Source organism: Pseudomonas sp. UM16, assembly GCF_050312595.1.
Taxonomy (GTDB): domain Bacteria; phylum Pseudomonadota; class Gammaproteobacteria; order Pseudomonadales; family Pseudomonadaceae; genus Aquipseudomonas.
Genome location: NZ_JBNPJT010000009.1, coordinates 56799 through 114469 on the forward strand (window position 1 = coordinate 56799; position 57671 = coordinate 114469).

A 57671-nucleotide genomic window follows, 5' to 3' on the forward strand; every position below is an offset into this window, starting at 1 on the left:
GCTGATCGGCGAACAAGGCACTGAGCAGCGCCTCATTGAGGTTCTGCACACTGGTGAAATCGACCTTGTTCAGGCCGTTGCCAATGATCGCCAATCGACGTTTGCGCTGCATCTGCAACAAGCGTGGGAAAATGCTGACATCCCCTGCCCCAGTGACAAAGCGTGGGCGCAAGGCCAGAACCTCAAGACCGAATTCCTGAGCGCCAAAGACCTTTTGCTCAGCGAGGTACTTGGTTGCCCCGTAATGATCATAAAAGCGCCGCGGCACCTGATCTTCATGGATGCCCAGTTGCGAACGACCATTAAAGTAGATCGACGGTGACGACAAATGCACCAGGCGCCGCACATGCTCTTTTAGGCACGCCTCGACCACGTTTTCGGTGACCACCACGTTGCCCTGATAAAAATCCTGGTAGCGTCCCCAGTTGCCGACCGCGCCGGCGCAATGCACCACGCTATCGATGCCTTGGCACAGGCGGCGGGCCAATTCCGGGTCGCCCAGGTCGCCCGGGATAAACTGCGCCCCGCGCCGCACCAGGTGCTCGACGCCTTCGGCGCGGCGGCCGTTGACCCGAACCTCAAGACCTTGCTCAAGGGCAAAGCGCGCGAAGCGCCCGCCAATGAAGCCGCTTGCGCCGGTGACCAGAATTCGCATGTAGCACTCCGCCTAACCAATTTTCAGATGCTGCTGACGCTGCCAGACCTTACAAGGGCACCAGCCAGTGCCGGGAGGTCTGGCGCAGATGTTCAGTCAATTGCCCGAGCAGTTGTCCGCCATTACGCCAATGATGCCAGTACAAGGGCACATCGATGGGTTTATCCGGTGAAATTTCTACCAGAGCGCCGCTGGCCAGTTGTTCACGCACCTGCAACTCGGGCACCAGCCCCCAGCCCAGGCCGGCTTCGGTCATGCGCAAGAATCCCTCGGATGACGGGCACAGGTGATGCATGAAGCCATCGGCGATACCCAGCGAAGCCAGGTAACGATGCTGAAGAAAATCATCTGGCCCGAACACCAGCGCCGGGGTACGTGACAAGCGCTGGGCATCAAAGCCTTCGGTAAAATAGCGAGCCATGAAGGCTGGGCTGGCCAGGGCGCGGTAACGCATCGCCCCCAGCAGAATACTGCGCGCACCTGCCACTGGCCGTTCACTGCCACACAGGCAGGCAGCCACTTCTCCGGCGCGCATGCGCTTGAGGCCGACCTCCTGATCCTCAACTACCAGGTCGAGCAATACCTGTTGCTCCGCGCAGAAGGCGCCGACCGCCACGGCCCACCAAGTGGCCAGGCTATCGGCATTGAGGGCGATGCGCAGCCGTTCCGGCATGCCCTCCTCGTCCAGCGCCGGCACCTGGCTTTGCAGGTCACGCTCCAGCAGCCGCACCTGTTGCACATGGTTAAGCAAGCGCCGACCGACATCGGTCGGGCTGGGCGGCGTGGCGCGTATAAGCACCGGTTGCCCGACGCGCGCTTCGAGCAATTTAATGCGCTGGGAAATCGCCGACTGCGACAAGCCCAGCACCTGCGCTGCACGCTCGAAACCAGCCTGTTCAATGACCGCCGCCAGGGCCGAAAGCAATTTGTAATCGAACATTATTTTTCCTAATGCCGGATCAGCTTTATTTGTTTTTCTTATACATCTGCCCCCCCCAGAATGGCCAGCATCTTCTTTTGGTTTTATGCGCCAGCGTCCTGCTGGTGACTGTGGAGCATCCCCTATGTGGCAAAGCTACCTGAACGGCCTGCTGGTCGCCTTCGGCCTGATCATGGCGATCGGCACCCAAAATGCGTTCGTCCTGGCCCAGAGCCTGCGTCGTGAACATCATTTGCCGGTGGCCGCACTCTGTGTATTCTGCGATGCCCTTCTGGTCGCGGCCGGGGTGTTCGGCCTGGCGACAGTGCTGGCGCAGAATCCGACCTTGCTGGCGGTAGCGCGCTGGGGCGGCGCGGTGTTCCTGATCTGGTACGGCAGCAAAGCCTTGCTGCGGGCCTGCTCAAAGCAAAGTTTGCAGCAAACCGAGGGCCAGGGCCTGCGCTCGCGTCGAGCAGTGCTGCTCAGTGCCCTGGCAGTGACCCTGCTCAACCCCCATGTGTACCTGGACACCGTATTGTTGATTGGCTCCCTGGGTGCCCAACAAACCGTACCCGGGGCCTACGTGGCGGGCGCGGCGAGTGCCTCGTTGCTGTGGTTCTTCACCCTGGCTCTGGGCGCTGCCTGGCTGGCACCGTGGCTGGCACGTCCCGGTACCTGGCGCCTGCTCGACCTGATGGTGGCGGTGATGATGTTTGCCGTGGCGGCGCAATTGATCTTCACCTGAACGCCATTCGTCTGCTGCTAGCGAAGGCTCTGGGAACCTCTTTCCCGTACACTTGTTGCGTGGTTATGCACCGGGCCCGGTGCTATGATCCAGCCCTTGCGTCGCAAAGAGTACAAACTCCCCGACGCACACCGGCCGCCCGTGATCGGCCTTGCGCTCACCGCAACAGACCTGATTAGGAGAATCATCATGGCTTTTGAATTGCCGCCGCTGCCTTATGCACACGACGCCCTGCAGCCGCACATTTCCAAGGAAACCTTGGAGTTCCACCACGACAAGCACCACAACACCTATGTCGTGAACCTGAACAACCTGGTGCCAGGCACCGAGTTTGAAGGCAAAACCCTGGAAGAGATCGTCAAGTCCTCTTCGGGCGGTATCTTCAACAACGCCGCTCAGGTCTGGAACCACACCTTCTACTGGAACTGCCTGGCGCCAAACGCCGGCGGCCAACCTACCGGCGCGCTGGCTGAAGCCATCAATGCTGCGTTCGGTTCCTTCGACAAGTTCAAGGAAGAGTTCACCAAGACGTCGGTCGGCACCTTCGGTTCCGGCTGGGGCTGGCTGGTGAAAAAAGCTGACGGTTCCCTGGCCCTGGCCAGCACCATCGGCGCCGGCTGCCCGCTGACCAGCGGCGACACCCCGCTGCTGACCTGCGACGTCTGGGAGCACGCCTACTACATCGACTACCGCAACCTGCGTCCTAAGTACGTCGAGGCGTTCTGGAACCTGGTCAACTGGAAGTTCGTTGCCGAGCAGTTCGAAGGCAAGACCTTCACCGCTTAAGCAAACAGCTTGAGGAAAAACCCGGCGTGTCCGGGTTTTTTTTCGCCTGTCCGGCGCTGTCTGGCTCTTGCTCCAAGCTGATACCACGCTAACATCAAACCTTGGGACGTATGCTTGCACAATTAAAGTCGCAAGGCCGGGCAACCGATACAGTGACAGCAGCCGTTCCATCATCTCGGGGGTGGCGACTGTTGTGCCAACGGCCGATAGTGGATTGCCAGAAATGATGGCAAAATGATGCCATGCGCATGGATTAAGGAAACCCCATTGAAGCTGGAACTCAAGAACAGCTTATCGATCAAGTTGCTCAGGGTCGTACTGCTCTCGGCACTGGTGGTCGGTGTCGTTCTCAGTTGTGCGCAGATCGTCTTCGATGCCTACAAGACTCGTCAGGCAGTGGCCAGCGACGCCCAGCGAATCCTTGACATGTTCCGCGACCCTTCCACCCAGGCGGTGTACAGCCTGGACAAGGAAATGGGCATGCAGGTCATGGAGGGCTTGTTCCAAGACGAGTCGGTGCGCATGGCCTCTATTGGCCATCCCAACGAAACCATGCTCGCCGAAAAAAACCGCCCCTTGCAGGAGTCATCGACACGTTGGCTGACCGACCTGATCCTTGGGCAGGAACGGACCTTCACCACGCAACTGGTCGGCCGTGGCCCGTACAGTGAATATTATGGCGACCTGAGCATCACCCTCGACACCGCCTCCTATGGCGCCGATTTTTTAATCAATTCAGTAATCATCTTTATCTCCGGTGTACTGCGCGCCCTGGCCATGGGCCTGGTGCTGTACCTGGTCTATCACTGGATGCTGACCAAACCGCTGTCGAAAATCATTGAACATCTTACCCAGATCAATCCTGACCGCCCCAGCCAGCATCAGTTGCCGTTGATCAAGGGCCATGAACGCAATGAGCTGGGGTTGTGGGTCAACACCGCCAACCAGTTGCTGGCGTCGATCGAACGTAATACTCATTTGCGTCATGAGGCGGAAAACAGCCTGCTGCGCATGGCCCAGTACGACTTTCTGACCGGTCTGCCCAATCGTCAGCAACTGCAACAGCAACTGGACAAGATCCTGGTCGACGCCGGCCGCCTGCAACGCCGGGTGGCAGTGCTGTGTGTTGGCCTTGACGACTTCAAGGGGATCAACGAGCAGTTCAGCTACCAGGCCGGCGACCAACTGCTGCTGGCCCTGGCCGATCGCCTGCGCGCCCACAGTGGCCGACTCGGCGCCCTGGCACGCCTGGGTGGCGATCAGTTCGCCCTGGTTCAGGCTGATATCGAGCAGCCCTACGAAGCGGCGGAACTGGCCCAGAGCATTCTCGATGATCTGGAGGCACCCTTCGCCCTCGACCATCAGGAAATCCGCCTGCGCGCCACCATCGGCATCACCTTGTTCCCGGAAGACGGTGACAGCACCGAGAAGTTGCTGCAAAAAGCCGAACAGACCATGACCCTGGCCAAAACCCGCTCGCGCAACCGTTACCAGTTCTACATCGCCAGCGTCGACAGCGAGATGCGCCGTCGACGCGAGCTGGAAAAAGACCTGCGCGAAGCCCTGCCGCGCAATCAGTTGTACCTCGTCTACCAACCACAGATCAGCTACCGCGACCATCGCGTGGTCGGCGTCGAGGCGCTGCTGCGTTGGCAGCATCCGGAACTGGGCATGGTCCCACCGGACCAGTTCATTCCCCTGGCCGAACAGAACGGCAACATCATCACCATCGGTGAATGGGTGCTCGATCAGGCCTGTCGGCAACTGCGCGAATGGCACGACCAGGGTTTCAGCGAACTGCGCATGGCGGTCAATCTATCGACCGTACAACTGCACCACAATGAACTGCCGCGGGTGGTCAACAACCTCTTGCAGATCTACCGCCTGCCACCACGCAGCCTGGAGCTGGAAGTCACCGAAACCGGTCTGATGGAAGACATCAGCACCGCTGCCCAGCACCTCCTGAGCTTGCGCCGTTCCGGCGCGCTGATCGCCATTGACGACTTCGGTACGGGCTATTCCTCGCTCAGCTACCTGAAATCCTTGCCACTGGACAAGATCAAGATCGACAAGAGCTTCGTTCAGGACCTACTCGATGACGACGACGATGCCACCATCGTTCGCGCCATCATCCAACTGGGCAAGAGCCTGGGCATGCAGGTTATCGCCGAGGGCGTGGAAACCGCTGAACAAGAGGCCTACATCATTGCCCAGGGTTGCCATGAAGGTCAGGGCTACCACTACAGCAAACCGCTGCCGGCCCGTGAACTGACGGTGTTTCTCAAACAGGCACAGCGTAACCAGGTTTCAATTCTCTAGACCCTTACCAGCATTGAGCAAACGGGCAGAAGCACGCGTTTGAATATTTCCGTGACTGCCCCTTTACACAAAATGCAAATCTTTCGCATTATGTTGCAGCTTTTGCGTACCCCGGTACGCATGTCCAACCTCTCGACGCAGGAATTCGCCATGATTCGTATGCCTCTGGCCACCGCCAGTCTGTTGGCCATTGCCATCTCTCTCGCCGGTTGCGGTGACGACAAGGACAAGGCGGCCGCCCCGCAAGCCCAGGCCCCAGCCGCCAGCGCAACAGCACCGGCTGCAGCTGGCGCCGTCGACGAGGCCGCCGCCAAGGCCGTGGTCAAGCACTATGCCGACATGGTTCACGCCGTCTACAGCGACTCGCTGAGCACCGCCAAGACCCTGCAAACCGCGATCGACGCGTTCCTTGCCAAGCCTAACGATGAAACCCTCAAAGCCGCCAAGGCTGCCTGGGTCGCCTCACGTGTGCCTTACCTGCAGAGCGAAGTGTTCCGCTTCGGCAACACCATCGTTGACGATTGGGAAGGCCAAGTGAATGCCTGGCCACTTGACGAAGGCCTGATCGACTACGTCGATGCAAGCTATGAGCACGCATTGGGCAACCCTGGCGCATCGGCCAATATCATCGCCAACACCGAAATTCAGGTCGGCGAAGACAAAGTTGATGTCAAAGAGATCACCCCGGAAAAACTCGCCAGCCTGAACGAGCTGGGCGGTTCCGAAGCTAACGTTGCCACCGGCTACCACGCCATCGAATTCCTGCTCTGGGGCCAGGACCTCAACGGCACCGGCCCAGGTGCTGGCGCCCGCCCGGCCTCCGATTACCTGGAGGGCAAAGGCGCTACTGGCGGCCACAACGAGCGTCGTCGTACCTACCTCAAGGCCGTGACCCAACTGCTGGTCAAAGACCTGGAAGAGATGGTCGGTAACTGGGCGCCTAACGTCGCCACCAACTACCGCGCCACCCTGGAAGCAGAGCCTGTGACCGACGGCCTGCGCAAGATGCTGTTCGGCATGGGCAGCCTGTCGCTGGGCGAATTGGCGGGCGAGCGCATGAAGGTGTCCCTGGAAGCCAACTCCCCTGAAGACGAGCACGATTGCTTCAGCGACAACACCCACTACTCGCACTTCTACGACGCCAAAGGTATCCGCAACGTCTACCTGGGTGAGTACACCCGCCCAGACGGCACCAAGCTGACCGGCCCAAGCCTGTCGTCGCTGGTGGCCAAGATCGATCCGGCCACTGATGCCACCCTCAAGGCTGACCTTGAAGCCACCGAAGCGAAGATCCAGGTCATCGTCGACCACGCCAACAAGGGTGAGCACTACGATCAACTGATCGCTGCCGACAACACCGCCGGCAACCAGATCGTGCGTGACGCCATCGCCTCGCTGGTCAAGCAGACCGGTGCCATCGAGCAGGCTGCTGGCAAACTGGGCATCGCCAACCTCAATCCGGACACTGCCGATCACGAATTCTGATCAACTGTCCTGAGTGATAGAACGCCCGGTCTTGGTACCGGGCGTTTTGCTTTCTGGACTGGGAAAATCTGCCAGCTGCCCTCGCCATCGAAGGTCACCCATCCTCCGGTGCTATTCCAGGCACAGGCAGGAGGATCAATGCACCAGATACTGGATGTATGGGGTGAAGGCCGAATTGTCGATCATTCGACACGCCCACCGGTCATCACCGGCTTCATCGACACCTACAACATCAATAAAGTCGGCCAGCGGATTTCCAACGGGCCGCAAACGGGCCAGGTAATTCCCCACCTACTTTCCGTTACCGAATATGAAAATCCGCTATTCCCCGTGGATGACAGGTCTGTTGCCCATGTCACCTTGATGGGGGCACCGATTACTCCCGGCACGGCCAGAGAGATGTGCCGAGTGCTGGCGCTGCCCGGCACGATCTATCTCTACGACCCCAACGACTTCGATCGCCGGACGTTTGAAGCGGTGGCACAGGAGTTTGGGGTCCACCTGCTTGGGCGTTTCCATCCGTCGGAGCTGGAACCTCCGTTCAGCGAAATCTCGCTGCTGGCCGCTTACGTCTACGTCAGCACGCCCGCCCCTATCCCCAGACCGCAAACCCACTTCTGAGCAAACACTCAAGGAAGAACATCATGGCCAGTGTTACTTACATAAAATCCATCGCCAACAACACCCCCTATACCCTGACGCTGATCAATGGCGAAAATTCCAGCTACATGTTCGCCATTGGCGCTCAAAGTGCCTGGAACGGCTCAATGGCCATTCCCTGGATCGGAAGAAGCGAAGAGAACCACAAAGCGCTAAGGCTGATACTCGGGCCGCGCTCGGAAACCACCATTTGGATCTTCCAGGACTACTGGCAGCCACCCCACGAGAACGCCGTCAAATACATCGTCGCCCCGAGTATGGACTACGAGGGTGCAACCCAGGAACTCCCCGGCGCCAACCGTGGTGGCGGCAACAAAAACCTGATCATCAACCTGGTCAATCGAAATTTCGAGGTATCTATCGTCTGATACCGACATCGAATTCACGACGATTTCATCAAGCAAACGCTAATCCCTCTTATTCCAGGATCCTGAGCCTGCTAAGCTTGCACGCCGGTTTTTTGCTCAAGCTCAGGATCTTTGATGCTTTCCTTGCTGCTCCGTTTCAGCCCTTTGCTTCTGGCCGCTATTCTGGTCGCCTGTGACGACGCCCCGCGTTTCACCCAGGCTGAACCTGGCGAAGCCCTGGGCGGTGGCAAAACGACGGTGAGCAAACGTGACCAGAATGCCTACTCAATGCCTTCGGCCAACCTTGCACCGAGCCGACGCCTGGATTTCAGCGTCGGTAACAGTTTCTTTCGCAACCCGTGGGTGATCGCACCAGCGACGACCACCGCCCGTGATGGCCTGGGTCCGCTGTTCAATACCAACGCCTGCCAAAACTGCCACATCAAGGATGGTCGCGGTCATCCGCCCGGCCCTAGCGCCAGCAATGCGGTATCGATGTTGGTACGCCTATCGATCCCTGATCAGCCCCATTACGCCAAGGTCATTGAGCAACTGGGTATCGTTCCCGAACCGGTTTATGGCGGCCAACTGCAGGATATGGCGGTGCCCGGTGTAGCCCCTGAAGGCAAGGTGCGGGTCGACTACACCTCCGTACCGGTGAGATTCAAGGACGGTACCCAGGTCGAGCTGCGCCAGCCGACCCTGCACATCTCCCAGCTGGGCTATGGCCCGATGCATGCCGACACCCGCTTCTCGGCCCGGATTGCCCCCCCAATGATTGGCCTGGGCCTGCTTGAAGCCATCCCTGAGTCCGCGATTCTGGCCAATGCCGATGCCGAGGACCGCAATGGTGACGGGATTCGCGGCCGCACCAATCTTGTCTGGGATGATGCCCAAGGCAAGACAGTCATCGGACGTTTCGGCTGGAAGGCCGGCCAACCGAGCCTCAACCAGCAAAACGTACATGCGTTTTCCGGCGACATGGGTTTAACCACCAGCCTGCGACCGATGGATGACTGCACCACGGCACAAACCGACTGCCTGAAGGCGGCCAATGGCAACGGTGCCAATGGCGAGCAGGAGGTCAGCGACAATATCCTGCGTCTGGTGCTGTTCTACACCCGCAATCTGGCCGTGCCGATTCGCCAGGACGTCGACTCGCCTCAGGTACTGGCCGGCAAGAACCTGTTTCATCAGGCCGGCTGCCAAAGCTGCCACACGCCAAGCTTCACCACCGCGGCCGATGCCGCCGAGCCGGAGCTGGCCAACCAGATCATCCGCCCCTACAGTGACCTGCTGTTGCACGACATGGGCCCAGGCCTGGCCGACAACCGCACAGAATTTAACGCCAGTGGCCAGGATTGGCGCACGCCGCCCCTCTGGGGCATCGGCCTGACTCAGACCGTCAGTGGTCACACCCAGTTTCTACACGATGGCCGCGCCCGCGACCTGCTCGAAGCCGTGCTCTGGCACGGTGGCGAAGCCGAAGCGGCCAAGCAGCACGTCTTGACCTTCAATGCCGAGCAACGCACTGCGTTGCTGGCGTTCCTGAATTCACTTTAAGACAAAGGAGCCGGGCATGTTCCGTCCGAAATTGTTGTTCACCAGCCTCGCCGCCCTTGCCCTCGGCGCCTGCTCGCCGCAGGACCCGCAAGCGGTAACCTCTGCGGCTATCGCCAAGCAGGTGATCCTGCCGACCTACAGCCGCTGGGTCGAAGCCGACCGCCAGTTGGCCGTCAGTGCCCTGGCGTTCTGCGAAGGCAAGGCGGACCTGGCCACTGCCCGTGCCGACTTTCTCCATGCGCAAAAAGCCTGGGCGGAACTGCAGCCGCTGCTGATCGGCCCGCTGGCCGAGGGTAATCGTGCCTGGCAGGTACAGTTCTGGCCTGACAAGAAAAACCTGGTCGGCCGTCAAGTTGAGCAACTGGTCAACGGCGACAAGCCAATCGACGCGGCGACCTTGGGCAAATCCAGCGTCGTAGTACGTGGCCTGTCGGCCTACGAATACATTCTTTTCGACAGCAAACCAGATGCTGCCAATGCCGAACAGAAAGCCCGTTATTGTCCGCTGCTGGTCGCCATCGGCGAACACCAGAAGGCCTTGGCTGAGGAGATCCTCAAAGGCTGGAACAATACCGACGGCATGCTGGCGCAGATGACCAAGTTCCCCAATCAGCGCTATGCCGACTCCCACGAGGCTATCGCTGATCTGCTCCGGGCCCAGGTCACTGCCCTGGATACCCTGAAGAAAAAGCTCGGCGCACCGATGGGCCGCCAGAGCAAGGGTATCGCCCAACCGCTGCAGGCCGAAGCCTGGCGTAGCCATTCCTCGCTCAAAAGCCTGGAAGCGAGTCTGACTGCCGCCCAAACCGTTTGGGTAGGTGTTGATAATCAGGGCCTGCGCGGTCTGTTGGGCAAGGATCAGAAAGCCCTGGCTGACAAGATTGACGCAGCCTATGCCACCGCGCTGAAACTGCTGAGTGCCAATCAGAAGCCATTGGGCGAACTGCTTGACGACGAAGCTGGCCGCCAGCAACTCAATGCCATCTACGACAGCCTCAACGTCGTCCACCGCCTGCACGAAGGCGAGCTGGCCAAGGCGCTGGGCATTCAGCTGGGCTTCAATGCCAACGACGGTGACTGATCATGTTGCGACGCCAGGCTCTCAAACTCGGTAGTGTTCTGCTCAGCGCCCTGACCCTCGGCGGCTGGACCCTGTTTCGCGGCAAGAGCAGCGGCCCGCTGCTGCTTTCAGCGCGTGACGACGGTGATGGCAAGCACTATGCCGTCGGTTACCGCTTGGACGGCAGCCAGGTATTTGCCACCGAAGTAGCCCAGCGCTGTCATGACATCATCAATCATCCCGAACAGCCAATCGCCCTGTTCGTGGCCCGCCGTCCAGGCACCGAGAGCTACCTGATCGATCTGCGTGATGGTCGTCTGTTGCAGACCATCACTTCGCAACCGAACCGGCACTTCTATGGGCATGCGGTGATCCACAAGAGCGGTGAATGGCTGTATGCCACCGAGAACGACACCACCGACCCCGGTCGTGGTGTACTCGGTATCTACCACTTCGAGGGTGAGCGGCTGAGCCACAGCGGTGAAATTTCCACCCACGGTATTGGCCCGCATCAAGTGTCGTGGATGCCCGACGGTGAAACCCTGGTGGTAGCCAACGGTGGCATTCGCACCGAGGCTGAAAGCCGAGTGGAAATGAACCTCGACGCCATGCAGCCGAGCCTGGTGCTGATGCAGCGCGATGGCACGCTGCTGAGTAAAGAACAGCTACCGCAACAGATGAACAGCGTGCGCCACCTGGCGATCGCCAGCGACGGCACCATTGTCGCCGGTCAGCAGTTCATGGGGGCGGGCGACGAAACCGCTGAATTGCTGGCGATCAAACGTCCAGGGCAAGCCTTCCAGGCCTTCCCGGTGCCCGAGCAGCAGTTGCAGGCGATGGCCAACTACACCGCCAGTGTCGCCATTCACAGCGAATTGCGCCTGGTCGCCCTTACGGCGCCGCGGGCCAATCGTTTGTTCATCTGGGACCTGGATTCCGCGCAAGTGCGTCTGGATGCGCCGATGCCCGACTGCGCCGGTGTCGGGGCGGTGGCTGATGGCTTTGTCGTTACCTCAGGCCAGGGCCGTTGCCGACTCTACGATTGCCGCAAGGCTGAACTGATCGGTCAGCCTATGCAGCTGCCTTCTGGACTCTGGGATAACCATCTGCACCTGGCCTGAAAATAAGGAGCTTCACGAGGCGCAATCGCGAAAATAACCCAGGAACATCGCTTCCCGTCCCCGGTCAAACGAGTAATATTCGGCTACAGCGCACGTGGGCAGGATCGCCCGCAGTCGTGCCAAACGAACAATAAATCGTCTCCAAGGAACTGGACTATGCTGCGCCGCCGCATGCTCATCATGTTGGGTGTTGTGCTGTTGCTTGTGCTGATTCTGGGGGGCTACAAGGCGTTCTCCATTTATCAGCAGATCCAGACGTTCTCGGCTCCCAAGCCACCAATTAGTGTGGCTGCAGCCGAGTCGAGCAAGCGCGCATGGCAAAGCCGCCTGCCAGCGGTCGGCAGCCTCACCGCCCTGCAAGGGGTCGACCTGAGCCTGGAAGTCGCCGGCACGGTCAAGGCCGTGCAGTTCGAGTCCGGGCAGAAAGTCCTCAAAGGCCAACCTTTACTGCAACTCGACAGCGATGTCGAAACCGCCCTGCTCGGCACGGCTCAGGCTGACCTTGGCTTGGCCCAGGTGGATTTCAATCGCGGTAGCCAACTGGTTGGCAGCCAAGCGATCTCCCGCGGCGAATACGACCGCCTCAATGCCCAGTACAAACGCAGTAAGGCGGTGGTCGATCAGCTCAAAGCCTCGCTGGCGAAAAAAAGCATCAGTGCGCCGTTCAGCGGCACCATCGGCATTCGCCAGGTGGATGTCGGCGACTACCTGGCCAGTGGTACGGTAATCGCCACCTTGCAAGACCTGAGCAGCCTCTACGTCGACTTCTACATCGCTGAACAAGCAATCCCCAAGCTAAGCCTCGGCCAACAGGTGCTGGTCAGTGTCGCTGCCTATCCGCAGCAGACCTTTCCCGGCAGCATCAGCGCGATCAACCCCAAAGTCGAAGACAGCACGCGCAACATCCAGGTACGAGCCACCCTGGCCAACCCTGAGGGCAAGCTGTTGCCCGGTATGTTCAGCAGCCTGCAAGTGCTGCTGCCCGACCCACAGCCGCAGGTGGTGGTGCCAGAGAGCGCCGTGACCTACACCCTGTACGGCAACTCGGTGTACGTGGCGGTAGCAAAAAAGAACGACGACGGCCAGCCACAGAAAAACGCCGAGGGCCAGGCAGAGCTGATTGCCGAACGCCGCTTCGTCGAAACCGGCGAGCGTCGCGATGGCCTGGTCGTCATCAGCAAGGGGCTCGAAGCCGGCGAGCAGGTGGTCACCGCCGGCCAATTGAAGCTGACCCAAGGTGCGACGATCACCATCAGCCCCGACAAAACCCTGAAAGAGTCGCCCAACCACCAGTCGCGCGCTAACTGATCGAGGCATTCGTCATGGCTTTTACCGATCCGTTCATCCGCCGTCCGGTACTGGCCAGCGTGGTCAGTCTGTTGATCGTGCTGCTCGGCTTTCAGGCCTGGAGCAAGCTGCCAATTCGTCAGTACCCGCAGATGGAAAACGCCCTGATCACAGTCACCACCGCTTACCCCGGGGCCAACGCCGAAACTATCCAGGGCTACATCACCCAGCCCCTGCAGCAAAGCCTGGCCAGCGCCGAAGGCATCGACTACATGACGTCGGTGAGCCGGCAGAATTTTTCGGTGATTTCCATCTATGCGCGTATCGGCGCCGACAGTGACCGGCTGTTCACCGAACTGCTGGCCAAAGCCAACGAGGTCAAGAACAAGCTGCCCCAGGACGCCGAAGACCCGGTGTTGAGCAAGGAAGCCGCCGACGCCTCGGCACTGATGTACATCAGTTTCTACAGCAGTGAGTTGAGTAATCCGCAGATCACTGACTACTTGTCGCGGGTGATCCAGCCAAAGCTCGCCACCTTGCCCGGCATGGCCGAAGCGGAAATCCTCGGCAACCAGCTATTTGCCATGCGCCTTTGGATCGACCCGGTGAAGCTCGCTGGCTACGGCCTGAGCGCCAACGAAGTGACCGATGCGGTGCGTCGCTACAATTTCCTATCAGCGGCCGGCGAGGTCAAAGGCGAGTACATCGTCACCAGCATCAACGCCGCCACCGAGCTGAAAACCGCGGAGGCGTTTGCCAATATCCCGCTCAAGACCAGCGGCGACAGCCGGGTGTTGCTCGGTGATGTGGCGCGGGTTGAGATGGGCGCGGAAAACTACGACACGGTGAGCTCCTTTGCTGGTATCCCGTCGGTCTATATCGGCATCAAGGCCACCCCCGCCGCCAACCCGCTGGAGGTGATCAAGGAGGTGCGCAAACTGATGCCCGAGCTGGAAAGCCAGTTGCCGAGCAACCTCAAGGCGTCCATTGCCTACGACGCCACCTTGTTCATCCAGGCGTCTATCGACGAAGTGGTCAAAACCCTGGTCGAAGCGGTACTGATTGTCATCGTCGTGGTGTTCCTGTTCCTTGGCGCGTTGCGTTCGGTGCTGATCCCGGTGATCACCATTCCGCTTTCGATGATCGGCGTGCTGTTCTTCATGCAACTGATGGGTTACTCGCTGAACCTGTTGACCTTGCTGGCAATGGTGCTGGCCATTGGTTTGGTGGTGGACGATGCCATCGTCGTGGTGGAGAACATCCATCGCCACATCGAAGAAGGCAAGACGCCCTTTGAAGCCGCCCTTGAAGGCGCCAGGGAGATCGCCATGCCGGTGGTGTCGATGACCATCACCCTGGCAGCGGTGTATGCCCCTATCGGCTTTCTTGAAGGCCTGACCGGGGCTTTATTCAAAGAGTTTGCGCTGACCCTGGCCGGCGCGGTGGTCATTTCCGGGGTGGTCGCCCTGACCCTGTCACCGATGATGTGCGCCCTGCTATTGCGCCACGAGGAAAACCCCAGTGGCCTCGCGCACCGCCTGGATCGGGCCTTCGAGGCACTCAAGGTGCGCTACCAGAAACTTTTGCACGCTACCCTCAATACCCGCCCGGTAGTTTTGGTGTTCGCGGTGATTGTCCTGTGCCTGATCCCGATCTTTCTGATGTTCACCAAGAACGAACTGGCCCCGGATGAAGACCAGGGGATCATCTTCATGATGGCTACCGCGCCGCAGCCGACCAACCTTGATTACCTGAGCGCCTACACCGACGAGTTCATGTCCATCTTCAAAACGTTCCCCGAATACTATTCCTCATTCCAGATCAACGGTTTCAACGGTGTGCAGTCAGGTGTCGGGGGCTTTTTGCTCAAGCCATGGAACGAGCGCGAGCGCACCCAGATGGAACTGCTGCCACTGGTGCAAAGCAAGCTTGAGGGTATCGCCGGCCTGCAGATTTTCGGCTTCAACCTGCCCTCGTTGCCTGGCACCGGTGAAGGTCTGCCGTTCCAGTTCGTGATCAACACTGCCAACGACTACGAGTCATTGCTGGAGGTGGCCGACCGGGTCAAGCAACGCGCGCTGGACTCAGGCAAGTTCGCCTTCCTCGATATTGACCTGGCTTTTGATAAACCCGAAGTGGTGGTCGACATCGATCGAGCCAAGGCCGCCCAGATGGGCGTATCGATGGATGCCCTGGGCGGCACCCTGGCGACGCTGCTGGGTGAAGCAGAGATCAACCGCTTCACCATTGATGGTCGCAGCTACAAAGTAATCGCCCAGGTTGAACGACCGTACCGGGACAACCCCGACTGGTTGAGCAACTACTACGTCAAGAACCAGCAAGGACAGATGCTACCGCTGTCGACGCTGATCAGCCTTAGCGATCGCGCGCGACCACGCCAGCTCAACCAGTTCCAGCAATTGAACTCGGTGATCTTCCAGGGCTTCCCCACGGTCAGTATGGGCGAGGCCCTGGAGACAGTGCGCAACATTGCCAGCGAGGAAGCACCTGAGGGATATGCCTTCGACTATGCCGGGGCGGCGCGACAATTCGTTCAGGAAGGCAGTGCGTTGTGGGTAACCTTCGGTCTGGCGCTGGCGATTATCTTTCTGGTACTGGCGGCGCAATTCGAAAGTTTCCGCGACCCGCTGGTGATTCTGGTCACCGTCCCGCTGTCGATTTGCGGGGCACTGATCCCGTTGTTTCTCGGGATCTCCAGCATGAACATCTATACCCAGGTCGGCCTGGTAACGCTGATCGGCCTGATCAGCAAGCACGGCATCCTGGTGGTTGAATTCGCCAACCAGTTGCGCGTGCAGAAAGGCTTGAGCGCCCGTGAGGCGGTGGAAGAAGCCGCAGCGATCCGCTTGCGTCCGGTACTGATGACCACCGCAGCCATGGTCTTTGGCATGCTGCCGCTGATTCTGGCCGGCGGCGCAGGCGCAGTGAGCCGCTTTGACATCGGAACAGTGATTGCCACCGGCATGTCGGTAGGCACTCTATTCACCCTGTTCGTCCTGCCCTGCGTCTATACCCTGCTGGCCCGCGCGGACGTGGCACAGACACAGACGCAAACCGCCTGAACAGCAAAAGGCCTCGTCACTGACGAGGCCTGTTTGATACCCCTGACGCTCAGGCTGGCGAGCGCAGGCTCTGACTCATGCCAAACAGAAACAACAACAGGTCTGGATCAGGCTGAGCGCTGACCTCACTTTTCATTACCCGTGGTAGCGGGCATTGGCTCGCCAAGTCGATCTTGCTGACCACTTGCGGACGTGGCTCCTCCCAGGCTGCTGCCGCCGCCGTAGCGACAGCCAAAGCCAGTAAGAGAAACAAACCTCGAGCTAATTCTAGTTTCATCACTCTAAACCTTTGACAGCGCTGCCAAACGCTCTCTGATAAAAATAGAGCAGCTTTCGCCATTCTGCGTCATTGAATGACGAATGGCGGCGCAGTTGCTTTAAGTCATTGGCTGCAGCGCGCTGGCAACTGATACGCCGCCGACATTTTTCCAGATCCAGCAATGCCACTTCGGCGCGAGCCTCTGCGCCTTCGCCGATGACTTTGATAAATACATGCTTGCCGTACAGGCAGCCGTGCTGCCAATGACCACGGTGCATACGCGCAAGGTTTTGCGCCAGGTCCTGGAGCATACGCTCATGCAAGGCCTCGCTGTAACGTTCGCGGGCCCCTGAGGCGTACCAGCTGTCGCAATCTTCAAAGCCGTCCAGAGCCTTGCTGACCAGCAAGGCGCGCCACTGATGGTCAGCGTCACGCTCAACCCCGCAATAAACAATATGCGGCACCCGCACACCCAGTTGCTCGAAGCTGCTTATGGCATCGTATTCACGTAAAACCGTCGGGCGACCAAACGGATGCATCAAGCTGCGGTAGATATGGCCGATCTGACGTTTGGCATAGAGCATCTGGCCGTTTTCATCGTTCAGCCGTTGCACACCACTTTCACCACCCCGACGCTGGTTGGGTTCTTCCACCCACTCGCCCTGTTGCTGCCAGAAATGGTCAAACTGGCCTGCTGCCGCTGCTGAACGCTCTACCGCCATGCCTATTACCCCTTGCGTAATACGTATACTCGCCACATGGCATAGAACGGTAAAAAGTCCAATCGTTCCTGAATGCGGAAACCGGCGTCCTGAAACTCTTGCTCAACTGTGGCAACCGGTAACACGAAACGATTCTGATAGCTGGGTTTGCCAGTCTCGGCGTAACGGCGCTTTTCCAGTTTCTGGCGGCGCCAGGCTTTGAAATTGCCATCGACCCATAGCGACAAAATCACGCTGTCACGGGTAACACGTTGAAATTCTGAGAGAATTGTTTTGCGGTGAGCGGCGTCACCAATATGGTGCATCAGCCGCATACAGAAAATGCTGTCGACTGCGTTGTCTGGCAGATCGATCGCAAATGCTGAGGTTTGCAAAGTCCGTACCCGCTCGACGATATGTGCTGGCTGCGACTTGCTAGCAGTTTCCAGCATCGCTTCGGAGTTATCGGCACCGATGATCACGCGGTTGGGCTTTTCTGCCAGCATCGGCCAGAAGCGACCGGCGCCACACGGTAGGTCGAGGACCAGACCGGGTTCGCCAGCCAGTGCCAGCGCGCGACGGGCCATCTGTTCGTCACGTGTATGCGACAGGCGCCGAGCCAGGCCGTCCTGATGCTTGAGAAAGTATTCCTGAGCATGTTGCTGGTCGTACTTTTCGGAAAACTCGAGTTTGATGGGGCTACGCATGGTGCATCTCCTGACTCTAATTCCCCCACCTTAAGTAGATAAGCGTAGGCGTCAGGTTATGCACGCGTGAAAAATTCGTGAGTTGAACAAATAAAAGTTACAGAATATTTCATCATTACCCTTCAAGCGGGCGCTCGGGTCCCCGACTCAGGTCCACGTGAAAGCGGCAGCCATGAGGTTCCATCGCGCTCAGGCTAACCGTCCAGTTCTGGTCATCACAAATCCGCTGCACCAGCGACAGGCCCAGACCAAGCCCTTCGCCACGCCGCTCATCACCACGGACGAACGGGCGAAACATGGCCTCACGCTGCTCTTCGGGAATCCCCACACCACTGTCCTCGACCAAGAACCCCGTAGGTTCCAGGATCAGGCGGATAAAACCATCGTCGGTGTAGTGCGCAGCATTGCGCAGCAGGTTACCCATCACCGCCTGCAGAAAGGTAGCGTTGTACAGCGTCGGCAAGCCTGCCTTGGCGTCATACAGCAGGGTCAGGCCTTTTTGTTCGATGGTATCGCGCCAGACGCCGATCAGGTCGTCCGCCACCTCCTTGAGGCTGGCCTGCGAAGCCACCGCACCTTCATCACGTTGGGCCCTGGCGAGCATCAGGAAGGTTTTCACCAGTTCCTGCATCTCTTCAGTGGCGCGGGCGATGCGCTCAACTTGGGAACGTGCACGCGTATCAATGTTAGGGTTGACCAGCAGCAGCTCACACGAGCTGGCCAGGACCATCAACGGTGTGCGCAGCTCATGGCTGACATCACTGGTGAACAGACGTTCGCGGGTCAAAGCATCACGCAGGCGTCCGAGAGTGTCATCGAAGGCTACTGCCAGTTGTCCGACTTCATCCGCCGCGTAATCCGGCGCCAGCGGCGGTGCCAGACCCAACAGCTGGTCGCGATGGCGAACCTGGCGTGCCAGGCGGATCACCGGCGCCATCACCCGACGGGCCAACACCCAGCCAAGAAACACCGCCAAGGCCAGACTGAGCACAAAACCTACCACCACGACCGCAAACAGCACACGCTCGCGCTCTTCGAAATCGCTCTGGTCCTGAAGCAACACGTAACGCCGCCCATCCACCACTTCGACCATGGCGTGATAAGACAATTGCTCGCGAAACACTTCATGAAAGCCTGGGCTCAGGTGACGCAAGTCATTGGGCAATTCGAAATCGTCGCGCCCGCCGCTGTAGTAGAACAACTGGTCGGGGCGTGGCCGGTGACTCCAGTCACTGACGCTGTCCATGCGCAGTAGGCGCTGCAGATCGCCGCCAAGGACCGCCGAGATCAAGCGCTCTTCAACCAGGTGAACAGTCGCGACAATGCCGAAGGCGAACGCGCCGGCGACCAATGCGCTCATCAGCGCAAACGCGATGATGATGCGTTGGGCGAGGCTCTGCTTAAACTCCATCACGGCCCTCGGCCAGGCGATAGCCGACGCCATGCACGGTATGCAGCAATGGTTTCTCGAAGGGTTTGTCGATTACCTGACGCAATTGGTGGACATGACTGCGCAGGCTGTCACTGTCCGGGCAGTCATCGCCCCAGAGCGCTTCTTCCAGCACCTCGCGACGCAATACATGCGGGCTCTTCTGCATCAGCACGGCCAGCAACTTCAAGCCCACCGGATTGAGTTTGAGCAACTTGCCCTCGCGGGTCACTTCAAGGGTGTCGAGGTCATAGCACAGGTCACTGACCTGTAAGGTACGCCGCCCGCCGCCTTGAGCCCGGCGCAGAACGGCTTCGATGCGCGCAGCCAGCTCTGACAGGGCGAAGGGCTTGAGCAAGTAGTCATCAGCGCCCGAGCGGAAACCTTGCAGGCGGTCGTCGAGCTGATCGCGCGCGGTGAGCATGATCACCGGCGTATCACGCCGGGCGTCTTCACGCAGGCGCTTGCACAGGGTATAGCCGTCAATCCCCGGCAACATGATGTCGAGCACGATCAAGTCATAGTGCTCTGTGGCTGCCAGGTGCAGGCCGGACAGACCATCCTGGGCGCAATCGACCGTATAGCCTTTGAGGCCCAGGTAGTCGGCCAGATTGGCAAGGATATCGCGGTTGTCTTCAACCAATAGAATTCGCATGGGGTTCTCCCGTCCAGGGCGTTTGCCTGCTTGGCAGGCGCAGCTTACGGCCATCGCTCTCGCTCGGCTAGGTCGGCGCGACTTTATTGCAGACTAACGTTTTTTTCACTGTGCCTTCACACACAGGTTATAGCGACTACCCAAGAGACCGGTATCAAGCGTATCCCCTCAACTATCCCATAACCAAAAAAAAGCCCCGCACTAAGCGGGGCTTTTTCTCAAGCGGGTAAGGCTGGCTTACATCATGCCGCCCATGCCGCCCATACCACCCATGCCGCCCATGTCTGGCATACCGCCGCCAGCAGAAGCTTCAACAGGTGCATCAGCAACCATGGCTTCGGTAGTGATCATCAGACCACCGATCGAAGCAGCAGCTTGCAGTGCCGAACGGGTGACCTTGGCTGGATCGAGGATACCCATTTCGATCATGTCGCCGTACACGCCGGTAGCAGCGTTGTAACCGAAGTTACCGGTACCTTGCTTGACTTTATCGACCACTACGCTTGGCTCGTCGCCAGCGTTGGCAACGATCTGACGCAGCGGCGCTTCAACAGCGCGACGCAGCAGCTGGATACCAACGTTCTGGTCTTCGTTGTCGCCTTTGAGCTCGGAGATAGCCTGCAGCGAGCGCACCAGGGCAACACCACCGCCAGGCACCACGCCTTCTTCAACGGCTGCACGGGTAGCGTGCAGGGCGTCTTCAACGCGGGCTTTCTTCTCTTTCATTTCAACTTCGGTGCCAGCACCGACCTTGATCACGGCAACACCACCAGCCAGCTTGGCCAGACGCTCTTGCAGTTTTTCACGGTCGTAGTCCGAAGAGGTCTCTTCGATCTGGGCACGGATCTGCTTGACGCGTGCTTCGATGTCCGCTTCCTGACCAGCACCATCGATGATGGTGGTGTTTTCTTTGGACAGGGTGACGCGCTTGGCGTTACCCAGGTGCTCCAGGGTTGCGGACTCCAGGCTCAAGCCGATTTCTTCGGAGATCACGGTACCGCCGGTCAGGACAGCGATGTCCTGCAGCATGGCCTTGCGACGGTCGCCAAAGCCTGGGGCCTTGACCGCAGCAACCTTGACGATGCCGCGCATGTTGTTGACCACCAGGGTCGCCAGCGCTTCGCCTTCAACGTCTTCAGCGACGATCAGCAGCGGACGGCCAGCCTTGGCAACGGCTTCCAGAACTGGCAGCAGTTCACGGATGTTGGAGATCTTCTTGTCAACCAGCAACAGCAGAGGGCCTTCGAGCTCGGCAACCATGGTGTCTGGCTTGTTGACGAAGTAAGGAGACAGGTAGCCGCGATCGAACTGCATGCCTTCAACGACCGACAGTTCGTTTTCCAGGCCCGAGCCTTCTTCAACGGTGATCACGCCTTCTTTACCGACTTTTTCCATGGCTTCGGCAATGATGTCACCGATGGAGTTGTCGGAGTTGGCAGAGATGGTACCTACCTGAGCGATGGCCTTGGAGTCGGCGCATGGCTTGGACAGGGACTTCAGCTCTTTGACGATGGCGATGGTGGCCTTGTCGATACCACGCTTCAGATCCATCGGGTTCATGCCGGCAGCAACGGCTTTCAGGCCTTCGCTGACGATGGCTTGAGCCAGAACGGTTGCAGTGGTGGTGCCGTCACCCGCTTCGTCGTTGGCCTTGGAGGCAACGTCTTTGAGCAGCTGGGCGCCCATGTTTTCGAAGGCGTCTTTGAGTTCGATTTCTTTGGCAACCGACACACCGTCTTTGGTGATGGTCGGAGCGCCGAAGCTCTTGGCCAGAACAACGTTACGGCCTTTCGGGCCCAGGGTAGCTTTTACTGCGTCAGCCAGAACGTTGACACCAACGAGCATTTTTTTACGGGCGGAGTCGCCGAATTTTACGTCTTTAGCAGCCATGATCGTTTAATCCTTGAATACTTTGGAGTAACGGGAAACCAGCGGGATCAGCCTTCGATAACAGCGAGAATCTCGTTCTCAGCCATTACCAGCAGGTCTTCGCCGTCAACTTTCACAGTGTTGCTGCCCGAGTAAGGGCCGAAAACCACCTTGTCACCCACTTTCACGGCCAGCGCACGCACTTCACCGTTGTCCAGGATGCGACCGGTACCTACAGCGACGATTTCGCCACGGTTAGGTTTTTCAGCGGCCGAACCTGGCAGAACGATACCGCCAGCGGTTTTCGATTCTTCTTCGCTGCGACGGATAACGACGCGGTCATGCAGAGGACGAAGCTTCATTGTCGATCTCTCCTAATTGTGGTTTTCATCGGCCGGTGTCGACACCGGCGGGTTGATGCTTGCGGCGTAGCCGCTCATGGCTCGCACCGCGAACCACGCATGTAATGTCCAGGGCAAGCCCCTGGAAACCTTGCGGTAACCCCTACATGAGGTCGCCAAGATCAATTACAAGGCTTGCACATGAAAATTTTTAGCGATTGATCCTTTAAAGCAGAACGGCCCCTGCTGGGGCCGTTCGGACAATTGCTGACAGATCACAGATCGCGAGGATCGCGCAGGTTACGTGGCTCACGAGGATCGCGGTGCTCATACTCACCTTCGATCACGTTCGGCCGGCGTGGCTGGCCATTCGGGCTGCCGGGACGCGTCATGAACGGATCATCACCAAAGGCACGCTGGCGCATGGCCTGGGCTTCGGCGCGCGCACGCATCTTGCGCCCGATCAGGCGACGACTGAACGGCAGCAGGAGGACCAGGCCGATCACGTCGCTGATAAAGCCTGGCAACAGCAACAGGCCGCCGCCAAGGGCCAGCATCAGGCCCTGGAACATGTCTTCTGCTGGCAGTTCGCCGCGCTGCATGCTCTCGCGGGCACGCAGAGCGGTGGCCAGGCCGGCCACCCGCACCACCAGCACACCCAGAGCGGAGCCAGCAATGATCAGCAGCAACGCCGCAAAGAAGCCGATCGCAGTGCTGACCTTGAAAAATACATACAGCTCCAGCACCGGAAAAATCAGAAACAGCAATAGAAAAGCACGCATCAATGGTTCCTCTGCGCAAGAAGTCCTTGCAATACACCTTTAATGGTTGCGCTCAATCGCTATTTCAACCCTGGACCCGCTCACGCGCTGGCCATTGATCGGCGCGGGCCAGAAAAACCAGGGCTTCGCGCACTTGTATCGGCGTATTGCAGGGCACCGCGAACGGCAGCCAATGCAGGCCCTGACCAATACGCAGGTGCATGCCTTCGCTGTCGATGCCGACCATCTGCGCGGCCGTGCCCTGTGGCAGGCCACTGAGTTGGACATAATGGGCGATGGCATTGGCGTGGTCGCTGTTCATGTGTTCGATCATGCTCAGCTCGGCCTTGCCGGCGAACGGATTGGCCAAGCTCAGGTGATCGATCCAGTGGATCGCGCCAAAGCCGCCAATGTAGCGGTGACGTACCGGCTTGAGCACCCAGAAGTCGAAATCGTGGGCGTTGTGGTAGTTGCTCGAATCAGGGAAATAGCGGTAGTAGCGCTCGGCAGCAGCTTCGACTGCCGCAGGTTCGTCGAGCTTTTGCGCGTTGGCCAGGACGGTCAGGCGACCAACCGCCTGCACATCTTCAGCATCACGCTCGCCCACCAGCATCGAGCACTTGGGATCTTTTTGCAGGTTATGAGTGTGCTGGGCGATGCGGCTGATCAGGATCAGTGGATTGCCATCGGCATCAAGGCAATACGGCACCACGGAACCGAAGGGAAACCCCGGCATCGACTTGGAATGCGTCGACAGGACGCCACGGTATTCCTTGAGCAGCAGCTCCCGGGCCTGTTGTGCGACTTTTGCGCTCACGGTGCGACTCCTGACTCGACATCATTCTGAAGGTTGACCGGACGCCAGGCCCGGTCAGGAAATTAACCGTCAAAATAATCATTATCGTCGGTGGTTGCCAGCAGACTTACCAGGTCACACCAAAGCCTGCGGTGTAACGGGTCTTGTCCAGGTCGCTGTCGCGGGTGCCGTCGATGACGTCCTTCTCCGCCTTGAGGTTGAGCGAAGCCCACTCGGTGACCTTGTAGCGCAGGCCGACTTCGGCATCCAGCGCATAGTTGGCCACGCCATCCAGAGGCTTGCCGACTTCGCCATTGGTGAAGAACTCGACCCGTTTGCCGATCAAGTAGCGGTTGTAGTCCCACTTCATTGCCAGGGAATAGAAGTTGTCCTTGCCGCCATCGGCATATTCATAGTCGGTACGGTTAACCAGCGAACCCAGGGAGAACGCGCCCAGCTCGTCATCCCAGAACTGGTAACCCGGACCGGTACCCACGGTGCGCTGACGGGCCAGTTCTTCGATATGGTCACGTTTGTACTCAAGGCGCCCTTGCCAGAACCACTTCTCGGTCAGAAAGCGGTCAAGCGCGTACTCGGCGCTCCAGTTATTGGTGGTGGTCTCGTCGTCTTTGCTCTCGCGGTTGTATTCGCCTGTAGCCTGATGACGCCAGCGACCATGGCGGGCGGAGGTCTTGAAATCGAGGTCATAGTCGTCGCTGTCAGATTCGGCGCGCTGGTAGTCCATGGCCAGGTCAACGTTACCCTTGACCACCAGATCCTCGACCACTGGCTGTGGCTTCATGATCTGCTGGATACTGGCCAGCTCGACGGTCTTGGGCGTCTCGCCGTTGGCCAGGGTCACCTTGCCGTCATCGGCTGCGTGTAGCGATTTGGCTTTCTCGCCGGTATAGGCGTCTTGCTTGACCAGTAGCTCCTGGTCGCTTTCCAGGGTCTTGACCTGCTTCCAATCCAGGGCGATGGAACCACCGTACTCGGTCTTGATCAGCAGTTTGCCGCCATCGAACACGGTGATCTTGCCGCTGAGCCGGTCACCGTTCTTCATCCACACGGTATCGGCAACAGCCGCAGAGCTAGCGGCAATGATCGCAAGACTGAACAAGACTCTAGAAAACATAAGCAGTTACGGACTCTGATTTGCGAAAAAGTCGGGCATTATCCAGATACCCGCCCGTAGAGCAAGGACTGACCCACCTCATGCCATTGAGTTCAATTCCTGTTTCCCCGACGAATGCCCTTGATTCGCTAGCAGCCCCTGCGAGGCCGCGATGAAACCGACACCGGGTGATCCGAGCGAAAATGCCGAGGGCCGACGAATGGCGCTCTATGTGGTGCTAGGGCAAGTGCCCGCGGGCAAAGTGGTCAGCTATGGCCAACTGGCCGAATTGGCCGGTTTAGGCCGCGCAGCGCGCTGGGTCGGGCGTACTCTCAGTCAATTGCCAGCGGACACGCAGTTGCCCTGGCACCGGGTACTGGCTGCCGGTGGTCGGTTGAGCCTGGCGCTGGGCACACCTTCAGGCGACGAGCAGCGCGCCCGGCTGCGAGCAGAAGGCGTCACTCTGCACAATAATCGTGTGGATATGTTACGCCATGGCTGGCGCCCGATGGAGCACAGCGGTTAGAGTGCGCGCTTTGTTTTCGTAAACTTGAGGCAGATGTTGGCCCATGCCCCGTAAAACCTGGCGCGCTGCGCTCGCTGCCTATGCCAGCCCGTCTACCTTGGTGCTGTTGCTGCTCGGCTTTGCCGCCGGCTTGCCCTACATGTTGGTGTTTTCGACCCTGTCGGTATGGCTGCGCGAGGCCGGGGTGGCCCGCGAGACCATTGGTTATGCCAGTCTGATCGGCCTGGCCTATGCCTTTAAATGGGTGTGGTCGCCACTGCTCGACCAATGGCGCTTGCCGCTGCTTGGCAAACTCGGTCGTCGGCGCTCCTGGCTGGTGCTGTCACAGGTGCTGGTGGTGATCGGCCTGGTGGGCATGGGCTTTTGTGATCCGCAAAAGCATCTGTCCTGGCTGATTGCCCTGGCGGTGTTGGTCGCCTTTGCCTCGGCCACTCAGGACATCGCTGTCGACGCCTACCGCCTGGAAATCGCCGACGATCAGCGCCAGGCCGCCCTCGCCGCCAGCTACATGGCCGGCTACCGGGTCGCCGCGCTGCTGGCCACCGCCGGAGCCCTGTTCTTTGCCGAAGGCTTCGGCTCCACCGGGTTCAGCTACCTGCACAGTGCCTGGACCGGTACCTACGTACTGTTCGGCGTACTGATGCTGCCAGCGGTAATCACTACCCTGCTGATGCGCGAGCCCCCCGTACCGCTGCGCACTCAGCTGTCAGCGGCGCGCTATGGCCTGGTCCATCAACTGGTATCGGTGTTCGTCCTGATCGTCCTGCTGGTTTCGGTACCGGCGACCTTCACTCAGTTGTACAACACCGATTTTTCCAGCGTGCTGTTCGATGGCGTGAGCCTGCTCGACCTGCTGCTTGAAGACCGTGCCTTCCTGCGCGCAATCCTCTACATCACACTGACCGCGCTGTGCCTGTCGGCCATGGGCCGTCGCGGCCTGGCGCCAGTCCTGACGCCAGTCAACGACTTCATCCTGCGCTACCGCTGGCAAGCGCTGTTGCTGCTCGGGCTGATCGCCACCTACCGGATGTCCGATACGGTGATGGGCGTGATGGCCAACGTGTTCTACATCGACCAGGGCTTCACCAAAGACCAGATCGCCAGTGTCAGCAAGATCTTCGGCCTGATCATGACCCTGGTCGGTGCCGGCATGGGCGGTTTGTTGATTGTGCGCTTCGGTATCCTGCCGATTCTGTTCATCGGCGGCGTGGCTTCGGCCGCGACCAACATCCTGTTCTTGATGCTCGCCGACATGGGCCCGAACCTGCAGATGCTGGTGGTGACCATTTCCTTGGATAACTTCAGTTCAGGTTTGGCCACATCGGCCTTCGTCGCCTACCTGTCGAGCCTGACCAACCTGAAGTTCTCGGCCACCCAATATGCGTTGCTGAGCTCGATCATGCTGCTGCTGCCGCGCCTGATCGGCGGCTATTCAGGCGTCATGGTGGAAAAATTCGGTTACCACGACTTCTTCCTGATCACCGCCTTGCTCGGGGTACCAACGCTGATCCTGATCGCCCTGCAGTGGCGTCAGGAGCAAGGCCGCGGCAAACAGCTACCCAGCGACAACTCCGTCGCCGAACAGCGCCCCTGAGGGCTTCTGAGGCGCTTGCCGGGATTACCCCGGCATCGTTTCCGGGTGTGCGCATGTGGCACCCAGAACGACCTTCAGCGGCCATAGCGCCAGGATACCTGCCAGCCCCGCCGCAACAGCAAAGCTGAGCAGGCTGGCGCCAGCACCGAGTAGCGCCAACAAGGCGCCGCCAAACCCCAACAGAGCAATGGTGATCATGCCCAGCATGGCCGACACCAGGCCTTTGCTCTGTTCACTGGAGAACAGCGTCATGCGGTACAGCACCGCATTGGCGATACCCAGACCCAGCGCATAAATCGACATCCCTGCGACCAGGCTCGGCACACTTGGCACCAGCCATGTAGCCAGCATCATGCCCAGCAGCCCCACCAAGTAAGGCCAAAGCGCGCCACGCACCAGGCTGTTGAGCGGATAGCGGTCGGCAATCCGGTTGATCACCAGGTTGCCCAGGATCAGGCCAGCGAACACCGGCAATTGCCATAGGGCGTAGTCGAGGGTGCTCAAGCCTTCATCGTGAATCAACAGCACCGGCGACAGGCCGATCCAGCCAATCAACGGCAACCCCACCAGGCCTAGCGCCGCGCTACCGGCGACGAAACGACGGTTACCCAGCAACTGGACATAACCGGCCAATAGCGATTTCAGATGAATCGGCTGGAACGCCAGGCGCGAACCGTCACGGCGCTCAACGCCCAGCGTCTCCGGCATGAAACGGTACAGCGCAAACCAGGACAGCACTGCGCAAGCACCAAAGATCACGAACAGCCAACGCCACGATACCCACTCCAGTAGCAGAGTCCCCACCAACGGCCCGAGCAGTGGCGACAGCAGGGCGATATTGGCCAGCAAGGCCATCATGCGTACCGCATCGGCCTCGCTGAACGCCTCGTTCAAGGCCGGGTAACTGACCGTCACCACAAAGCCCAGGCCAATACCCTGCAGCAGCCGTAGCAGGTTGAACAGTTCGATTCCCTCGACCCAGAAGGTCGCCAGGCAGGTCACGCAGAACATCGCACAGCCCACCAGCAACAGCGGTCGGCGACCGTAGCGATCAGCCAGCGGACCGATCAGCCATTGCAGCAGCACGCCACCGAGCAAGTAGAGGTTCAAAGCGTGGGGAATGAATTCGGGGCTGGCACGCAGATCAGCGACCACCACCGGCATGGCCGGCATCACCACATCACTGGCGAGGTAGGTCAGCAGTTCAAACAGCGCCAGCGTCATCGCGAAGCAGAACGCTCGCAATGGGGTGATATTGATCAACGGGGTAAGCATGATGAGGCCGGCAAACAGAGGTAAGCCAGCCTATATGCCAGAAAGGCGGGGGCACAGATAGCGCGAAGACGTGAACAAGTGTAATGCCGTGGAGCGGATTCACCGAGGCGTCCCGGTGAACCCGCCCCGAGAAAGGGCTTACTGTACCGCGGCTTCCTGCACTACACGGATTACCCGCTGCGGGAAGGGAATGTCGATACCCTCTTCCTTCAGACGATCGCGCGCATGCTCGTTGAGCATGAACAGCACATCCCAGTAATCGGCAGTGTTCACCCAGATCCGCAGAGACAAGGTGATCGAGCTATCGCCGAGCATCGACACCACTGCCTGCGGCGCCGGGTCTTGGTGCACACGCGGGTCTTTGGCCAGCTCCAGCAGCACCTGACGGGCCTTCTGCAGATCGGCTTCATAATCGACACCGACATCAAACACCACTTTACGGGTCGGCTGCCGGTTGGTGTTGGTGATGATGCCGTTGGACAAGCTGCCGTTAGGCAGGATCACTGTCTTGTTATCACCGGTACGCAGCACGGTGTGAAAGATCTGGATGCTATCGACGGTGCCGGAGACACCCTGAGCTTCGATCCAGTCACCCAAGCGAAACGGACGGAACAGCAGAATCAGCACGCCACCGGCAAAGTTCGCCAGGCTGCCCTGCAATGCCAGGCCGATGGCCAGGCCCGCGGCACCGATGGCGGCAACAAACGAGGTGGTCTCGATACCGATCATTGAGGCTACGCTGACCACCAGCAGAATTTTCAGAATGATGTTCGCCAGGCTGCTGATAAAGCCTTGCAAGGCCTGGTCGGCGTTGCGCAAGGCGAGCAGTTTGCCCAGACGGAAGGTCACCTTGTTGATCACCCACCAGCCAATGGCCAGGGTCAGCAGCGCCAGCAACAGGCGGCTGCCATATTCCATGATCAAGGGAACCCAGGTTTGCGACGTTTTAACCAGCTGATCGACTTCAGCACTCAAATCCATAATGTTCTCCTGATGCCGAGGGGCAAAAGCTGTATAAATCGCGCCGCAATCGTTTCAGCGGCAACAAGAACCTCGGACGCCAAAACGGCGCCAAGGTTCCCAGGCACGTTGATCAGTCGCGGAAGTTGTTGAACTGCAGCGGCATACCGAATTCTTTGGCACGCAGGGCCGCAATGGCTTCCTGCAGGTCGTCACGCTTTTTGCCGGTGACACGCACCTGCTCACCCTGGATGGCGGCCTGAACCTTGAGCTTGGCGTCTTTGATGTGCGCGACGATCTTCTTCGCCAGTTCCTTGTCGATGCCTTCCTTGAGGGTGGCATCCTGCTTCATCACTTTGCCCGAAGCATAGGCATCTTTGACTTCCAGGCACTGGACGTCGATCTTGCGCTTGACCAGGGCCAGCTTGAGGATCTCGATCATCGCTTCGAGCTGGAACTCGGCTTCGGCGGTCAAGGTGACGGTCAGGTCCTTTTCCTTGAACTCGAAGCTGCCCTTGCCCTTGAGGTCATAACGACGGTCCAGATCTTTGACCGCGTTTTCCACGGCGTTGGTGACTTCGTGCTTGTCCAGTTCCGATACCACGTCGAACGACGGCATACCTTCTCTCCAAAAAATAAACGCACGCTCGCCGCTCTAATCAAAGAGCGCGATGGAGCGCACAGGGTTTGACGGTTAAAATACCGGCTCATTATAACGGTTGCGAAACGCTGATGAGCAGCACCTGGCATATTCTCGGCGCCGGCAGTCTGGGCAGCCTCTGGGCCTGCCGCCTGGCGCGTGCGGGCAAAGCGGTCCGTTTGATCCTGCGCGATACCCAGCGCCTGCAGGCCTATGAATCGGCCGGTGGTCTGACCCTGATCGACAAGGGCCAGGCGCAGCTGCATGCAATCCCGGCACAAACCGTCGCCGACAGCACGCCCATTCATCGCCTGCTGGTGGCCTGCAAGGCTTACGATGCCGAGCACGCGGTCGCGCATCTGGCGCCACGCTTGGCCCACGGCGCCGAACTGATCCTGTTGCAAAACGGCCTTGGCAGCCAGGATGCGGTCGCCAACCAGGTCCCGCATGCACGTTGCATCTTTGCCTCAAGCACCGAAGGCGCGTTTCGCGAAGTCGATTGGCAGGTCAATTTCGCCGGTCACGGCTTCAACTGGCTGGGCGATCCGGCCAACCCCTTGACGCCAGAGTGGCTGGATGAGCTCAACGATGCCGGAATTCCCCACCAGTGGACGCCGGACATCCTCACCCGGCTGTGGCGCAAACTGGCACTCAATTGCGCCATCAACCCGCTGACGGTGTTACACGACTGCCACAACGGTGGCCTGCAGGCGCATCATTGCGAAGTGGCGACCCTTTGTGCGGAGCTCGCCGAACTGCTGCAATGCTGCGGCCAGCCTGAAGCGGCCAACGGCCTCAACGAGGAAGTAGAACGGGTGATCAAGGCCACCGCCGCCAACTACTCTTCCATGTACCAGGATGTACGCCAGGGCCGGCGTACCGAAATTCATTACCTGCTTGGCCACGCCTGCCGCATCGCCAGCCGCCATGGCCTGGAACTGCCACATCTGGAGCGACTCTATCGACGCCTGCTCGAACACCTGAGTGCGCGCCGATTGCCCTGCGACTGAAGGCAGCGTTACCCTGCCCTTTCATCCACAGACCGGGATCCCGCTATCACATGACGCTGCGCGAACGCCTGGAAAACCTGCCGGTCGGACAGAAACTGCTGGCTGCGCTGCTGGTACTGTTGATCACCATTTTGCTGGTGGCCAACCTGACATTCATCAGCGCCGCCTACTGGATATCCCAGGAAAGCATGGCCCCCCAGGCTCTGCAGACCATTGGTCGGCTGGTGGCCAACCCGCAACTGGCTACGCAGGCAGCCAACTCGCCCGAGGCGGCCAACGCCCTGCTCAAGGAGCTCGACAGCTATACGCCGTTGCGTGCAGCAGCGGTATACGGCAGCGACGGCAAATTGCTCGCGCAACTGCAACACGGTGAACAACTGCCGCTGCCCACGCGCTACCGGCATATCGAGAACTGGCGCCTGACCGAGTTTCGCAGCACCCAACTGACCAAGTTGAACCGCCCTGGCCACCCTCCGGGTTACCTGTTGATGGTCGCCAGCAGCGAACTGCCGATGGCCTTCTATACCGGCATTCTCACTGCCAGCCTGGGCATCCTGGTGTTCAGCATTTTGCTGTGGATGATCATTGCCCGGCAGATCAAGCGCCTGATCACCCAACCGATCGACCAGCTCGAGCAGCTGTCACGCCAGGTCACCCGCGAGGAAAACTATTCCCTGCGCGCCAAACGCGGCAATGACGATGAAATCGGCAGCCTGGCGGAAGCGTTCAACACCATGCTGTCGCGCATCGAAGCACGCGAGCAGCAGCTCAAGCGCACACGTGACGAGTTCCAGGATGCCTACGACCAGGCTCAAGGCCTGGCCGAGGAAACCCGCCACACCAACCGCAAGCTGGAGCTGGAGGTCCAGGTCCGCAGCAAGATCGAGAAGAAACTCACCGGCTTTCAAAACTACCTCAACAGCATCATCGACTCCATGCCCTCGGCACTGATCGCCCTCGATGAACAGCTCTATGTAACCCAGTGGAACCAGGAGGCCAGCGCGCTCTCCGGCACGCCGCTGGATGAGGCGTTGAACCAACCGATCTTTCTCGCCTTCGAGCCGCTCAAGCCGTTTCTGCCGCAGCTCAAGGAAAGTGTCGAGAAGCACCGGGTGGCGAAGATCGAGCGCGTGACCTGGACCAAAGGTGAAGATGCCCGGCATTACGCGCTGACGTTCTATCCGTTGATGGGCGGTGGCGGGCGTGGGGTGGTGATCCGTATCGATGACATCACCCAGCGCCTGTCCCTGGAAGAAATGATGGTGCAATCGGAAAAGATGCTCTCGGTCGGTGGCCTGGCCGCTGGCATGGCCCATGAAATCAACAACCCGCTAGGCGCGATCCTGCACAACGTGCAGAACATTCGCCGACGCCTGTCGCCAGATCTGGCGAAGAATCAGGAACAGGCCAACGAGCTGGGCATCGACCTGCCGATCGTCAATCGCTACCTGGAAAGTCGCGAAGTACCGCAACTGCTCGATGGCATCCAGCAAGCCGGGGCGCGCGCCGCCAAAATTGTCACTCACATGCTCAGCTTCAGCCGGCGTAGCAACCGCCAACTGGCTCCCTGTGACTTGCCGGCGCTGATCGACCAGGCGGTGGAGATTGCCGGCAACGACTTCGACCTGACCATCGGCTTCGACTTCAAGGGCCAAGCCATCATCCGCCAGTTCGACCCTAATCTGGGGCCGGTGCCCTGCACTGCCAACGAACTGGAGCAAGTGCTGCTCAATCTGCTGAAAAACGCCGCTCAGGCCATTCACCTGCGTGAAGACGACAGCGAACCGGGACGCATCATCCTGCGTACCCGTCTGAACCCACCGTGGGCGGAGATTCAGGTCGAAGACAACGGTGTCGGCATGCCGGAAACGGTGCGCAAGCGCACCTTCGAACCGTTTTTCACCACCAAAGAGATCGGCCAGGGCACAGGCCTGGGCCTGTCGGTGTCGTATTTCATCATCACCAACAACCACAAAGGCCAGATGGAGGTGCAATCGGCACCGGGACAAGGCACTTGTTTTACCTTGCGCCTGCCACTGGCCAACAGCTCGCCGGTTATCGTCGAGCCACAGAAAATGGAGTCTTGAACATGGGTTTTCGCTTGTCGAAGATCTACACCCGTACCGGCGACAAAGGCCAAACCGGCCTGGGAGACGGCCGCCGGGTGCCAAAGGATCATCCGCGGATTGAGGCCATTGGCGAGGTCGACAGCCTTAACAGCCAGATAGGGCTGTTGCTCGCCGGGCTTGCGGAACAGGGGCTTGAGGAAATCATCGAAGTTTTGGCGCCTTGCCAGCACCGACTGTTTGACCTCGGTGGCGAACTGGCGATGCCGAGCTACCAGGCGCTGAACAGTGCTGAAGTGGAACGCCTGGAACTGGCCATCGATCGCTGGAACGACGAACTGGGACCACTGGAGAATTTCATTTTACCGAGCGGTTCGGCGCTGATTGCCCAAGCCCATGTGTGCCGCAGCCTGGCGCGCAGTGCCGAACGGCGCTGTCAGCAGCTCAACAGTGTCGAGCCGCTGACTGGCGTTGGCTTGGCGTACATCAATCGCTTGTCGGATTTGCTGTTTGTCGCCGCGCGCTTGATTGCTAGGCGCCAAGGGGTAGCCGAAGTGCTTTGGCAGGCGGCGGCGAAACCCTGATACTGATTCGTAGCCGCTGCCGCCAGGCTGCGGCTACAGGCCCCCAAGCTATTGTGCAGGCCAGAAGGCGCGAATCCCCGCCACCCCTTGGGCACCATGCTGCCAGGCCTTTTCACGCTCGCCAGCGCCTACCCCACCGAGCAGATACACCGGCTTGCCGAAGCCTTCGATCAACCGCTGCGCCTGCTCCCAGCCCAACGGCTGGGCATCCGGATGTGTCTGGGTCGCCTGCACCGGCGACAAGGTGACAAAGTCGACCCCCATCTGCTCTGCCAGATCCAGTTCTTCGGCGCTATGACAGGACGCTGCCAACCAACGCTCATTAGGGAACGGTCGACCATTACTGGCGTACTTGCGCAATTGCTCAGAGGTCAGGTGCCAGCCCGCTGCGGGAAAGTCGCCCAACCACTCCAGCGGCCCCTTGAGCATCAATTGCGCCTTGCCGGCACATAACCCTACCGCGTCCACAGCGACGTCACGGTATTTGGGGTCGTACATGTTCGGCGCCCGCAGTTGGACCAGCTTGATCCCTCCGGCAATGGCCTTCTGAATACCGCGGAGCATCGGTGGCACTTCCAGTCCTTCTGGAGTAATCAGGTACTCACCCGGCAAGCGCGCCGCCGCCACGATCGGCCGATTGGCCTCGGGAAAATCATACTGCGGCAATTCACGGGCGGTTACCCAGGCCAGCGGTTGACCTTCGGCGCCATGGGGCTCGCCGGTAAAACCAGTGACTTCCCAGACATCCAGCAACACCTGCTTGTCTGGGTAATCGTGCTTAACCTTGATCAATGGCCGCGCAGCAGAAACGACAATGCCCAGCTCTTCGTTCAGCTCGCGGGCCAGGGCGACTTCCACCGCCTCGCCATCCTCGACCTTGCCGCCGGGGAACTCCCACAGGCCGCCTTGATGCTGGGTATCAGCACGGCGAGCAATCAGGATTCGGCCATCAGCACCGCGAATGACCGCCGCGGCTACATGTATACGTTTCACCCTTCACGCTCCGCCAGGCCAGCTTTTTGCCAGGCCTGGAAGGCTGGCCACTGATAAATGGTTTCGATATAGCTAGCCGCTTCAGCTGGCACTTCCACCCGGTAGGTGCGCAAGCGCACGGCAATCGGGGCGAAGAAAGCATCGGCCAGGCTCACGGAACCAAACAGGAAAGCACCGGCTTCCTTGGCAGCCAGACGGCATTCCGACCACAGGGCAACGATGCGATCGATGTCGACCTGTACATCCAGCGGCATGTGCTCCAACGCTTCATCCCGAGACAGGTCAAACGGCATATTGCCGCGCAGGGCAAAAAAGCCGCTGTGCATCTGGGCGCAAGCAGAGCGCGCCTGGGCGCGAACGCCAATCTCAGTCGGCCACAAGTTGGCTTCAGGATGACGCTCGGCCAGGTACTCGGCAATGGCCAGAGAGTCGGCAATGACGCCGTGCTCGCACTTGAGCAAGGGCACCTTGGCCGTTGGCGAATGCTCGAGCAAGCGCGCTCGGGTATCGGCCTGGTTGAGTTTGATCAGGGTTTCGTCATAAGTAGCGCCGGCCAGTTCGAGGGCCAGGGCAGCGCGCAGCGACCAAGAGGAATACAGCTTGTCGCCGATGATCAGGTGGTAACTCATGGTTCGGCTCCAGAGTTTGAGGAGAGAAAGGTCCTTCGGACCTTATCGCTGGCAGACCAGCTCCCACAGGGGGGTGCCCCTTGTAGGCGCCGGCCTTGCCAGCGATCAGCCGCATAGCGGCTGAAAGCACATCAGGTACGGTATTCAGCGTTGATCTTCACGTACTCGTGGGACAGGTCAGTGGTCCAGATGGTTTCGCTGCACTGGCCACGGCCGAGCTCGATGCGGATGGTGATTTCTTCTTCAGCCATCACTGCCGAGCCCTGGGCTTCGGTATAGCTGGCACTGCGGCCGCCCTTGCTGGCGATGCAGACATCACCCAGGTACACGTCGATCAGGCTGACATCCAGCTCAGGCACACCAGCGCGGCCGACAGCGGCAAGGATCCGCCCCCAGTTCGGGTCGGAGGCAAACAGTGCGGTCTTGATCAGTGGCGAATGAGCCACGGCATAACCGACGTCCAGGCATTCCTGATGATTGCCGCCGCCGTTGACTTCGACAGTGACGAACTTGGTCGCGCCTTCGCCATCACGAACAATGGCCTGAGCCACGTCCATGCACACCTCGAACACGGCTTTTTTCAGCGCTTCGAACAGCGGGCCTTTGGCCTCGGTGACTTCAGCGACATCCGCTTTGCCCGTGGCGATCAGCATGCAGCAATCGTTGGTTGAAGTATCGCCGTCGATGGTGATGCGGTTGAACGACTTGTTGGCACCGTCGAGCATCAGGTCCTTGAGCACCTTCGGGGCGACCTTGGCGTCAGTGGCGATGTAACCGAGCATGGTGGCCATGTTCGGCCGGATCATCCCCGCACCTTTACTGATGCCGGTAACGGTGATGGTCACGCCTTCGTGCTGGAACTGCCGGCTGGCGCCCTTGGGCAGGGTGTCAGTGGTCATGATGCCGGTAGCGGCGGCAGCCCAGTTGTTTTCCGACAGATCGTCCAATGCAGCCTGCAGGGCACCTTCGATTTTCTCGACTGGCAGCGGCTCACCGATTACCCCGGTGGAAAACGGCAATACGGCGCTGGCGTCGACGCCAGTCAGCTCGGCCAGCTTGGCGCAGGTGCGCTCGGCAGCCGCCAGGCCTGGGGCGCCTGTACCGGCGTTGGCATTCCCGGTGTTGGTCAGCAGGTAGCGCACGCCGCCTTGCACGCGTTGCTTGGCCAGAATCACCGGCGCGGCGCAGAATGCATTGAGGGTGAACACGCCTGCAACGCTTGAGCCTTCGGCGCAGCGCATGACCACCACGTCCTTGCGCCCCGGGCGCTTGATACCCGCAGAGGCGATGCCGAGTTCAAAACCTGGAACCGGGTGCAACGTTGGCAAAGGACCAAGACCAACAGCCATGTAAGCGCTCCTAGAAAAAGTACACCGGGTCGAATAGGCCGGTGCTTGAGATGGAACAACGCCGCGACGGTACGGAACCGGTCGCGGCGTGGTGTTCGTGAATCAGCGGACTGCCGGGTAGATGAGGTTAGTTGATCTGACCATGGCAGTGCTTGAACTTCTTGCCCGAACCACACCAGCACAGTTCGTTGCGACCCAGCTTCTGCTCGTTGCGCACCGGGGCAGCGGCGACGGCGACTTCAGCGCCCTCCTCTTGCTCCTCGACTTGCTCAAGCCCTGGGGCAGCTGCGTGCTGGAACTGCATACGCGCAGCCAGTTCTTCTGCTTCGCGGCGCAGGCGGGCTTCTTCTTCGGCCGGATCTTCGCGGCGCACCTGAACATGCGAGAGCACGCGGATGGTGTCGCGCTTGATCGAGTCGAGTAGCTCCTGGAACAGGTTGAAGGACTCGCGCTTGTACTCCTGCTTCGGGTTCTTCTGCGCGTAACCACGCAGGTGAATACCGTGACGCAGGTGGTCCATGGTCGACAGGTGGTCTTTCCACAGGTCGTCCAGAACACGCAGCAGAATCTGCTTCTCGAACGTGCGCAGGGCTTCGGCGCTGGCCTGTTCTTCCTTCTCGTTGTAGGCCGCCAGCAGCTCGGCCATGAGCTTCTCGCGCAGGGTTTCTTCGTACAGGTGATCGTCTTCGTCGAGCCATTGCTGGATCGGCAACTTGACCCCGAAATCGCTGGCCAGTGCAGCTTCCAGGCCGGCCACGTCCCACTGCTCAGGCAGCGATTGCGGCGGAATGTGCTGGGCGACGGTGACGTCAAGCACTTCCTGACGGAAGTCGGCAATGGTGTCACCAATGTTGTCGGCTGCCAGCAGGCTGTTACGCATGTGGTAGATAACTTTACGTTGCTCGTTGGCGACGTCGTCGAATTCCAGCAGCTGCTTACGAATGTCGAAGTTGCGACCTTCAACCTTGCGCTGAGCTTTCTCGATGGCGTTGGTGACCATGCGGTGCTCAATGGCCTCACCGGACTGCATACCCAGTGCCTTCATGAAGTTCTTCACCCGGTCGGAGGCGAAGATACGCATCAGGCTGTCTTCGAGCGACAGGTAGAAGCGGCTGGAACCTGGGTCACCCTGACGACCGGCACGGCCGCGCAGCTGGTTGTCGATACGACGCGATTCGTGACGTTCGGAAGCGATCACGTGCAGGCCACCGGACTCGATTACCTGCTGATGACGCTTCTGCCAGTCGGCCTTGATTTGCGCGATCTGCTCCGGTGTCGGGTTCTCCATGGCCGCGACTTCAACTTCCCAGTTACCGCCCAGGAGGATGTCGGTACCACGACCGGCCATGTTGGTGGCAATGGTCAGCGCGCCCGGACGACCGGCTTGCGCGATGATCTCGGCTTCCTTCTCGTGGTACTTGGCGTTAAGTACCTTGTGATCGATGCCTTCCTTCTGCAGCAAGTTGGACATGTGCTCGGAGGTTTCGATGGTCGCCGTACCCACCAGGACAGGACGACCCTGGGTCATGCTTTCCTTGATGTCGGCAATGATCGCGGCGTACTTCTCTTCCGCAGTCAGGTACACCAGGTCGTTGTAGTCCTTACGCGCCAGCGGCTTGTTCGGCGGGATGACCATAACGTTGAGGTTATAGATCTGGGCGAACTCGAAGGCTTCGGTGTCGGCGGTACCGGTCATGCCGGACAGCTTGTTGTACAGACGGAAGTAGTTCTGGAAAGTGGTCGACGCCAGGGTCTGGCTTTCGGCCTGGATGTTCAGGTTTTCCTTCGCCTCGATCGCCTGGTGCAGGCCTTCGGACAGCCGACGGCCCGGCATGGTACGGCCGGTGTGCTCGTCGATCAGCAGGACCTGACCGTCTTGAACGATGTACTCAACGTTGCGATGAAACAGCTTGTGCGCACGCAGGCCCGCGTAAACGTGGGTCAGCAGGCCGAGGTTGTGTGCCGAGTAGAGGCTCTCGCCTTCAGCCAGCAGGCCGACCTGAGCAAGCATTTCTTCGATGAACTGGTGGCCCGCTTCGTTGAGTTCGACCTGACGGCTCTTCTCATCGATCTTGTAGTGGCCTTCCTGGGTGACTTCACCCTCGACTTCCTCGATGTGCTGCTTGAGGCGCGGGATCAGCTTGTTGATTTCGATGTACAGCTTGGAGCTGTCTTCGGCCTGGCCGGAGATGATCAGCGGGGTCCGCGCTTCGTCGATCAGGATGGAGTCGACTTCGTCGATCACGGCGAAATTCAGCTCACGCTGGAATTTCTCTTCCATGCTGAACGCCATGTTGTCGCGCAAGTAGTCGAAACCGAATTCGTTGTTGGTGCCATAGGTAATATCGGCAGCATAGGCGATGCGCTTTTCTTCCGGTGGCTGGAACGGCGTGACAACGCCGACACTCAGGCCGAGGAACTCATACAGCGGGCGCATCCAGTTGGCGTCACGGCGGGCCAGGTAGTCGTTGACCGTAACCACGTGCACACCTTTGCCGGACAGTGCATTGAGGTACACGCCCAGGGTTGCGACCAAGGTCTTGCCTTCACCGGTACGCATTTCTGCGATAGTGCCTTCGTGCAAGGCCATGCCGCCGATCAGCTGAACATCGAAGTGGCGCATGCCCATGACCCGCTTGCCGGCTTCACGCGCGACGGCGAAGGCCTCTGACAGCAGTTGATCGAGGGTCTCGCCTTTGGCCAGGCGCTCTTTGAACTCTGCGGTCTTGGCGCGCAGCTGTTCGTCCGAGAGGGCGACCATCTTCTCTTCGAAGGCATTGACGGACTGCACCGCCTTGAGCAGGCGTTTCACCTCACGCTCGTTCTTGCTTCCAAAAAGTTTTTTTAACAAAGGCGCAAACATATCGACAGGATCTTCCACACATAGGGATGGAGGGCGGCCCCGTGAGTCGCCCGTGCAGCCCTTATGGCCGCATGCGAACGAGCATTCTACCCGGAAACGACGGTGAGGAAAGTGGCGGATGTCCACGATGCTGGCACAGCGCTTTGACGGGGCTTTTTTACAATAAGGGCTTTTTTCACAACTTCAACCCATGAGCAACATGAAGTTTTTTCCATCAACACCCGGACAAGGCGTCAGTCGGGGGATCTGATAAGATGCCGGTACTGTAACTTCAGGTGTCCTTTCATGGCTTTTCGCCCCTTGCCGGCCCGCGCACCCGCCGTACTGCTGCGCGAAGCCCGGCCGCTCAAAGCCCTGTTCAGCCAGGCCCAACGCCTGGCGCAGCTGCAGAAGCTGCTCGACAGCCAGCTGCAGCCGGCTGCCCGGGAACATTGCCATATTGCCTCGTGGCGCGAAGGCACCCTGCTGCTGATCGTCACCGACGGTCATTGGGCCACGCGTCTGCGTTACCAACAAAAACGCCTGCAACGTCAGTTGCAGACGCTGGATGCCTTCAGCAGCCTGACCCGAATTCTGTTCAAGGTGCAGCCGCCGACTACCCAGAGTCGGGCTATCGGGCATACCGCCGATCTTTCCAGCCGTGCAGCGGAAAATATCCAGGCCACCGCTGAGGGCATCACCGACCCGAAATTGCGTGCGGCACTGGAGCGCTTGGCCAGCCATGCACGGGACAAGGACAGCGCTGGCAATACAGATTCGTAACCATAAAAAAGGCCACCCAAAGGTGGCCTTAATCAATCACTAGAGAGAGTGTTCGAACTTACACTGCCGCAACCGGACGCATGTAAGAGATCGGTGCCGTACTGGCATCTTCGAAAGTCACCACTTCCCAGGCATCGGTTTCCTCGATCAGCTTGCGCAGCAACTGGTTGTTCAGCGCGTGCCCGGACTTGTAGCCCTTGAACTCGCCGATCAGGCTGTTGCCCAGCAGGTAGAGGTCGCCGATGGCGTCGAGGATCTTGTGCTTGACGAATTCGTCTTCGTAACGAAGGCCGTCTTCATTGAGCACACCGTCCTTGTCGACCACGATGGCGTTTTCGACGCTGCCGCCGAGCGCGAGATTGTGCTTGCGCAGGTACTCGATATCGCTCATGAACCCGAAGGTGCGGGCGCGACTGACTTCCTTCACGAACGAGGTGCTGGAAAAGTCCACGCTGGCACTTTGGGTCCGGTTACGGAACGCCGGGTGATCGAAATCGATCTCGAAACTCACCTTGAACCCGTCGAATGGCAGGAAAGTAGCGCGTTTGTCGCCATCTTCCACTGTCACTTCGCGCAGGATGCGGATGAATTTCTTCGCTGCGTCCTGTTCTTCCAGGCCGGCAGATTGAATCAGGAATACAAAGGGCCCAGCGCTACCGTCCATAATCGGCACTTCAGACGCGGAGAGCTCGACGTAGGCGTTATCGATGCCCAGGCCAGCCATGGCCGAGAGCAAGTGCTCAACCGTGTCTACCTTGGTATCGCCATTGACCAGTGTCGTCGACATGGTGGTCTCGCCAACGTTGGCCGCGCGGGCGGGAATTTCCACCACGGGGTCGAGGTCGGCACGGCGAAATACGATGCCGGTATCCACAGGTGCAGGTTTGAGGGTCAGGTAAACCTTTTCCCCGGAGTGCAGGCCGACACCTGTGGCACGGATAATATTTTTCAGGGTGCGTTGTTTAATCATGGCATTGGCCGCTTCAGCGCAAATTGCGAACTGGTATCAACAAAGACTGGGGATAATACCAGACCCGGCCTTTGCTGAACACCAATCACCCTTATACCCCTGATAAATTTCATCAATCGGCCTGGCGACGCAGGAATGCCGGGATATCCAGGTAATCCAGATCGTCTTGCGGATTGAGTTTGGCCGCAGCGGCCGCACCGGCATGCGCCTGATTGCGCATTACGGTCGGACGCTCCAGGTCACGGTAGTTCACCGACGACTGCTCCTGACGCACAGGTGCCGGAGCGGCAGTCTGCATGGCAGCGGTTTGCATGGTGTTGTCGATGACCTTGACCGGCTTCTCGATCTTCGCGCCCAGGCCCGTGGCAACCACGGTCACGTGCAGCTCGTCGCGCATGTCGGGATCGATAACGGTACCGACTTTGACCATGGCGTGATCGGAAGCGAAGGCTTCGATGATGCTACCAACGTCCGAATACTCACCCAACGACAGATCAGGACCGGCGGTGATGTTGACCAGGATGCCGCGAGCGCCCTGCAGGTTGACGTCTTCGAGCAGCGGGTTACGGATGGCCGCTTCAGTCGCTTCACGCGCACGGTTCGGACCGCTGGCGCAGCCAGTGCCCATCATCGCCATGCCCATTTCGCTCATCACGGTACGCACGTCGGCGAAGTCGACGTTGATCATGCCCGGACGCTTGATGATGTCGGAGATACCGCGAACGGCACCGGCCAGTACGTCGTCAGCCTTGGCGAACGCCGACAGCAGGCTGGCGTCTTTGCCGAGGATAGTCAGCAGTTTCTCGTTCGGGATGGTGATCAGCGAGTCGACGCTCTCTGCCAGTGCACGGATGCCTTCATCGGCAATCTGCATGCGCTTGCGGCCTTCGAACGGGAACGGACGGGTCACCACTGCAACGGTGAGAATACCCAGCTCCTTGGCCACCTCGGCGATGATCGGCGCAGCACCGGTACCGGTACCGCCGCCCATGCCGGTGGTGATGAACACCATGTTGGTACCCTGCAGCACTTCAGCGATGCGCTCACGGTCTTCCAGCGCGGCCTGACGACCGACTTCCGGATTGGCACCAGCACCCAGGCCTTTGGTCACGCCGGTGCCCAGTTGCAGAATGGTCCGTGCGCCGATGCTTTTCAGCGCCTGAGCATCGGTGTTGGCGCAGATGAACTCAACGCCTTCGATGTTGCTCTTGACCATGTGATTGACGGCGTTGCCACCGCCGCCACCGACACCGATCACTTTGATGACCGGGCTTTGCGGGACGTTGTCTACGAGCTCGAACATTTTCCCTCTCCTTACAGTTCTCTAGTTTTTGCGCCTACTACTACTGCTTTGAAACTTTAAAAGTTGCCTTTGACCCAGCGGGTGAAACGCTCTAGCGCTGGGGCTTTTGGTTCATCGCCATAGTTGTTGTTGCTGGTACCGGTCAGGCTGACGCCGTCGGACTGCTTGAGCAGGCCGTAAGTCAGCAGACCGACACCGGTGGAATAGATCGGGTTGCGCACCACGTCGCTCAGGCCCCGAACGCTATGCGGTACGCCCAGGCGGACCGGCATGTGGAAAATCTCTTCGGCCAGTTCCACCGCACCTTCCATCTTCGAGGTGCCACCGGTGAGGACGATGCCCGCAGGTACCAGGTCCTCGTAGCCGCTGCGACGCAGTTCAGCCTGGATCAGGGTGAACAATTCGTCGTAGCGCGGCTCGACCACTTCGGCCAAGGCCTGACGCGACAGTTCGCGTGGCGGACGGTCACCAACACTTGGCACCTTGATGGTTTCGCCAGCGCCAGCTAGCTTGGCCAGGGCGCAGGCGTAACGGATCTTGATCTCTTCGGCGTACTGGGTCGGCGTGCGCAGGGCCATGGCGATGTCGTTGGTCACCTGGTCGCCGGCAATCGGGATCACTGCGGTGTGACGGATCGCGCCTTCGGTGAAGATAGCGATGTCGGTGGTACCGCCACCGATGTCGACCAGGCACACGCCCAGCTCTTTCTCGTCATCGGTCAGCACCGAGTAGGCCGAGGCCAGTTGCTCGAGGATGATGTCGTCGATTTCCAGGCCACAGCGGCGCACGCACTTCTCGATGTTCTGCGCGGCATTGACGGCGCAGGTGACCACGTGAACCTTGGCTTCCAGACGCACGCCGGACATACCCAGTGGCTCGCGCACGCCTTCCTGGTTGTCGATTACATAGTCCTGCGGCAGGGTGTGCAGAACCCGCTGATCAGCCGGAATGGCAACAGCCTGGGCGGCGTCGAGGACGCGCTCAAGGTCAGCCGCACTGACTTCACGGTCGCGGATCGCAACGATACCGTGGGAGTTCAGGCTACGGATGTGATTGCCAGCCACGCCAACAAAGGCCGAGTGGATCCGGCAGCCGGCCATCAGCTGGGCCTCTTCCACCGCCCGTTGGATCGACTGCACGGTCGATTCGATATTGACCACCACACCCTTCTTCAGCCCGCGCGAAGGATGGGTGCCGATACCGACGATTTCCAGGGTACCGTCGGCCGCGACTTCGCCTACCAGCGCCACTACCTTGGAGGTGCCGATATCGAGCCCGACGATCATTTTGCCGCTATGCGCATTTGCCATGGTCCTGCCTCTCTCTAATTCTTCGCAACGGCGGGTTGGGCCGTCGTCGGTGCAATCGGTTCCCGCCAGCCAACGGCCAGGCCATTGGCGTAACGCAGATCGATGCGGGCGATTTTGGTGATCTGTTCTTTGAGTGTCTTGTCGTAAATGGCAATGAAGCGGCGCATTTTTTCTACCAGATGGTCGCGCCCCAGCAGCAGTTCGATCCCTGGCCCGGCGCTGCCAGCGCCGGTGGTCAGGAACCAGCTGCCGCGCTCGCGCACTTCCAGCCGGGCAATCGAAAAGCCCATTGGCCGCAACATCTGGCTCAGTACCTGATATTGCTGCATCACTTGTTGCTGCGCCCGCTGCGGCCCGAACAGCTGCGGCAGGTGCTCATAGTTGGCCAGCTCACGCGGGGTAAAGGCCTGACCCTGGTTATTGAGCAAGGCTTCTTCGCCCCAACGCGCGACGGGCAACTGTTCTTCCAGGCGAATCACCACCTCGTCCGGCCATACCCGACGCACTTCGGCATGAGCGATCCAGGGCATCTTCTCCAGTTCCGCGCGCATGCTGGCCAGATCAACGGTGAAGAAGCTGGCGGCCACATACGGGGCGATACGTTGCTGCACCGCTTGCTGGCTGATGTAGCTCAGGTCGCCCTGCACAGCGATCTTGGTGATCGGCCGGTCGGCGTACGGCATCAACCGTTGCGCGCCTTCATAGGCGCCAAACCCGGCGACGACCAACAACACCGGCCAAAGCAGGCGCTTGAAGACGCTGAAGTTGGCCTTGGGCAGGCGCGCCGACAGCGGCTCTTTGGCCACCATCCGGCTGGCACCACGCGGCACCGGCTTACTACGGCCGGTGGCGGGTTGCTGATGACGTAACATCGCGCCTTGCATGGGCTTAACCTCGCGCCTCTACGCTGGCCGCCAGGATCGCCAGCACTAACTGCTGGAAGTCCAGGCCGGCCGCGCGTGCCGCCATGGGGACCAGGCTGTGATCAGTCATGCCTGGTGCGGTGTTGACTTCGAGCAGCCAGAAATTGCCCTGCTCGTCCTGCATGACGTCCAGCCGCCCCCAGCCTGCGATGCCAACGGCGTCACAGGCACGGGCGGTCAGTTCGATCAGTTCTTGTTCCTTCTGCGCGCTCAAGCCACAAGGAATCCGGTACTGGGTATCGGAAGCCAGGTACTTGGCGTCGTAGTCGTAGAACGTGTGCGGCGTGCCCAGGGCGATCGGTGGCAACACCTGACCACGCAGGGTCGCGATAGTGAACTCCGGACCATGAATCCATTGTTCGACCAACACTTGCGAATCGTAGGTGGCGGCGTCCTTCCAGGCGGCGATCAATTCATCGACGCTGGTCACTTTCGCCATACCAATACTGGAACCTTCATGGGCCGGTTTGACGATCAAAGGGAAGCCCAGTTCCGTGCCCGCCGAAATACAGTCAGCTTCGCTGCTCAGCACGGCGTGACGCGGGGTCGGAATACCCAGGCTCTGCCACACCTGCTTGGTGCGCAGCTTGTCCATGGCCAGGGCCGAGGCGAGGATGCCGCTGCCGGTGTAAGGAATGCCCAGGCACTCGAGCAGGCCCTGCATACTGCCGTCTTCACCACCACGGCCGTGAAGAATGATGAAGGCGCGATCGATCTTCTCGTTCTGCAGGCGATCGAGCAGGTCGTCACCGACATCGATGGCAACCACGTCGACACCGGCGCTGGTCAGCGCATCGATTACTGCCGCGCCGGATTTCAGCGAAACCTGACGCTCGGCGCTCTTGCCGCCGTACAGCACGGCAACGCGGCCGAAGTCTGTCGCGGCGATCGTGGAGTGCAATTTTTCGTAGGCGTTAACAGTCATTTCGACTTCCCCTGACTGGCAACAGCACCAGCGAACAACGGACTCTTGAGTAATTGCGGGGCCAGGCCCCCGATATCACCGGCACCCTGGCACAGCAGGATGTCGCCAGCACGCAGCAGCGGCTTGACCAATGGCGCCAGCTCAATACCACGCTCGATGTAGATCGGGTCGAGCTGACCGCGCTGACGAATGCTGTGGCACAGCTGACGGCTATCGGCCCCCGGGATCGGCTCTTCACCGGCCGGATAGACTTCCATCAACAGCAACACGTTGGCATCGGCCAGAACCTGGACGAAATCGTCGTACAGGTCACGGGTGCGGCTGTAACGGTGCGGTTGGTAGACCATCACCAGGCGCCGCTCTGGCCAGCCACCGCGCACAGCCTTGATCACCGCCGCCACTTCAGTCGGGTGGTGACCGTAGTCGTCGACCAGCATCACGCTGCCACCGTCCACTGGCAGTTCGCCGTAGACCTGGAAGCGTCGCCCTACCCCTTGGAACCCGGACAGGCCCTGGACGATGGCTTCATCGCTGATGCCTTCGTCGGTGGCAATGGCGATGGTCGCCAGTGCATTGAGCACATTGTGGTTGCCGGGCATGTTGACCGAGACGTCCAGCGGCTCACGGTCGCGGCGCAACACGGTGAAGTGGGTCTGCATGCCCGACTGACGAACATTGATCGCGCGCACGTCGGCTTCTTCGCTGAAACCGTAAGTGACCGCCGGGCGCTTGACCTGCGGCAGGATTTCACGCACCACCGGATCGTCCAGGCACATCACAGCCAGGCCGTAGAACGGCAAGTTGTGCAGGAACTCAACGAAGGTTTTCTTCAATTTGTTGAAGTCGCCTTCGTAGGTTGCCATGTGGTCGGCGTCGATATTGGTGACCACCGCTACCAGCGGCTGCAGATGCAGGAAGCTGGCGTCGCTTTCATCGGCTTCGGCTATCAGGTAACGGCTAGTACCGAGCTGGGCGTTGGTACCGGCTGCATTCAGACGACCTCCGATGACAAAGGTCGGGTCCAGGCCACCGGCGGCAAACACCGAGGCCAGCAAGCTGGTGGTGGTGGTCTTGCCATGGGTGCCGGCAACCGCAATGCCGTGGCGATAGCGCATCAGTTCGGCGAGCATTTCGGCACGCGGCACCACCGGGATCCGCCGCTCAAGTGCGGTGGCGACTTCCGGGTTGGAGGTGTTGATGGCACTGGAGACCACCAGCACATCGGCGCTGGCGGCGTTCTCGGCACGGTGGCCGATGAAGATTTGTGCACCAAAGGATTCCAGGCGCTCGGTGACAGCCGAGGTCTTGAGGTCGGAGCCCGAAACCTGATAGCCCAGGTTCAGCAATACCTCGGCGATCCCGCACATGCCCACGCCGCCGATACCGACGAAGTGGATGCGGCGGATACGGCGCATTTCCGGTTGTGGCATGGCTTTCTTGCTTTCAACCATGGGCCACCTCCAGACAGATATCGACCACGGTGCGGGTGGCCGCGGGCTTTGCCAGGCGCCGGGCAGTGGCAGCCATGGTGGTGAGTTTTTCCGGTTGCATCAGCACCTCGTTCAGGCGTTCAGCGAGTTGCGCTGCGCCAGTTGTCGCTTGTGGCATCAGGAAGGCAGCGCCTTCGCGGGCCAGATAATGGGCGTTGTGGGTCTGGTGATCGTCGATGGCATGGGGCAATGGCACCAGCATCGAGGGCAAGCCGGCCGCAGCCAGCTCACTGACGGTCAGCGCGCCGGCGCGGCAGACCACCAGATCGGCCCAGGCGTATGCCTTGGCCATGTCCTTGATAAACGGCTCTACCTGAGCCTCGACTCCCGCCTCGCGATAGCGCTCGGCGGTAATCTGGTCGTGCTGTTTACCCGCCTGATGAAAGACCTCGGGACGGATGTCCGCGGGCACTTCAGCCAGGGCTTGGGGCAACAATTTGTTCAGCGGTTCGGCACCCAGGCTTCCGCCCAGCACCAACAAGCGTGGCCGACGCGCGCCCAGCGGCTCGCGTGGGGTTTCCATGAACAGCTCGCTGCGCACCGGATTACCGGTGGTACGCAACTTGTCCGATGTGGCAAATGTGCCGGGGAAAGCTTCGCAGACTCGGCCAGCCAAAGGCACCAGCAACCGATTGGCGGTACCGGCGCGGGCATTCTGCTCGTGCACCACGACAGGCACGCCGCAGAGCTTGGCGGCAACACCGCCGGGGCCCGTTACATAGCCACCGAAGCCAACCACACAGACCGGCTTGAGCTGGGCAATGATGCGCCGGGCCTGCAACACCGCCTTGATCAGGGTGAACGGCGCCTTGAGCAACGACAGCTTGCCCTTGCCACGCAGGCCAGTGACCTGGATCAGGTGCAGCGGCAAGCCCGCCTGGGGCACCAGTTCGTTTTCGATACCGCGCGGGGTGCCCAGCCAGTGCACGCTGTAACCGCGCGCCTGGAACTCACGGGCGCAGGCCAGGGCCGGGAACACGTGTCCACCGGTACCGCCTGCCATGATCAGTACATTCTTGCCGTCAGCGGCCATGATTCGGCTCCTCGGCAAAATCGCTCTCATCAAATTCGTGTTCTTCGCTGCCCAGGTGGGTGCGACTCTCCCATTCGATCCGCAACAACAGCCCGACACAGGCGCAGCAGATCACCAGCGAGCTACCGCCGTAACTGAGGAACGGCAGGGTCAGCCCCTTGGTTGGCAGCAAGCCGACGTTCACGCCGATGTTGATCAGGAACTGACCAATCCACAGGAAGGCCAGGCCAAAGGCCATGTAGGCAGCAAAGTACTGCTTGGCTTTCTCGGCCCACAGACCGATGTACAAAGCACGCACGGTGACGAACACGAACAACGCCACGGTGACCAGCGAGCCGACCACGCCCAGCTCTTCAGCCAGTACCGAGAACACGAAGTCGGTATGCGCTTCCGGCAGGTAGAACTGCTTCTGCACACTGTTTCCCAGACCAACGCCGAGCCACTCGCCACGCCCGAAGGCGATCAGCGCCTGGGTCAGTTGGTAGCCGGAGCCGAACTGATCGGACCACGGGTCGGTAAAAGTAATCAGACGCGCCATTCGGTAGGGCTGGGCCTGGACCAGCACAAACACCGCGCCTACCGCCAGCACCACCATCAAACTGAAGCGGAACAGGCCCACCCCGCCGAGGAACAGCATCGCTGCCGCCGCGCCCATCATCACCACGGTGGCACCGAAGTCCGGCTCCATCAGCAACAGACCTGCCATTGGCAGCAGGACGATGAACGGTTTGAAGAAGCCCATCCAGCTTTCGCGCACTTCGGTCTGACGCCGCACCAGGTATCCGGCCAGGTAAATGACCACAAAGACTTTGGCGATTTCCGAGGGCTGGACGTTGAAGAAGCTGAAACCGATCCAGCGCATCGAACCGTTCACCTCGCGGCCGATACCCGGGATGAGTACCAGCACCAGCAAGGCAAAGGCACCGACCAGCATGGTGAAACCCATCTTCTGCCAGGTGGCAATCGGCACCATCATGGTGACGATGCAGGCGAATACGCCAATGGCCACGTACACCAGGTGGCGGAACATGTGATACAGCGGGTTGCCCGATTGCACCGCAGCGACTTCCGAAGACGCCGAGGTAATCATCACCAGACCGAGGCCGAGCAGCGCCAGGCAGCCGGCGAGCATGGCGAAATCGAGGTCGACACCACGACCACTGATCAGCGGCGATGGATAGGGCTTGATCATGCCGAAGATCATGCCAGCCCTCCTACGGCCTGGGCGAACAGGCGCCCACGCTCTTCAAAGTTCTTGAACATGTCGAGACTGGCGCACGCCGGCGACAGCAGCACGGCATCGCCAGGCTGAGCCAGCTCAGCGCAACGCTGTACGGCTTCGTCGAGGGTCTTTACCCGAATCAGCGGCACGTCGTCACCCAGCGCCAGAGCCAACAACTCGGCATCGCGGCCGAGCAGCACCACCGCGCGGCAGTGCGCAGCAACCGGTGCACGCAAGGCGCTGAAATCAGCCCCTTTGCCGTCGCCACCAGCAACCAGCACCAACTTGCCATCGATGTCAGCGCCCAGACCTTCGATGGCGGCCAGCGCCGCACCCACGTTGGTGGCCTTGGAATCGTCGTACCAGCTCACGCCATTGCGCTCGCGCAGCCACTGGCAACGATGGGCCAGGCCGGCAAAGGTACGCAGACTGGAAAGCATGGCATCCATCGGCAAGCCAACCGCATGGCCGAGCGCCAATGCCGCCAGGGCGTTGGCTTGGTTATGGGCGCCACGAACCTTCAATTCGCGCACCGGCATCAGGTTCTGGAATTCGAACGCCAGGTACTTCTCGCCGTTCCCTTCGCGCAGGCCAAAGGCCTTGAAATCAGGCGCGTTCAAACCGAAGGTCCAGAGCGGTTGGCCTTCGGCCAGCAGCGGGCGGCTCAAGGCGTCCTGACGGTTGACCACCACTTGCCGCGCACCACGGAAGATTCGGTGCTTGGCCAGGTGGTAGGCCGGCAGACCGCTGTAACGATCCATATGGTCTTCGCTGACATTGAGAACGGTGGCGACTTCAGCGTTGAGCTGGTCGGTGGTTTCCAGCTGGAAACTCGACAGCTCCATGACATACAGCTCGACGTCGTCACTGAGCAGGTCCAGCGCTGGGGTACCGAGGTTGCCGCCAACCGCCACACGTTTACCCGCCGCAGCGGCCATTTCGCCAACCAGGGTGGTCACCGTGCTTTTCGCGTTGGAACCACTGATGGCAATGATCGGTGCCTTGGCATTGCGGGCGAACAGTTCGATATCACCGGACAACTTCACGCCCCGCGCAGCGGCTTGCTGCAAGGCTGGGGTAGCCAGGGCCAGTCCAGGGCTGACATACAGCTCGTCAGCGCGGCAGAGAAACTCGACATCCAGTTCGCCACAGCGCACTTCCACCTGCGGGAAATCGCGGCGCAGGGTTTCCAGTTCCGGGGGGGGCTCACGGGTGTCGGCGACCGCAAAGGCAACGCCCCGGTTCGCCAGGAAGCGAACCAGGGACATGCCGCTCTTGCCGAGGCCGACAACGATGCGGAAGTGGTCAGAAGCGATCAGTGACACGCGTTTCTACCTCAGTTTCAGGGTGGCAAGGCCGATCAGCACCAGAATCACAGTGATAATCCAGAAGCGGACGATCACCCGTGGCTCGGGCCAACCCTTGAGTTCAAAGTGGTGATGGATCGGGGCCATGCGAAACACTCGCTTGCCGGTCAACTTGAACGAGGCCACCTGGATCACCACCGACAGGGTCTCCATGACGAACACGCCGCCCATGATGAACAGGACGATTTCCTGACGCACGATGACCGCGATGGTGCCCAGTGCAGCGCCCAGTGCCAGGGCACCAACGTCGCCCATGAAGACCTGGGCCGGATAGGTGTTGAACCAGAGGAAGCCCAGGCCAGCACCGATCAGTGCACCGCAGAACACGATCAGCTCACCGGCGCCCGGCACGTAAGGGATCAACAGATATTCGGCGAACTTCACGTTACCCGACAGGTAGCAGAAGATACCCAGGGCGCCGCCGACCATAACCGTTGGCATGATTGCCAGGCCATCGAGGCCGTCGGTCAGGTTCACCGCGTTGCTCGAACCGACGATGACGAAGTAGGTCAGGACCACGAAGCCGATCCCCAGCGGGATGGTGACATCCTTGAGCATCGGCACGATCAGCGTGGTTTCGACACTGGTCGGTGCGGTCATATACAGGAAGATCGCCGCGCCGAGACCAAACACCGACTGCCAGAAATACTTCCAGCGGCTTGGCAGGCCACGCGAGTTCTTTTCGATCACCTTGCGGTAGTCATCAACCCAGCCAATGGCGCCAAACAACAGGGTGACAATCAACACCACCCAGACATAACGGTTGGTCAGGTCTGCCCACAACAGGGTGCTGATACCGATGGCAGAAAGAATCAGCGCGCCACCCATGGTCGGGGTGCCGGACTTGGACAGGTGCGATTGCGGGCCGTCGTTACGAACCGCTTGACCGATCTGGCGAATCTGCAGGGTACGAATCATCCAGGGCCCCAACCACAGGGCCAGCGACAACGCGGTCAGTACACCCAGAATCCCGCGCAGGGACAGGTACTGAAAGACCGCGAAGCCTTTGTAGAACTGTTGCAGATACTCAGCCAGCAGCAGCAGCATTAATGTTTCTCCCCGCTGGAACCGCACAAAGCCGCCACGACGTTCTCCATCGCAGCGCTGCGCGAACCCTTGATCAAAATAGTGGTGTTGGTGGCCTGCTCGGCGGCGCGAACGGCGGCGATCAGGTCAGCTTGATTAGCGAAATGTTGGGCATTGGTACCGAACGCTGCGACTGCGTGAGTCATGTTCGGGCCCACGGCATACAGTGCCGAAACCTTGTCCTTGGCGTAGTCGCCTACCTGCCGATGTCCTTCCTCAGCCCACTGGCCCAATTCGCCGATATCCCCGAGCACCAGGACGGTGCGTCCGGAAAAGCCGGCGAGTATATCAACGGCAGCGCACATGGAGGTGGGGTTTGCATTGTAAGTGTCATCAATTACCCGCACCCCGTTCGGAGCCATCTGCACCACAGTGCGGCCCTTGACCGGTTGCACGGCATTCAAACCCTGGACGATACCGTCCAGTGTCAGACCAAAGGCATGCGCAGCGCCAGCAGCAGCCAGCGCATTGCTGACGTTATGGCTGCCGAGCAGATTGAGCTGGACCCGCGCCACACCCACTGGGCTGTGCAGGTCGAACGACGGGCAGCCACGCTCATCGTGGGTGATATTTGCAGCATGGAAATCTGCCGCGCTGTTGTGCAGCGCGAACGTTTGCACCGCACGATTGCCAGCGCGCTGTTTCCAGATGCCAAAGGCCTTGTCATCAAGGTTCAATACGGCAATGCCATCCTGATCCAGACCTTCAAGGATTTCGCCTTTGGCTTCGACAATCTTCTCTGGCCCGCCGAACTCGCCGACATGAGCAGTTCCGGCATTGTTGATCAGCGCTACCTGTGGCTTGGTCAAGCCAACGGTGTAGGCGATCTCGCCAATGCGCGAAGCGCCCAGCTCGATGACCGCAGCGGTATGCTCCGGAGCGATTTCGAGCAGCGTCAGCGGCGCACCAAGGTCGTTGTTCAGGTTGCCGCGGGTAGCCAGGACCGGACCACGAGTGCGCAGGATACTGGCAAGCATTTCCTTGACCGTGGTTTTGCCGCTGGAGCCGGTGATGGCCGCGACCGGCTTGTCGAACTCAGCACGATTAAGCGCACCGAGTTGCCCCAAGGCCAGCCGGCAATCGGCAACCAGTAGTTGCGGCAGGTCACTGCCTGGCACTTCGCGTTCGACCAGAGCCGCCACTGCGCCCTTGGCCTGAACCTCATCGAGGTAATCGTGACCGTCGAAACGAGGGCCGGTGAGAGCGACGAACAACTGCCCGAGAACGATTGCGCGACTGTCGATGCTGACTCCGGTGAAGGTCGCATCGCCACCGACCAGGCGCCCCTGCAGAGCGTTAGTCAACTGGCTGAGGGTCATAGGCTTAAGCATCAGCAACCTCCCAGACAGCGAGTGCCTTCTCAGCCTCGACCAAATCGGAAAAATCGTGGCGCTGGCCGTTGATCTCCTGATAGTCCTCGTGTCCCTTGCCGGCCAGGACGATGACATCATCCGCCGCAGCGCTGGCAATCAACTGAGCAATGGCCGCGCCACGGCCGGCAACGAATTCGACCGCGTCGGCCTGGGCAAAGCCCGGACGGATATCGGCAAAAATCTGCTGCGGGTCTTCGCTACGCGGGTTGTCATCGGTCACCAGGACCCGGTCAGCCAAGCGTTCTGCCACTTCGGCCATCAAAGGGCGCTTACCGCGATCACGATCGCCACCGCAGCCGAACAGGCACAGCAACTGGCCTTTGGCGTGCGGACGCAGTGCTTGCAGCACTTGCTCCAAGGCATCTGGCGTATGTGCGTAATCGACCACCACCAGCGGCTTGCTGCCACCGCCAAGACGCTGCATGCGACCAATCGGCCCTTCCAGCAACGGGGTGACCTTGAGAATTTCATCCAGCGCATAATCCAACGCCAGCAGGGTGCCAACGGCCGCCAGCATGTTGCTCAGATTGAAGCGGCCGAGCAGGCGGCTGCGCAAGGTGCGCTCACCTTGAGCGGTGACGATCACGGCGCGCACGCCATCGTCGTCGAAATGCGCTTCGCGACAGTACAGCGAAGCGGCGCTGTCCTTGAGGCTGTAGCTGATCAGGCGCGATTCGGCCTGCTCAGCAGCTAAGCGGCGACCGAACTCATCGTCCAGATTGACCACCCGGCAGCGCAGATTCGGCCAAGCGAACAAGCGTGCCTTAGCGTCTTCATAAGCCTGCATGCTGCCGTGATAATCGAGGTGATCACGTGACAGGTTGGTCATCACCGCGATGTCGAATTCCAGGGCGGCAACCCGGCCCTGATCCAGGGCATGGGAGGAAACCTCCATGGCCACGGCTTTCGCCCCGCCTTTCTTCAAGTCATTCAGCGTCGCCTGCACGGCAATCGGATCCGGCGTGGTCAGTCGACCGCTTTGCAACTCACCATAAAAGCCGGTCCCCAGCGTACCGATCAAGCCGCAGCGCTGACCGAGCTTGTCCAGAGCCTGAGCAACCAGTTGTGTAACGCTGGTCTTGCCGTTGGTGCCAGTGACGCCGACCAGATCGAGCTGGCGGCTCGGTTCACCATAAAAGCGCCCAGCAATATCCGAGAGCTGAGCAATCAGCCCCTTGACCGGAATCAGAGGTGCTTCGGTGATCGGCAGCACGGTGGCGCCCTGTGCTTCATAAGCGACAGCCGCCGCGCCACGCTTGAGCGCATCAGCAATATGGTCGCGACCATCGACCCGCGCACCCGGTACCGCCAGGAACAGGTCACCTGGACGAATGTTACGGCTGTCCAGGGTTAATTCGCGGATCAACGGATCGCGGCTGGCCTGGGCGAAAAGTTTGCTCAATGGCATCGTCATTAACCGCGCCCTCCTTTGGCGGGCGCAGCATCAACCTGCTGCTGTGGTGTCGCCGGCGGGAGGTTATCCGGCGGAATATTCATCAGGCGCAACGTGCCGGACATGACCTTGCTAAAGACCGGCGCCGAGACCAAGCCACCGAAGTAGCCGCCTTTACTCGGTTCGTCGATGACCACGACCACGGCATAACGCGGGTCGCTCATCGGGCCAAAACCGGCGAACAGCGAGCGGTAAGAATTCTCGGTGTAGCCTTTGGAACCGATGGTCGCCTTCCGCGCCGTACCACTCTTGCCGCCCACGTGATAGAACGGCACCTGGGCACGGAACACACCACGCGGCGCTTCGATAACCTGCTGGACCATGCCCTGGATAGTCTTGGCGACCTCCACTGGCACGACCTGCGTAGATTCTGGAGTCTTGTCGACCTTGAGGATGCTCAACGGCACCATCTTGCCGTCGTTGGCCAGCGCGGCGTAGGCATGCACCAGCTGCAGCGCGGTCACCGACAGGCCGTAGCCGTACGACAGGGTCGCAGTTTCAGCCTTGCGCCACTCACGGTGGTTGGGCAGGTTACCGACCCGCTCCCCCGGGAAACCCAGGCCGGTGTACTGGCCCAGGCCAAGCTGCGACATTACCCGATAGATCGATTCGCCACCGATATCGAAGGCGATCTTGCTCATACCGACGTTACTGGAGTTGATCAGAATGCCGGTCAGGTCAAGGATCGGACCTTCACTGCGCGACACGTCACGAATGGTATAACGGCCCAGTTGCAGGGTGCCCGGATACACCTCGACCTTGTCGGTCGGCTTCCAGCGCCCACTCTGCAGTGCAGCACTCATGGACAACGGTTTGACCGTGGAACCGGGCTCGAACACGTCGATGATCGCGCGATTACGCATGGCTGCCGGGAACATGCTGCGGCGGTTGTTCGGGTTGTAGGTGGGCTGGTTGACCATGGCCAGCACTTCACCGGTTTTAACATCGAGAATCACCAGGCTGCCCGCTTTGGCTTCTTGCTCAGCAATGGCATTGCGCAGTTCACGGGTAGCCAGGTATTGCAGGCGCAGGTCGATGGACAACGCCAAGGTCTTTCCGGCCTTGGCGTTTTTGGTCACCTGAATGTCTTTGATCAGCCGGCCACGCCGGTCCTTGATGACTTGCCGCTTGCCGGGCACCCCGGCGAGCCATTCGTCATACGCCAGTTCGACCCCTTCGCGTCCGTGGTCATCAAGGTCGGTAAAGCCGACCATGTGCGCGGCGACATCACCGGCCGGGTAGAAACGACGAAATTCCTCGATGCCGTAGACACCAGGAATTTTCAGATCGAGGATCACCTGCCCCTGCTCCGGGGTCAAACCCCGCACCAGATAGATGAATTCCTTGCTGGCTTGTTGTTCCAGGCGCTGGGACAACTGTTGCGGGCTTTGCTTGAGGGCGGCGGCCAAGGCTGGCCAGCGGTCCTTGTAAGCCTGCATTTCCTTGGGATTGGCCCACAGAGTGGTAACCGGCGTACTGACCGCCAGCGGCTCACCGTTACGGTCGGTGATCAACCCACGGTGCGCAGGAATCGGGATATGACGCAGACTGCGGGCATCGCCTTGCCCCTTGAGGAAGTCACGGTCAATAACCTGCAGGTCGATGATGCGCCAGGCAATCGCGCCGACCATCAGCGCCAGCAAAGCGATGACCACGCGGAACCGCCACGGGTAGAGGGCGCCTTCGAGCTTCATCATGGCGCCACCATCCGCACTTCATTGGCAGCCGGAATACGCATCTGCAATTGTTCGCTGGCCAGGTTCTCGATGCGGCTGTGGGCAGTCCAGGTACTTTGTTCAAGGATCAACCGGCCCCACTCGGCCTGGGCCTTGTCGCGCTCGCTGAGTTCGCCATAGAGGGTGTTGAGCAACTGACGGTTCCAGTGCGCGCTGTACGACACCGCCACCGATGAAACGAGCACGGCAATGAACAGCAGAAGCATCAGGAAGCTTCCGCCTGGCAAAGGCTTGGCGAACAAGCGGCTCACCGCAGCTTCTCGGCAACGCGCATGACCGCACTGCGTGAACGTGGGTTGGCCTTGAGCTCGGCTTCGGAGGCGAACTGCGCCTTGCCGTGGACCTTGATCTTCGGTTCGAAATGCTTGTGTTGCACCGGCAGGTTGCGTGGCAGGTTGTCGGACTCGCCCTTGACCAGCTTGCGCATGAACAGTTTGACGATGCGGTCTTCCAGGGAGTGGAAGCTGATCACCACCAGACGTCCGCCGACTTCCAACGCCTCAAGCGCGGCTTCGAGGCCGGCCTCAAGGTCACCGAGTTCATTGTTAACGTGAATGCGCAGGCCCTGGAAGGCGCGAGTTGCCGGGTTCTTGCCCTTTTCCCAGGCAGGGTTGGCAACCTTGAGCACTTCGGCCAGGTCAGCGGTGCGTTCGAATGGCTGAATTTCGCGGCGTGCCACCACCGCATTGGCCATACGCTTGGCGAAACGCTCTTCGCCATATTCTTTGAATACGCGGGCGATTTCTTCGGCCGGGGCAGTGGCGATGAATTCAGCGGCGCTAATGCCACGGCTCGGGTCCATGCGCATGTCCAGAGGGCCGTCATTGAGGAAACTGAAACCGCGCTCGGGGTCATCCAGCTGTGGCGATGACACGCCCAGATCCATCAAGATGCCGCTGACTTTGCCGGCCAAGCCACGCTGGGCAACTTCATCACCCAACTCAGCAAAACTACGTTGCACAATGACAAAGCGGCCGTCTTCGGCCGCCAGCGCTTGCCCGGTGGCAATCGCTTGAGGATCCTTGTCAAAACCCAGCAGCCGGCCCTGCGGCCCGAGCTTGCTGAGGATAAGCCGACTGTGACCGCCTCGCCCGAAGGTGCCATCCAGATAGCAGCCATCGTCGCGTACGGCGAGAGCCTCAACGGCTTCGTCAAGCAGTACGGTGATGTGGTTAAAGCCGCTATCTATAGTCACAGGATCAAATCACGCAGTTCATCAGGCATGGCGCCCGGTTGTTGAATAGCTGCAAGATCGGCTGCCGAAACTACGTTCCAGGCATCCTCATCCCACAGTTGAAATTTGTTCAGTTGCCCCACCAGCATCGCCTTTTTGTCGAGCTTGGCGTATTCACGCAAACGCGGAGGCACCAGGAAACGCCCACTGCCATCAAGCTCCAGATCCACCGCATTGCCGATCAGCAAACGCTGCAGGCGACGGTTCTCTTCTCGCAATGACGGCAAGGCGCGTAACTTGGCTTCAATCAGTTCCCACTCATCAAGCGGGTACACACACAGGCAAGGATCGACCGCGTCGATCGTCACGATCAACTGCCCGGAACTACGCGAA

52 protein-coding genes (2 of these 52 cut by a window edge) are annotated in these 57671 nt (G+C 60.0%); 17 read left to right on the top strand and 35 right to left on the bottom strand.

Going from position 1 to position 57671, the window contains the following annotated elements:
* Positions 1-655, bottom strand: the 5' portion of a protein-coding gene (locus ACQRAX_RS12390; RefSeq protein ID WP_412039765.1) for an NAD-dependent epimerase/dehydratase family protein. It extends 341 nt beyond the left edge of the window; only the first 655 of its 996 coding nucleotides appear in the window; it begins with the start codon at positions 653-655; its stop codon lies off the left edge, out of view.
* A 49-nt stretch (positions 656-704) separates the two neighbouring features.
* Positions 705-1595 carry a LysR family transcriptional regulator ArgP gene (locus ACQRAX_RS12395; protein ID WP_412039766.1) on the bottom strand — a complete coding sequence of 297 codons (891 nt, stop codon included), beginning with the start codon at positions 1593-1595 and terminating at the stop codon, positions 705-707.
* A gap of 124 nt (positions 1596-1719) precedes the next feature.
* Between ACQRAX_RS12395 and ACQRAX_RS12400 the strand changes: the two genes are divergently transcribed.
* From ACQRAX_RS12400 to ACQRAX_RS12450, 11 genes are all read left to right on the top strand, one after another.
* On the top strand, positions 1720-2319 hold the full coding sequence (locus ACQRAX_RS12400) for a LysE/ArgO family amino acid transporter (RefSeq protein ID WP_045189952.1): 600 nt from the start codon (positions 1720-1722) through the stop codon (positions 2317-2319).
* 189 nt (positions 2320-2508) lie between these two features.
* The gene (locus ACQRAX_RS12405; protein ID WP_136474726.1) at positions 2509-3105 is read left to right on the top strand and encodes a superoxide dismutase; all 597 of its coding nucleotides are present in this window, start codon (positions 2509-2511) and stop codon (positions 3103-3105) included.
* A gap of 237 nt (positions 3106-3342) precedes the next feature.
* Positions 3343-5424, top strand: coding sequence for a putative bifunctional diguanylate cyclase/phosphodiesterase (locus ACQRAX_RS12410; RefSeq protein WP_412039908.1), 2082 nt, complete (start codon positions 3343-3345; stop codon positions 5422-5424).
* 150 nt (positions 5425-5574) lie between these two features.
* Entirely contained in the window at positions 5575-6909 is a 1335-nt protein-coding gene (locus tag ACQRAX_RS12415) for an imelysin family protein (RefSeq protein ID WP_412039767.1), read from the top strand.
* A gap of 138 nt (positions 6910-7047) precedes the next feature.
* The gene (locus tag ACQRAX_RS12420) at positions 7048-7530 is read left to right on the top strand and encodes a hypothetical protein (RefSeq protein ID WP_412039768.1); all 483 of its coding nucleotides are present in this window, start codon (positions 7048-7050) and stop codon (positions 7528-7530) included.
* 23 nt (positions 7531-7553) lie between these two features.
* Entirely contained in the window at positions 7554-7937 is a 384-nt protein-coding gene (locus ACQRAX_RS12425; RefSeq protein WP_412039769.1) for a hypothetical protein, read from the top strand.
* Between the two features lie 114 nt (positions 7938-8051).
* Positions 8052-9479, top strand: a complete 1428-nt coding sequence (locus tag ACQRAX_RS12430; RefSeq protein ID WP_412039770.1) for a di-heme oxidoredictase family protein — start codon at positions 8052-8054, stop codon at positions 9477-9479.
* Between the two features lie 16 nt (positions 9480-9495).
* On the top strand, positions 9496-10560 hold the full coding sequence (locus tag ACQRAX_RS12435; RefSeq protein ID WP_412039771.1) for an imelysin family protein: 1065 nt from the start codon (positions 9496-9498) through the stop codon (positions 10558-10560).
* A 2-nt stretch (positions 10561-10562) separates the two neighbouring features.
* The gene (locus ACQRAX_RS12440; protein ID WP_412039772.1) at positions 10563-11660 is read left to right on the top strand and encodes a DUF1513 domain-containing protein; all 1098 of its coding nucleotides are present in this window, start codon (positions 10563-10565) and stop codon (positions 11658-11660) included.
* Positions 11661-11816: 156 nt separating this feature from the next.
* On the top strand, positions 11817-12968 hold the full coding sequence (locus ACQRAX_RS12445) for an efflux RND transporter periplasmic adaptor subunit (RefSeq protein ID WP_412039773.1): 1152 nt from the start codon (positions 11817-11819) through the stop codon (positions 12966-12968).
* 14 nt (positions 12969-12982) lie between these two features.
* Positions 12983-16030, top strand: coding sequence for a multidrug efflux RND transporter permease subunit (locus ACQRAX_RS12450; RefSeq protein WP_412039774.1), 3048 nt, complete (start codon positions 12983-12985; stop codon positions 16028-16030).
* 49 nt (positions 16031-16079) lie between these two features.
* Here the strand turns inward: ACQRAX_RS12450 and ACQRAX_RS12455 are convergent, their stop codons facing one another.
* The 10 genes from ACQRAX_RS12455 to ACQRAX_RS12500 all read right to left on the bottom strand — a co-directional run bounded on the left by ACQRAX_RS12455 (position 16080) and on the right by ACQRAX_RS12500 (position 24683).
* Complete coding sequence (locus tag ACQRAX_RS12455) at positions 16080-16307, bottom strand: hypothetical protein (RefSeq protein ID WP_412039775.1); 228 nt, start codon at positions 16305-16307, stop codon at positions 16080-16082.
* Positions 16307-17011 carry a lipopolysaccharide kinase InaA family protein gene (locus ACQRAX_RS12460; protein ID WP_412039776.1) on the bottom strand — a complete coding sequence of 235 codons (705 nt, stop codon included), beginning with the start codon at positions 17009-17011 and terminating at the stop codon, positions 16307-16309. The genes ACQRAX_RS12455 and ACQRAX_RS12460 overlap by 1 nt, the downstream gene beginning before the upstream one ends.
* A 5-nt stretch (positions 17012-17016) precedes the next feature.
* Positions 17017-17697 carry a class I SAM-dependent methyltransferase gene (locus tag ACQRAX_RS12465; protein WP_412039777.1) on the bottom strand — a complete coding sequence of 227 codons (681 nt, stop codon included), beginning with the start codon at positions 17695-17697 and terminating at the stop codon, positions 17017-17019.
* A gap of 115 nt (positions 17698-17812) precedes the next feature.
* Positions 17813-19108 carry a sensor histidine kinase gene (locus tag ACQRAX_RS12470; RefSeq protein WP_412039778.1) on the bottom strand — a complete coding sequence of 432 codons (1296 nt, stop codon included), beginning with the start codon at positions 19106-19108 and terminating at the stop codon, positions 17813-17815.
* Positions 19098-19781, bottom strand: a complete 684-nt coding sequence (colR, locus tag ACQRAX_RS12475; RefSeq protein WP_107026664.1) for a two-component system response regulator ColR — start codon at positions 19779-19781, stop codon at positions 19098-19100. Before colR ends, ACQRAX_RS12470 begins: the two co-directional genes overlap by 11 nt.
* A gap of 237 nt (positions 19782-20018) precedes the next feature.
* Complete coding sequence (gene groL / locus ACQRAX_RS12480) at positions 20019-21671, bottom strand: chaperonin GroEL (RefSeq protein ID WP_412039779.1); 1653 nt, start codon at positions 21669-21671, stop codon at positions 20019-20021.
* A 47-nt stretch (positions 21672-21718) separates the two neighbouring features.
* A complete protein-coding gene (locus ACQRAX_RS12485) occupies positions 21719-22012 on the bottom strand; it encodes a co-chaperone GroES (protein ID WP_009050540.1) in 294 nt (97 codons plus the stop codon).
* 254 nt (positions 22013-22266) lie between these two features.
* On the bottom strand, positions 22267-22773 hold the full coding sequence (locus ACQRAX_RS12490) for an FxsA family protein (RefSeq protein ID WP_412039780.1): 507 nt from the start codon (positions 22771-22773) through the stop codon (positions 22267-22269).
* Between the two features lie 64 nt (positions 22774-22837).
* Positions 22838-23569 (bottom strand): HugZ family protein, encoded by a 732-nt coding sequence (locus ACQRAX_RS12495; RefSeq protein ID WP_412039781.1) that lies wholly within the window; start codon positions 23567-23569, stop codon positions 22838-22840.
* 106 nt (positions 23570-23675) lie between these two features.
* Positions 23676-24683, bottom strand: coding sequence for a DUF481 domain-containing protein (locus ACQRAX_RS12500; protein ID WP_412039782.1), 1008 nt, complete (start codon positions 24681-24683; stop codon positions 23676-23678).
* Positions 24684-24834: 151 nt separating this feature from the next.
* On the opposite strand from ACQRAX_RS12500, the gene ACQRAX_RS12505 reads away from it, so the two are divergent.
* Both ACQRAX_RS12505 and ACQRAX_RS12510 read left to right on the top strand, forming a co-directional pair.
* Positions 24835-25188, top strand: coding sequence for an MGMT family protein (locus ACQRAX_RS12505; RefSeq protein ID WP_412039783.1), 354 nt, complete (start codon positions 24835-24837; stop codon positions 25186-25188).
* Between the two features lie 43 nt (positions 25189-25231).
* Positions 25232-26782 carry an AmpG family muropeptide MFS transporter gene (locus ACQRAX_RS12510; RefSeq protein WP_412039784.1) on the top strand — a complete coding sequence of 517 codons (1551 nt, stop codon included), beginning with the start codon at positions 25232-25234 and terminating at the stop codon, positions 26780-26782.
* Between the two features lie 24 nt (positions 26783-26806).
* On the opposite strand, the gene ACQRAX_RS12515 is transcribed toward ACQRAX_RS12510, so the two are convergent.
* The 3 genes from ACQRAX_RS12515 to ACQRAX_RS12525 all read right to left on the bottom strand — a co-directional run bounded on the left by ACQRAX_RS12515 (position 26807) and on the right by ACQRAX_RS12525 (position 29636).
* Positions 26807-28057 carry an MFS transporter gene (locus ACQRAX_RS12515; protein ID WP_412039785.1) on the bottom strand — a complete coding sequence of 417 codons (1251 nt, stop codon included), beginning with the start codon at positions 28055-28057 and terminating at the stop codon, positions 26807-26809.
* 138 nt (positions 28058-28195) lie between these two features.
* A complete protein-coding gene (locus tag ACQRAX_RS12520; RefSeq protein WP_412039786.1) occupies positions 28196-29038 on the bottom strand; it encodes a mechanosensitive ion channel family protein in 843 nt (280 codons plus the stop codon).
* Between the two features lie 112 nt (positions 29039-29150).
* A complete protein-coding gene (locus tag ACQRAX_RS12525; RefSeq protein WP_128323918.1) occupies positions 29151-29636 on the bottom strand; it encodes a YajQ family cyclic di-GMP-binding protein in 486 nt (161 codons plus the stop codon).
* A 113-nt stretch (positions 29637-29749) separates the two neighbouring features.
* On the opposite strand from ACQRAX_RS12525, the gene ACQRAX_RS12530 reads away from it, so the two are divergent.
* The 3 genes from ACQRAX_RS12530 to ACQRAX_RS12540 are packed head-to-tail and all read left to right on the top strand — an operon-like array spanning position 29750 to position 33317.
* The gene (locus ACQRAX_RS12530) at positions 29750-30667 is read left to right on the top strand and encodes a putative 2-dehydropantoate 2-reductase (RefSeq protein ID WP_412039787.1); all 918 of its coding nucleotides are present in this window, start codon (positions 29750-29752) and stop codon (positions 30665-30667) included.
* 50 nt (positions 30668-30717) lie between these two features.
* A complete protein-coding gene (locus ACQRAX_RS12535) occupies positions 30718-32754 on the top strand; it encodes a sensor histidine kinase (protein ID WP_412039788.1) in 2037 nt (678 codons plus the stop codon).
* Between the two features lie 2 nt (positions 32755-32756).
* A complete protein-coding gene (locus tag ACQRAX_RS12540; protein WP_412039789.1) occupies positions 32757-33317 on the top strand; it encodes a cob(I)yrinic acid a,c-diamide adenosyltransferase in 561 nt (186 codons plus the stop codon).
* 48 nt (positions 33318-33365) lie between these two features.
* Here the strand turns inward: ACQRAX_RS12540 and ACQRAX_RS12545 are convergent, their stop codons facing one another.
* The 4 genes from ACQRAX_RS12545 to secA all read right to left on the bottom strand — a co-directional run bounded on the left by ACQRAX_RS12545 (position 33366) and on the right by secA (position 39151).
* A complete protein-coding gene (locus ACQRAX_RS12545; RefSeq protein ID WP_412039790.1) occupies positions 33366-34310 on the bottom strand; it encodes a Nudix family hydrolase in 945 nt (314 codons plus the stop codon).
* On the bottom strand, positions 34307-34939 hold the full coding sequence (locus ACQRAX_RS12550) for a glutathione S-transferase (RefSeq protein ID WP_412039791.1): 633 nt from the start codon (positions 34937-34939) through the stop codon (positions 34307-34309). The genes ACQRAX_RS12545 and ACQRAX_RS12550 overlap by 4 nt, the downstream gene beginning before the upstream one ends.
* 131 nt (positions 34940-35070) lie before the next feature.
* Positions 35071-36288 carry a bifunctional glutamate N-acetyltransferase/amino-acid acetyltransferase ArgJ gene (gene argJ, locus ACQRAX_RS12555; RefSeq protein WP_412039792.1) on the bottom strand — a complete coding sequence of 406 codons (1218 nt, stop codon included), beginning with the start codon at positions 36286-36288 and terminating at the stop codon, positions 35071-35073.
* 127 nt (positions 36289-36415) lie between these two features.
* On the bottom strand, positions 36416-39151 hold the full coding sequence (gene secA / locus ACQRAX_RS12560) for a preprotein translocase subunit SecA (protein ID WP_412039793.1): 2736 nt from the start codon (positions 39149-39151) through the stop codon (positions 36416-36418).
* A 285-nt stretch (positions 39152-39436) separates the two neighbouring features.
* Here secA and ACQRAX_RS12565 point away from each other — a divergent pair, with 285 nt between their 5' ends.
* Positions 39437-39913 (top strand): DUF721 domain-containing protein, encoded by a 477-nt coding sequence (locus ACQRAX_RS12565; RefSeq protein ID WP_412039794.1) that lies wholly within the window; start codon positions 39437-39439, stop codon positions 39911-39913.
* 58 nt (positions 39914-39971) lie between these two features.
* Here the strand turns inward: ACQRAX_RS12565 and lpxC are convergent, their stop codons facing one another.
* From lpxC to mraZ, 16 genes are all read right to left on the bottom strand, one after another.
* Positions 39972-40883, bottom strand: a complete 912-nt coding sequence (lpxC, locus tag ACQRAX_RS12570) for a UDP-3-O-acyl-N-acetylglucosamine deacetylase (RefSeq protein WP_412039795.1) — start codon at positions 40881-40883, stop codon at positions 39972-39974.
* A gap of 112 nt (positions 40884-40995) precedes the next feature.
* Complete coding sequence (gene ftsZ / locus ACQRAX_RS12575; RefSeq protein WP_412039796.1) at positions 40996-42186, bottom strand: cell division protein FtsZ; 1191 nt, start codon at positions 42184-42186, stop codon at positions 40996-40998.
* 56 nt (positions 42187-42242) lie between these two features.
* Positions 42243-43496 carry a cell division protein FtsA gene (gene ftsA / locus ACQRAX_RS12580; protein WP_412039797.1) on the bottom strand — a complete coding sequence of 418 codons (1254 nt, stop codon included), beginning with the start codon at positions 43494-43496 and terminating at the stop codon, positions 42243-42245.
* A 14-nt stretch (positions 43497-43510) separates the two neighbouring features.
* Complete coding sequence (locus ACQRAX_RS12585; RefSeq protein WP_045183526.1) at positions 43511-44380, bottom strand: cell division protein FtsQ/DivIB; 870 nt, start codon at positions 44378-44380, stop codon at positions 43511-43513.
* Positions 44381-44384: 4 nt separating this feature from the next.
* Positions 44385-45344, bottom strand: coding sequence for a D-alanine--D-alanine ligase (locus tag ACQRAX_RS12590; protein WP_412039798.1), 960 nt, complete (start codon positions 45342-45344; stop codon positions 44385-44387).
* A complete protein-coding gene (gene murC, locus ACQRAX_RS12595; RefSeq protein ID WP_412039799.1) occupies positions 45341-46795 on the bottom strand; it encodes a UDP-N-acetylmuramate--L-alanine ligase in 1455 nt (484 codons plus the stop codon). The genes ACQRAX_RS12590 and murC overlap by 4 nt, the downstream gene beginning before the upstream one ends.
* On the bottom strand, positions 46788-47867 hold the full coding sequence (gene murG / locus ACQRAX_RS12600; protein WP_412039800.1) for an undecaprenyldiphospho-muramoylpentapeptide beta-N-acetylglucosaminyltransferase: 1080 nt from the start codon (positions 47865-47867) through the stop codon (positions 46788-46790). Before murG ends, murC begins: the two co-directional genes overlap by 8 nt.
* Positions 47857-49071: a putative lipid II flippase FtsW gene (ftsW, locus tag ACQRAX_RS12605; protein WP_412039801.1), complete on the bottom strand. Its 1215-nt coding sequence runs from the start codon at positions 49069-49071 to the stop codon at positions 47857-47859. The genes murG and ftsW overlap by 11 nt, the downstream gene beginning before the upstream one ends.
* Complete coding sequence (gene murD / locus ACQRAX_RS12610; protein ID WP_412039802.1) at positions 49068-50414, bottom strand: UDP-N-acetylmuramoyl-L-alanine--D-glutamate ligase; 1347 nt, start codon at positions 50412-50414, stop codon at positions 49068-49070. Before murD ends, ftsW begins: the two co-directional genes overlap by 4 nt.
* 6 nt (positions 50415-50420) lie before the next feature.
* Entirely contained in the window at positions 50421-51503 is a 1083-nt protein-coding gene (mraY, locus tag ACQRAX_RS12615) for a phospho-N-acetylmuramoyl-pentapeptide-transferase (protein ID WP_036996790.1), read from the bottom strand.
* On the bottom strand, positions 51503-52873 hold the full coding sequence (locus ACQRAX_RS12620) for a UDP-N-acetylmuramoyl-tripeptide--D-alanyl-D-alanine ligase (protein ID WP_412039803.1): 1371 nt from the start codon (positions 52871-52873) through the stop codon (positions 51503-51505). Before ACQRAX_RS12620 ends, mraY begins: the two co-directional genes overlap by 1 nt.
* Positions 52866-54329 (bottom strand): UDP-N-acetylmuramoyl-L-alanyl-D-glutamate--2,6-diaminopimelate ligase, encoded by a 1464-nt coding sequence (murE, locus tag ACQRAX_RS12625; RefSeq protein WP_412039804.1) that lies wholly within the window; start codon positions 54327-54329, stop codon positions 52866-52868. Before murE ends, ACQRAX_RS12620 begins: the two co-directional genes overlap by 8 nt.
* Positions 54329-56062, bottom strand: a complete 1734-nt coding sequence (locus ACQRAX_RS12630) for a peptidoglycan D,D-transpeptidase FtsI family protein (RefSeq protein WP_412039909.1) — start codon at positions 56060-56062, stop codon at positions 54329-54331. The genes murE and ACQRAX_RS12630 overlap by 1 nt, the downstream gene beginning before the upstream one ends.
* A complete protein-coding gene (ftsL, locus tag ACQRAX_RS12635) occupies positions 56062-56355 on the bottom strand; it encodes a cell division protein FtsL (RefSeq protein WP_136474682.1) in 294 nt (97 codons plus the stop codon). The genes ACQRAX_RS12630 and ftsL overlap by 1 nt, the downstream gene beginning before the upstream one ends.
* Positions 56352-57299 carry a 16S rRNA (cytosine(1402)-N(4))-methyltransferase RsmH gene (gene rsmH, locus ACQRAX_RS12640; protein WP_045183550.1) on the bottom strand — a complete coding sequence of 316 codons (948 nt, stop codon included), beginning with the start codon at positions 57297-57299 and terminating at the stop codon, positions 56352-56354. The genes ftsL and rsmH overlap by 4 nt, the downstream gene beginning before the upstream one ends.
* A protein-coding gene (gene mraZ, locus ACQRAX_RS12645) for a division/cell wall cluster transcriptional repressor MraZ (RefSeq protein WP_273893992.1) crosses the window boundary here: on the bottom strand, positions 57296-57671 show its 3' portion. It continues 80 nt past the right edge of the window; only the last 376 of its 456 coding nucleotides appear in the window; its start codon lies beyond the right edge, outside the window; its stop codon occupies positions 57296-57298. The genes rsmH and mraZ overlap by 4 nt, the downstream gene beginning before the upstream one ends.

Coding starts and splice junctions, on each gene's coding strand:
- ACQRAX_RS12395 (WP_412039766.1), bottom strand. CDS start 1,595: ATGTTCGATTACAAATTGCTTTCGGCCCTGGCGGCGGTCATTGAACAG.
- ACQRAX_RS12400 (WP_045189952.1), top strand. CDS start 1,720: ATGTGGCAAAGCTACCTGAACGGCCTGCTGGTCGCCTTCGGCCTGATC.
- ACQRAX_RS12405 (WP_136474726.1), top strand. CDS start 2,509: ATGGCTTTTGAATTGCCGCCGCTGCCTTATGCACACGACGCCCTGCAG.
- ACQRAX_RS12410 (WP_412039908.1), top strand. CDS start 3,343: ATGCCATGCGCATGGATTAAGGAAACCCCATTGAAGCTGGAACTCAAG.
- ACQRAX_RS12415 (WP_412039767.1), top strand. CDS start 5,575: ATGATTCGTATGCCTCTGGCCACCGCCAGTCTGTTGGCCATTGCCATC.
- ACQRAX_RS12420 (WP_412039768.1), top strand. CDS start 7,048: ATGCACCAGATACTGGATGTATGGGGTGAAGGCCGAATTGTCGATCAT.
- ACQRAX_RS12425 (WP_412039769.1), top strand. CDS start 7,554: ATGGCCAGTGTTACTTACATAAAATCCATCGCCAACAACACCCCCTAT.
- ACQRAX_RS12430 (WP_412039770.1), top strand. CDS start 8,052: ATGCTTTCCTTGCTGCTCCGTTTCAGCCCTTTGCTTCTGGCCGCTATT.
- ACQRAX_RS12435 (WP_412039771.1), top strand. CDS start 9,496: ATGTTCCGTCCGAAATTGTTGTTCACCAGCCTCGCCGCCCTTGCCCTC.
- ACQRAX_RS12440 (WP_412039772.1), top strand. CDS start 10,563: ATGTTGCGACGCCAGGCTCTCAAACTCGGTAGTGTTCTGCTCAGCGCC.
- ACQRAX_RS12445 (WP_412039773.1), top strand. CDS start 11,817: ATGCTGCGCCGCCGCATGCTCATCATGTTGGGTGTTGTGCTGTTGCTT.
- ACQRAX_RS12450 (WP_412039774.1), top strand. CDS start 12,983: ATGGCTTTTACCGATCCGTTCATCCGCCGTCCGGTACTGGCCAGCGTG.
- ACQRAX_RS12455 (WP_412039775.1), bottom strand. CDS start 16,307: ATGAAACTAGAATTAGCTCGAGGTTTGTTTCTCTTACTGGCTTTGGCT.
- ACQRAX_RS12460 (WP_412039776.1), bottom strand. CDS start 17,011: ATGGCGGTAGAGCGTTCAGCAGCGGCAGCAGGCCAGTTTGACCATTTC.
- ACQRAX_RS12465 (WP_412039777.1), bottom strand. CDS start 17,697: ATGCGTAGCCCCATCAAACTCGAGTTTTCCGAAAAGTACGACCAGCAA.
- ACQRAX_RS12470 (WP_412039778.1), bottom strand. CDS start 19,108: ATGGAGTTTAAGCAGAGCCTCGCCCAACGCATCATCATCGCGTTTGCG.
- colR (WP_107026664.1), bottom strand. CDS start 19,781: ATGCGAATTCTATTGGTTGAAGACAACCGCGATATCCTTGCCAATCTG.
- groL (WP_412039779.1), bottom strand. CDS start 21,671: ATGGCTGCTAAAGACGTAAAATTCGGCGACTCCGCCCGTAAAAAAATG.
- ACQRAX_RS12485 (WP_009050540.1), bottom strand. CDS start 22,012: ATGAAGCTTCGTCCTCTGCATGACCGCGTCGTTATCCGTCGCAGCGAA.
- ACQRAX_RS12490 (WP_412039780.1), bottom strand. CDS start 22,773: ATGCGTGCTTTTCTATTGCTGTTTCTGATTTTTCCGGTGCTGGAGCTG.
- ACQRAX_RS12500 (WP_412039782.1), bottom strand. CDS start 24,683: ATGTTTTCTAGAGTCTTGTTCAGTCTTGCGATCATTGCCGCTAGCTCT.
- ACQRAX_RS12505 (WP_412039783.1), top strand. CDS start 24,835: ATGAAACCGACACCGGGTGATCCGAGCGAAAATGCCGAGGGCCGACGA.
- ACQRAX_RS12510 (WP_412039784.1), top strand. CDS start 25,232: ATGCCCCGTAAAACCTGGCGCGCTGCGCTCGCTGCCTATGCCAGCCCG.
- ACQRAX_RS12515 (WP_412039785.1), bottom strand. CDS start 28,057: ATGCTTACCCCGTTGATCAATATCACCCCATTGCGAGCGTTCTGCTTC.
- ACQRAX_RS12520 (WP_412039786.1), bottom strand. CDS start 29,038: ATGGATTTGAGTGCTGAAGTCGATCAGCTGGTTAAAACGTCGCAAACC.
- ACQRAX_RS12525 (WP_128323918.1), bottom strand. CDS start 29,636: ATGCCGTCGTTCGACGTGGTATCGGAACTGGACAAGCACGAAGTCACC.
- ACQRAX_RS12530 (WP_412039787.1), top strand. CDS start 29,750: ATGAGCAGCACCTGGCATATTCTCGGCGCCGGCAGTCTGGGCAGCCTC.
- ACQRAX_RS12535 (WP_412039788.1), top strand. CDS start 30,718: ATGACGCTGCGCGAACGCCTGGAAAACCTGCCGGTCGGACAGAAACTG.
- ACQRAX_RS12540 (WP_412039789.1), top strand. CDS start 32,757: ATGGGTTTTCGCTTGTCGAAGATCTACACCCGTACCGGCGACAAAGGC.
- ACQRAX_RS12550 (WP_412039791.1), bottom strand. CDS start 34,939: ATGAGTTACCACCTGATCATCGGCGACAAGCTGTATTCCTCTTGGTCG.
- argJ (WP_412039792.1), bottom strand. CDS start 36,288: ATGGCTGTTGGTCTTGGTCCTTTGCCAACGTTGCACCCGGTTCCAGGT.
- secA (WP_412039793.1), bottom strand. CDS start 39,151: ATGTTTGCGCCTTTGTTAAAAAAACTTTTTGGAAGCAAGAACGAGCGT.
- ACQRAX_RS12565 (WP_412039794.1), top strand. CDS start 39,437: ATGGCTTTTCGCCCCTTGCCGGCCCGCGCACCCGCCGTACTGCTGCGC.
- lpxC (WP_412039795.1), bottom strand. CDS start 40,883: ATGATTAAACAACGCACCCTGAAAAATATTATCCGTGCCACAGGTGTC.
- ftsZ (WP_412039796.1), bottom strand. CDS start 42,186: ATGTTCGAGCTCGTAGACAACGTCCCGCAAAGCCCGGTCATCAAAGTG.
- ftsA (WP_412039797.1), bottom strand. CDS start 43,496: ATGGCAAATGCGCATAGCGGCAAAATGATCGTCGGGCTCGATATCGGC.
- ACQRAX_RS12585 (WP_045183526.1), bottom strand. CDS start 44,380: ATGCAAGGCGCGATGTTACGTCATCAGCAACCCGCCACCGGCCGTAGT.
- ACQRAX_RS12590 (WP_412039798.1), bottom strand. CDS start 45,344: ATGACTGTTAACGCCTACGAAAAATTGCACTCCACGATCGCCGCGACA.
- murC (WP_412039799.1), bottom strand. CDS start 46,795: ATGGTTGAAAGCAAGAAAGCCATGCCACAACCGGAAATGCGCCGTATC.
- murG (WP_412039800.1), bottom strand. CDS start 47,867: ATGGCCGCTGACGGCAAGAATGTACTGATCATGGCAGGCGGTACCGGT.
- ftsW (WP_412039801.1), bottom strand. CDS start 49,071: ATGATCTTCGGCATGATCAAGCCCTATCCATCGCCGCTGATCAGTGGT.
- mraY (WP_036996790.1), bottom strand. CDS start 51,503: ATGCTGCTGCTGCTGGCTGAGTATCTGCAACAGTTCTACAAAGGCTTC.
- ACQRAX_RS12620 (WP_412039803.1), bottom strand. CDS start 52,873: ATGCTTAAGCCTATGACCCTCAGCCAGTTGACTAACGCTCTGCAGGGG.
- murE (WP_412039804.1), bottom strand. CDS start 54,329: ATGACGATGCCATTGAGCAAACTTTTCGCCCAGGCCAGCCGCGATCCG.
- ACQRAX_RS12630 (WP_412039909.1), bottom strand. CDS start 56,062: ATGAAGCTCGAAGGCGCCCTCTACCCGTGGCGGTTCCGCGTGGTCATC.